This window comes from Psychroserpens damuponensis (genome assembly GCF_000826655.1).
GTDB classification, from domain to species: Bacteria; Bacteroidota; Bacteroidia; order Flavobacteriales; family Flavobacteriaceae; genus Psychroserpens; species Psychroserpens damuponensis.
In genome coordinates this window covers 1-57671 of the sequence record NZ_JXJO01000019.1, presented here as the reverse complement: position 1 = coordinate 57671, position 57671 = coordinate 1, and the positions used below count along the sequence as shown (strand labels likewise).

The 57671-nt window shown below is 32.7% G+C and carries 50 protein-coding genes (1 of these 50 running past the window's edge); 21 read left to right on the top strand and 29 right to left on the bottom strand.

Annotated elements, in window-relative coordinates; translation table 11 throughout:
• Positions 1 to 1692: the 5' portion of an ATP-dependent DNA helicase RecG gene (recG, locus tag TD29_RS11835; protein WP_040280916.1), read on the bottom strand. It extends 447 nt beyond the left edge of the window; 1692 of the gene's 2139 nt are visible here — the first part of the coding sequence; the start codon lies at positions 1690 to 1692; the stop codon falls past the left edge of the window.
• A 197-nt stretch (positions 1693 to 1889) separates the two neighbouring features.
• Here recG and TD29_RS11830 point away from each other — a divergent pair, with 197 nt between their 5' ends.
• Both TD29_RS11830 and TD29_RS11825 read left to right on the top strand, forming a co-directional pair.
• Positions 1890 to 3887 (top strand): M1 family metallopeptidase, encoded by a 1998-nt coding sequence (locus TD29_RS11830; protein ID WP_040280915.1) that lies wholly within the window; start codon positions 1890 to 1892, stop codon positions 3885 to 3887.
• Positions 3884 to 4780, top strand: a complete 897-nt coding sequence (locus TD29_RS11825; RefSeq protein ID WP_040280914.1) for a patatin-like phospholipase family protein — start codon at positions 3884 to 3886, stop codon at positions 4778 to 4780. Before TD29_RS11830 ends, TD29_RS11825 begins: the two co-directional genes overlap by 4 nt.
• Before the next feature lie 5 nt (positions 4781 to 4785).
• Here the strand turns inward: TD29_RS11825 and TD29_RS11820 are convergent, their stop codons facing one another.
• Together TD29_RS11820 and TD29_RS11815 are read right to left on the bottom strand one after the other, a co-directional pair.
• Positions 4786 to 5304: a DUF7935 family protein gene (locus tag TD29_RS11820; protein WP_040280913.1), complete on the bottom strand. Its 519-nt coding sequence runs from the start codon at positions 5302 to 5304 to the stop codon at positions 4786 to 4788.
• A 51-nt stretch (positions 5305 to 5355) separates the two neighbouring features.
• Entirely contained in the window at positions 5356 to 6909 is a 1554-nt protein-coding gene (locus TD29_RS11815) for an FMN-binding glutamate synthase family protein (RefSeq protein ID WP_040280911.1), read from the bottom strand.
• 72 nt (positions 6910 to 6981) lie between these two features.
• Here TD29_RS11815 and TD29_RS11810 point away from each other — a divergent pair, with 72 nt between their 5' ends.
• Positions 6982 to 8547: an AsmA family protein gene (locus TD29_RS11810; protein WP_040280910.1), complete on the top strand. Its 1566-nt coding sequence runs from the start codon at positions 6982 to 6984 to the stop codon at positions 8545 to 8547.
• Positions 8548 to 8551: 4 nt separating this feature from the next.
• On the opposite strand, the gene TD29_RS11805 is transcribed toward TD29_RS11810, so the two are convergent.
• Positions 8552 to 9829: an amidohydrolase gene (locus TD29_RS11805; protein WP_040280908.1), complete on the bottom strand. Its 1278-nt coding sequence runs from the start codon at positions 9827 to 9829 to the stop codon at positions 8552 to 8554.
• Between the two features lie 144 nt (positions 9830 to 9973).
• Between TD29_RS11805 and TD29_RS11800 the strand changes: the two genes are divergently transcribed.
• Positions 9974 to 12292 (top strand): ATP-dependent helicase, encoded by a 2319-nt coding sequence (locus TD29_RS11800; protein ID WP_040281054.1) that lies wholly within the window; start codon positions 9974 to 9976, stop codon positions 12290 to 12292.
• 80 nt (positions 12293 to 12372) lie between these two features.
• On the opposite strand, the gene TD29_RS11795 is transcribed toward TD29_RS11800, so the two are convergent.
• From TD29_RS11795 to TD29_RS11785, 3 genes are read right to left on the bottom strand one after another with little or no spacing between them, the layout of a single operon-like run.
• Complete coding sequence (locus tag TD29_RS11795) at positions 12373 to 13341, bottom strand: hypothetical protein (protein ID WP_040280907.1); 969 nt, start codon at positions 13339 to 13341, stop codon at positions 12373 to 12375.
• On the bottom strand, positions 13338 to 14300 hold the full coding sequence (locus TD29_RS11790) for a pepsin/retropepsin-like aspartic protease family protein (RefSeq protein ID WP_040280906.1): 963 nt from the start codon (positions 14298 to 14300) through the stop codon (positions 13338 to 13340). The genes TD29_RS11795 and TD29_RS11790 overlap by 4 nt, the downstream gene beginning before the upstream one ends.
• A gap of 39 nt (positions 14301 to 14339) precedes the next feature.
• On the bottom strand, positions 14340 to 15236 hold the full coding sequence (locus TD29_RS11785; RefSeq protein WP_316931859.1) for an alpha/beta hydrolase: 897 nt from the start codon (positions 15234 to 15236) through the stop codon (positions 14340 to 14342).
• A 72-nt stretch (positions 15237 to 15308) separates the two neighbouring features.
• Between TD29_RS11785 and TD29_RS11780 the strand changes: the two genes are divergently transcribed.
• Positions 15309 to 15929, top strand: coding sequence for an L-threonylcarbamoyladenylate synthase (locus tag TD29_RS11780; protein ID WP_040280902.1), 621 nt, complete (start codon positions 15309 to 15311; stop codon positions 15927 to 15929).
• A 93-nt stretch (positions 15930 to 16022) separates the two neighbouring features.
• Here the strand turns inward: TD29_RS11780 and TD29_RS11775 are convergent, their stop codons facing one another.
• From TD29_RS11775 to TD29_RS11760, 4 genes are all read right to left on the bottom strand, one after another.
• A complete protein-coding gene (locus TD29_RS11775) occupies positions 16023 to 16880 on the bottom strand; it encodes an OmpA/MotB family protein (protein WP_040280901.1) in 858 nt (285 codons plus the stop codon).
• A 122-nt stretch (positions 16881 to 17002) separates the two neighbouring features.
• Positions 17003 to 17983, bottom strand: coding sequence for a glycosyltransferase family 2 protein (locus TD29_RS11770; protein WP_040280900.1), 981 nt, complete (start codon positions 17981 to 17983; stop codon positions 17003 to 17005).
• A gap of 33 nt (positions 17984 to 18016) precedes the next feature.
• On the bottom strand, positions 18017 to 18775 hold the full coding sequence (locus TD29_RS11765) for a hypothetical protein (protein ID WP_040280899.1): 759 nt from the start codon (positions 18773 to 18775) through the stop codon (positions 18017 to 18019).
• A gap of 75 nt (positions 18776 to 18850) precedes the next feature.
• Positions 18851 to 19294, bottom strand: a complete 444-nt coding sequence (locus TD29_RS11760) for a type I restriction enzyme HsdR N-terminal domain-containing protein (protein ID WP_040280898.1) — start codon at positions 19292 to 19294, stop codon at positions 18851 to 18853.
• A 104-nt stretch (positions 19295 to 19398) separates the two neighbouring features.
• On the opposite strand from TD29_RS11760, the gene holA reads away from it, so the two are divergent.
• Together holA and TD29_RS11750 are read left to right on the top strand one after the other, a co-directional pair.
• Positions 19399 to 20403 (top strand): DNA polymerase III subunit delta, encoded by a 1005-nt coding sequence (gene holA, locus TD29_RS11755; RefSeq protein WP_040280897.1) that lies wholly within the window; start codon positions 19399 to 19401, stop codon positions 20401 to 20403.
• 127 nt (positions 20404 to 20530) lie between these two features.
• Positions 20531 to 21091: a type 1 glutamine amidotransferase domain-containing protein gene (locus TD29_RS11750; protein ID WP_040280896.1), complete on the top strand. Its 561-nt coding sequence runs from the start codon at positions 20531 to 20533 to the stop codon at positions 21089 to 21091.
• Positions 21092 to 21219: 128 nt separating this feature from the next.
• Here the strand turns inward: TD29_RS11750 and TD29_RS11745 are convergent, their stop codons facing one another.
• The 13 genes from TD29_RS11745 to TD29_RS11690 form a co-directional block, all read right to left on the bottom strand.
• Positions 21220 to 21903, bottom strand: coding sequence for a hypothetical protein (locus TD29_RS11745; protein WP_040280895.1), 684 nt, complete (start codon positions 21901 to 21903; stop codon positions 21220 to 21222).
• Positions 21904 to 22374: a hypothetical protein gene (locus TD29_RS11740; protein WP_040280894.1), complete on the bottom strand. Its 471-nt coding sequence runs from the start codon at positions 22372 to 22374 to the stop codon at positions 21904 to 21906.
• Between the two features lie 165 nt (positions 22375 to 22539).
• On the bottom strand, positions 22540 to 23988 hold the full coding sequence (locus TD29_RS11735; protein ID WP_040280892.1) for a hypothetical protein: 1449 nt from the start codon (positions 23986 to 23988) through the stop codon (positions 22540 to 22542).
• Between the two features lie 2 nt (positions 23989 to 23990).
• Positions 23991 to 25181, bottom strand: a complete 1191-nt coding sequence (locus TD29_RS11730) for a hypothetical protein (protein WP_152611505.1) — start codon at positions 25179 to 25181, stop codon at positions 23991 to 23993.
• Positions 25182 to 25294: 113 nt separating this feature from the next.
• On the bottom strand, positions 25295 to 25669 hold the full coding sequence (locus TD29_RS11725; protein ID WP_040280889.1) for a DoxX family protein: 375 nt from the start codon (positions 25667 to 25669) through the stop codon (positions 25295 to 25297).
• Between the two features lie 19 nt (positions 25670 to 25688).
• Complete coding sequence (locus TD29_RS11720) at positions 25689 to 27293, bottom strand: class I SAM-dependent methyltransferase (protein WP_040280888.1); 1605 nt, start codon at positions 27291 to 27293, stop codon at positions 25689 to 25691.
• A gap of 99 nt (positions 27294 to 27392) precedes the next feature.
• Entirely contained in the window at positions 27393 to 29804 is a 2412-nt protein-coding gene (locus TD29_RS11715) for an alpha-ketoacid dehydrogenase subunit alpha/beta (RefSeq protein WP_040280887.1), read from the bottom strand.
• 312 nt (positions 29805 to 30116) lie between these two features.
• The gene (locus tag TD29_RS11710; RefSeq protein WP_052467092.1) at positions 30117 to 32954 is read right to left on the bottom strand and encodes a gluzincin family metallopeptidase; all 2838 of its coding nucleotides are present in this window, start codon (positions 32952 to 32954) and stop codon (positions 30117 to 30119) included.
• Positions 32951 to 34246 (bottom strand): endonuclease/exonuclease/phosphatase family protein, encoded by a 1296-nt coding sequence (locus tag TD29_RS11705; protein WP_040280886.1) that lies wholly within the window; start codon positions 34244 to 34246, stop codon positions 32951 to 32953. The genes TD29_RS11710 and TD29_RS11705 overlap by 4 nt, the downstream gene beginning before the upstream one ends.
• Positions 34247 to 34298: 52 nt before the next feature.
• The gene (locus TD29_RS11700; RefSeq protein WP_040280885.1) at positions 34299 to 34985 is read right to left on the bottom strand and encodes an LOG family protein; all 687 of its coding nucleotides are present in this window, start codon (positions 34983 to 34985) and stop codon (positions 34299 to 34301) included.
• A 156-nt stretch (positions 34986 to 35141) separates the two neighbouring features.
• Entirely contained in the window at positions 35142 to 35309 is a 168-nt protein-coding gene (locus TD29_RS18375; RefSeq protein WP_152611504.1) for a lmo0937 family membrane protein, read from the bottom strand.
• Between the two features lie 161 nt (positions 35310 to 35470).
• Entirely contained in the window at positions 35471 to 38299 is a 2829-nt protein-coding gene (gene uvrA / locus TD29_RS11695) for an excinuclease ABC subunit UvrA (RefSeq protein ID WP_040280884.1), read from the bottom strand.
• 176 nt (positions 38300 to 38475) lie between these two features.
• Positions 38476 to 38823 (bottom strand): hypothetical protein, encoded by a 348-nt coding sequence (locus tag TD29_RS11690; protein WP_040280882.1) that lies wholly within the window; start codon positions 38821 to 38823, stop codon positions 38476 to 38478.
• Between the two features lie 216 nt (positions 38824 to 39039).
• Between TD29_RS11690 and TD29_RS11685 the strand changes: the two genes are divergently transcribed.
• Complete coding sequence (locus tag TD29_RS11685; RefSeq protein ID WP_040281050.1) at positions 39040 to 39567, top strand: hypothetical protein; 528 nt, start codon at positions 39040 to 39042, stop codon at positions 39565 to 39567.
• A 116-nt stretch (positions 39568 to 39683) separates the two neighbouring features.
• On the opposite strand, the gene TD29_RS11680 is transcribed toward TD29_RS11685, so the two are convergent.
• The 3 genes from TD29_RS11680 to TD29_RS11670 all read right to left on the bottom strand — a co-directional run bounded on the left by TD29_RS11680 (position 39684) and on the right by TD29_RS11670 (position 41560).
• Positions 39684 to 40055, bottom strand: a complete 372-nt coding sequence (locus TD29_RS11680; RefSeq protein ID WP_040280881.1) for a hypothetical protein — start codon at positions 40053 to 40055, stop codon at positions 39684 to 39686.
• Positions 40056 to 40116: 61 nt separating this feature from the next.
• Complete coding sequence (locus tag TD29_RS11675) at positions 40117 to 40860, bottom strand: hypothetical protein (protein WP_040280880.1); 744 nt, start codon at positions 40858 to 40860, stop codon at positions 40117 to 40119.
• A gap of 88 nt (positions 40861 to 40948) precedes the next feature.
• Positions 40949 to 41560, bottom strand: a complete 612-nt coding sequence (locus TD29_RS11670) for an acyl carrier protein phosphodiesterase (protein WP_040280878.1) — start codon at positions 41558 to 41560, stop codon at positions 40949 to 40951.
• A gap of 40 nt (positions 41561 to 41600) precedes the next feature.
• On the opposite strand from TD29_RS11670, the gene TD29_RS11665 reads away from it, so the two are divergent.
• The 3 genes from TD29_RS11665 (at position 41601) to TD29_RS11655 (ending at position 45711) form a co-directional block, all read left to right on the top strand.
• A complete protein-coding gene (locus TD29_RS11665; protein ID WP_040280877.1) occupies positions 41601 to 42668 on the top strand; it encodes an acyltransferase family protein in 1068 nt (355 codons plus the stop codon).
• A complete protein-coding gene (glmM, locus tag TD29_RS11660; protein WP_040280876.1) occupies positions 42668 to 44056 on the top strand; it encodes a phosphoglucosamine mutase in 1389 nt (462 codons plus the stop codon). Before TD29_RS11665 ends, glmM begins: the two co-directional genes overlap by 1 nt.
• 149 nt (positions 44057 to 44205) lie before the next feature.
• Positions 44206 to 45711 (top strand): aminotransferase class V-fold PLP-dependent enzyme, encoded by a 1506-nt coding sequence (locus TD29_RS11655; protein WP_040280875.1) that lies wholly within the window; start codon positions 44206 to 44208, stop codon positions 45709 to 45711.
• Here the strand turns inward: TD29_RS11655 and TD29_RS11650 are convergent.
• A complete protein-coding gene (locus TD29_RS11650; protein WP_040280874.1) occupies positions 45689 to 46603 on the bottom strand; it encodes a lysophospholipid acyltransferase family protein in 915 nt (304 codons plus the stop codon). The genes TD29_RS11655 and TD29_RS11650 overlap by 23 nt on opposite strands.
• A gap of 52 nt (positions 46604 to 46655) precedes the next feature.
• On the opposite strand from TD29_RS11650, the gene TD29_RS11645 reads away from it, so the two are divergent.
• Positions 46656 to 47291 carry a rhomboid family intramembrane serine protease gene (locus TD29_RS11645; protein ID WP_040280872.1) on the top strand — a complete coding sequence of 212 codons (636 nt, stop codon included), beginning with the start codon at positions 46656 to 46658 and terminating at the stop codon, positions 47289 to 47291.
• A gap of 55 nt (positions 47292 to 47346) precedes the next feature.
• Here TD29_RS11645 and TD29_RS11640 read toward each other — a convergent pair whose 3' ends face one another.
• On the bottom strand, positions 47347 to 48498 hold the full coding sequence (locus tag TD29_RS11640) for a TlpA disulfide reductase family protein (RefSeq protein WP_040280868.1): 1152 nt from the start codon (positions 48496 to 48498) through the stop codon (positions 47347 to 47349).
• A 193-nt stretch (positions 48499 to 48691) separates the two neighbouring features.
• Between TD29_RS11640 and mnmE the strand changes: the two genes are divergently transcribed.
• From mnmE to TD29_RS11595, 9 genes are all read left to right on the top strand, one after another.
• Positions 48692 to 50083 (top strand): tRNA uridine-5-carboxymethylaminomethyl(34) synthesis GTPase MnmE, encoded by a 1392-nt coding sequence (mnmE, locus tag TD29_RS11635; RefSeq protein WP_040280866.1) that lies wholly within the window; start codon positions 48692 to 48694, stop codon positions 50081 to 50083.
• A gap of 216 nt (positions 50084 to 50299) precedes the next feature.
• The gene (locus tag TD29_RS11630) at positions 50300 to 50704 is read left to right on the top strand and encodes a helix-turn-helix domain-containing protein (protein WP_040280865.1); all 405 of its coding nucleotides are present in this window, start codon (positions 50300 to 50302) and stop codon (positions 50702 to 50704) included.
• 4 nt (positions 50705 to 50708) lie between these two features.
• A complete protein-coding gene (locus TD29_RS11625; protein WP_040280864.1) occupies positions 50709 to 51815 on the top strand; it encodes a site-specific integrase in 1107 nt (368 codons plus the stop codon).
• 1 nt (position 51816) lies between these two features.
• Positions 51817 to 52887: a DUF6617 family protein gene (locus tag TD29_RS11620; protein WP_040280862.1), complete on the top strand. Its 1071-nt coding sequence runs from the start codon at positions 51817 to 51819 to the stop codon at positions 52885 to 52887.
• Positions 52888 to 53008: 121 nt separating this feature from the next.
• Positions 53009 to 53311 (top strand): helix-turn-helix domain-containing protein, encoded by a 303-nt coding sequence (locus TD29_RS11615; RefSeq protein ID WP_040280861.1) that lies wholly within the window; start codon positions 53009 to 53011, stop codon positions 53309 to 53311.
• A 2-nt stretch (positions 53312 to 53313) separates the two neighbouring features.
• A complete protein-coding gene (locus tag TD29_RS11610; protein WP_040280860.1) occupies positions 53314 to 53598 on the top strand; it encodes a helix-turn-helix domain-containing protein in 285 nt (94 codons plus the stop codon).
• Positions 53588 to 55873, top strand: coding sequence for a DUF3987 domain-containing protein (locus tag TD29_RS11605; protein ID WP_040280859.1), 2286 nt, complete (start codon positions 53588 to 53590; stop codon positions 55871 to 55873). Before TD29_RS11610 ends, TD29_RS11605 begins: the two co-directional genes overlap by 11 nt.
• Before the next feature lie 104 nt (positions 55874 to 55977).
• The gene (locus TD29_RS11600; RefSeq protein ID WP_040280858.1) at positions 55978 to 56280 is read left to right on the top strand and encodes a helix-turn-helix domain-containing protein; all 303 of its coding nucleotides are present in this window, start codon (positions 55978 to 55980) and stop codon (positions 56278 to 56280) included.
• Between the two features lie 3 nt (positions 56281 to 56283).
• Positions 56284 to 57671, top strand: a 1388-nt coding sequence (locus TD29_RS11595; RefSeq protein WP_040280857.1) for a type I restriction enzyme HsdR N-terminal domain-containing protein, incomplete at its 3' end; no start/stop codon positions are given.

Below are 57671 nucleotides of genomic sequence, written 5' to 3'. Positions count from 1 at the left end.
AATAACAGTTGTAGCCACCATGATTTGTGTTTCGCCTTTTACAAAACGTTGCATTTCAAATTCTTTGTCTGCAGGCTTCATTTTGCCATGTACTATAGAAATCTGATATTTTGGCTGCGGAAATTCTCTAACTACACTCTCATAGCCATCCATTAAATCTTTATAATCCATATGTTCACTTTCCTGAATTAATGGATATACCATGTAAATTTGCCTACCTTTTTCTATTTCATCACGCATAAATCGCAACACTTTTAACCGATTTGAATCATAACGATGCACGGTTTTTATGGCTTGTCTTCCTGGCGGTAATTCGTCAATAACAGAGATGTCTAAATCACCATAAACCGACATGGCTAAAGTGCGCGGAATTGGAGTCGCAGTCATTACTAAAATATGTGGCGGAATGATGTTAACCTCAGTCTCATTTGGTAGTGTAGAAGCAGGTCCTTTTTTCCATAATTTAGAGCGTTGAGCAACTCCAAATCTATGTTGCTCATCAATAATGGCGAGACCTAAATTTTTAAATTTCACCTTGTCCTCAAGTAAAGCGTGAGTGCCAATTAAAATTTGCAAATCGCCATTTTCTAAAGATTTGTGAATGTCTTTACGTTGTGAAGTGTTACTTGAACCTGTGAGTAATTTTATGCTGATATTCAATTTGTTAGCCAGCTCGCTTAAACCTTGATAGTGCTGTACTGACAAAATTTCAGTTGGTGCCATTAAACAAGCTTGAAAACCGTTGTCAAGTGCCATAAGCATTGACATGAAGGCAACTATTGTTTTCCCAGAACCTACATCACCTTGTAAAAGTCGATTCATTTGCGCATTGCTGCCTAAATCGTTTCTAATTTCTTTGAGAACTCGCTTTTGCGCACCTGTTAATTCAAATGGTAAATGGTCTTTGTAAAACGAATTAAATAATGTACCAACTTGTGTAAAAGGTACGCCTTTTATTTTTGATTTATGAATAAGGTTTTTTAAAATTAATTGTAATTGAATGTAGAATAATTCTTCAAATTTTAATCGGTATTGAGCACGCGCTAAGAGTTCATTGTTTTTAGGAAAATGAACATTAAAAAGGGCATCACTTTTTGATAGCAGTTTAAGCTCAGTTAGAATATTATTTGATAATGTTTCAGAAAACCTTCCGTTGGTTTCTAAAAACAAATTTTGCATAATGGTATTCATCACTTTATTCGTAATACCCTTGTTGGATAACTTTTCGGTAGATGGATAAACCGCTTGCATGGTTGTGCTTATTTTCTTTTCATGCACTTTTAAAAGTTCAAATTCTGGATGTGGCATGGAAAAGACACCATTAAACCAATTTACTTTTCCGAAGATCACATAAGGCACATTGGGTTTAAAGCTCTCTTTAATCCATTTTTGGCCTCTAAACCAAACCAGTTCCATGCGTCCTGTATCGTCTTGAAACGTTGCTACCAAACGCTTACCTCGTTTTTGTGCAATTTCTTTAAAACCTGTGATTTTTCCAACAATTTGCACTTCGGCACTGTTGCGTTGTAATTGGTTAATTTTGTAATACTTAGTTCGGTCTAAATAACGATTTGGAAATACGTTAATCAAATCCTGATAGGTGTGAATGCCCAACTCGCTTCGCAATAAATCTGCGCGATTAGGACCAACACCTTTGAGGTAATCTATAGGAGTTTGAAGTTTAGAGCTCATAGTTGCGAATTTACCAAATTCCCACGAAAAGAGAATCTCATTGGCAATTGAAATACATATTATATTATGAAATAATCATGGTTTTAATTGGTTAAGCGAAAATGTCATTCTAAGCGCAGCGAAGAATCTCATAGCTTCGAACTTTATTTATGGTGTGAAATTCCGTATTTTGGTCTCATCTTTGATAAAACCTACGTATGAAGCAATATTTGCAAATTATATTTTTCTTTTTTTTCTTCGGAACTATAACCGCTCAACAATCGGATTATGTAGATTTTATAAGTATTAAAGCTGATATTGGTTTTGACAACTCTTTAGGTTTGGTTAAAGGGAGTGTAGTATATAAATTTAAAATTTTAAAAGAAATAGACTCTGTCTTTATTGATGCGGGAAATAGAATTGATCATTATGAAATTCATAATAGCAATTTTAAAGCTCGTCATACTTACGATGCTAATCGCTTAATATTTAATTTCACCAATGACATGGTGAAAGACTCTATTTATGAATTTAAATTAATTTATTTTTCCTATCCCAAAAAGGCAATGTACTTCATTGACGATCAAATCTGGACACAAGGTCAAGGGAAATACACCAGCAACTGGCTACCAAGCATCGATGATGTTAACGATAAAATAGAATTTGATTTATCAATCACTTATGAAAATGGTTATGAGGTTTTAGCTAATGGAAAACTCATAAACAAAGAGGTTGGAGAAGACTATACTAAATGGCATTACGAGATGCAAAAGCCAATGTCCAGTTACTTAGTCGCTTTAGCCATAGGTAACTACAATAAAAAAACAGAAACCTCAAAATCTGGAATCCCTCTAGAATATTACTATTACCCAAACGATTCGCTTAAAGTTGAGCCAACATATCGTTATTCAAAACAAATGTTTGATTTCTTAGAAGAAGAGATTGGTGTCGCATATCCTTGGCAAAATTATAAGCAAGTACCTGTAAAAGACTTTCTGTATTCTGGGATGGAAAATACGAGTCTCACGATTTTCTCAGACAGTTTTATGGTAGATTCTATTGGGTTTAATGATAAAAACTACATTACAGTTAATGCGCATGAGTTGGCACATCAATGGTTTGGAGATTTGGTAACGGCAACTTCTGGAGAGCATCACTGGCTTCAAGAAGGTTTTGCTACTTATTACGCTTTGTTGGCAGAACGCAATATTTTTGGAGACGATCATTATTATTGGCAGTTGTTTGAAAACGCTCAAGAATTAATTGCTCAAGAAAAAGCAGGACAAAGCACCTCACTTTTAGATGCCAAATCGAGCAGTACAACCTTTTATAAAAAAGGCGCTTGGGCTTTGCATGTATTGCGAGAGCAGGTTGGAGACTCAGCATTTACAACTGCTGTGAAAACGTATTTAGGTAAGCATAGCTTCGGAAATGTAACAACTACAGATTTTATTTCTGAGGTAGAAACATCAAGCCAACAAGATTTATCTGGCTTTGTAGATGATTGGTTGACAGAAGTTAAACTTCCGGAAGATGCCGTGGTAAAAAGTCTTAAAAAATCTGCTTTTATGAGAGACTATCTAGCTGTTGATTGTAATGAGTATACCCAAAAATGCAAAGATTATTTGGTGTCTAATATTTCCGATAAGGCAAAAATAAAAGTCGTGAGTCAGGTGTCAAAACATATCGAACCTGAAGCTTTTAATAATAGTTTAGAAGTGCGACAGGCAATAGCTCAATATGTTACTGAAATTCCGAAAGAACTAAAACCTCACTACGAATCGCTATTAAATGATAAATCTTATGTTACCATTGAAGCGGCATTGTATAGTTTATGGGTTAACTTCCCAGAGGAACGTATCAAATACTTGCAGAAAACTAAAGATATAAAAGGGTTTAACGATTATAATGTGCGATGTTTGTGGTTGGTACTGCATTTAAATACGGTTGAATTTCAGCCAAATAAAAAACAAGATGTTTTGAATGAGTTAATTGGGTATACGTCTCCTAATCATCATTTTGAATTACGAATGCGAGCATTTGATTATTTAAAACTCATTGGTGGATTTGAATCTAAATCTATAAAAAGTCTTTTAAAGGCTACAAAGCATCATAACTGGCGATTTTCAAAATATGCAAAACAGGTGATCGATGAGTTAGAGAATGACAGTGCATACAAACGATTAATTGAGCAACTTAAAAACGAACAGAAATGAGAGCTTTAGTAATATCTGGAGGTGGAAGTAAAGGTGCATTTGCAGGAGGTGTGGCGCAGTATTTAATGGAAGGTCAAGGTCGAGAATACGACATGTTTTTAGGAACATCTACAGGGAGTTTGTTAGTAAATCACTTAGCTTTAGGAGATATAGGGAAGTTGTACAATATATTTACAAATGTGCAACAGCATGATATTTTTAGTGTGAGTCCTTTTGTACAGCGAAAAAAAGGAGATCGAGAGTATGTGTCTATTGATTTTGTAAATTCACTCTGGCAGTTTATGAGACGTAAACGTACGTTTGGAGAGAGTAAAGCATTGAAGCGACATATAAAACGCAATTTTACTAAAGCGGAGTTTGATAGTATTAGAAAAACAAAAGAGGACGTTGTAGTTACGGTTTCTAATTTGTCTATGAATCGCGTAGAATATAAATCTATTAAAGATCATACCTACGAGGAGTTTTGTAACTGGATTTGGATTTCCTGTAATTACATTCCGTTTATGTCTTTGGCTACCGTTAATGGCTATGAGTATGCCGATGGTGGTTTGGGATGCGTAATCCCAATACGAGAAGCTATTTTACGTGGAGCTACAGAGATTGATGCTATTGTTTTAGAAGCTGAACAAATGGAACGCACGAAAATATTGGGTAAAAATCCATTTTCATTGATGCTTAATTTATTTGGGCATTTATTGGATCAAGTAGAGAAAAATGATATAGTCATTGGTAAATTAGCTGCTAAAAATAGAGGAGTGAAACTCAATCTTTACTATACACCAACAAGCTTAACTGAAAATTCATTGATTTTTAGTAAACGTTTAATGACAAAATGGTGGGAGCAAGGCTATAGTTACGCTAAAGTTAAGCATGATAGTGAATCTGTATTATAATATACTTACCAAAGTCTAGACACTTCTTCTTTAATATAAGATAATGCAGCATCACTTGGCGCTCTTTTGTCTACCATATCTGTTAATATAACTTCTCGCAATTTATCGGCAGTATCTACTTTTTCAGATTGCGCAGCATTTCTAATCATTTGAATGGTGGCATTTTTAGCTGTAGAGGTAATGCTCCAACAATCATCTGTAACATAAATTTGCTGTGCTAAATTATGGTCAAATTCTTGTTCTATATTTGCTATAACAAGTGCTTCATAATCTTCTTTTTTTGAAGATGTTGGCGTGACTCTCAAGAGTAATTTAGCCGGTTTAATTCTTTCTAAGTATAATGATAACCGTTCATAAGCTTGAAGTCTTACAGGTAAGCTGTCTTTTTGTAAATCTTTCTGAATCATAAATTCACGTCTATTGTTTTCATTTTCAATGTGTTCTTTAAAAAATAAAAAGGCAATAGCTCCTGTGACTAAAGCAGGAATACAGTATAATAAAAGTCCTAAAATATCAAGATCCATAGTTGTGTTGTATGTTTAAAATGTAAACTTAATTATTTTTAAAATAAATGTTTAATAGTTTCCTCCTAAATGCATGCAGTTTTTTAAATCTTGCATAGAGGTGAAAGGTACTTTTGTTTTGTGATATTGGTATGTATTAGACAATTGTTTAGATAAATTATGATCGTCAACGTTAACATCTATATCATCCATTGTAAATTGGCAAGGGTGTTCGTAACCTGCTGCATGAGTAATTTCAATAAATTCTTTTCTAAACGTTTTAAAATATTGAGCAAGTCTCACAGATTTTAATGTAGGGTCAATACCTTTTTGTAGCCATTTATTTTGTGTCGCAACACCACTTGGACATTTGTTAGTATGGCAAATTTGTGCTTGTATACAACCAATACTCATCATGGCTTCTCGAGCTACATTAATAACATCTGCTCCCATGGCGAATGCCATAGCCGCTTTAGCTGGAAAGCCAAGTTTGCCACTACCTATAAATACAATGCGCTCACTTAAACCTTTGTTTTTAAATAATTTATATAAATCTCCAAAGCCATATACCCAAGGTAGTGAGACATGATCTGCAAAACTAGGAGGTGCAGCACCAGTACCACCTTCACCACCATCTACAGTAATAAAATCTGGACCTTTACCTGTTTTAATCATGAGATCAGCAAGTTCTTCCCATTGTTCTAATTTTCCAATAGCAGCTTTAATACCAACAGGTAAGCCAGTTGCTTCGGCTATTTTTTCAATAAAATCTATCATTTCTGGTACATTAGAAAATGCTTTATGATTGGGAGGAGATAAGACCGTTTTTCCAACTTCAACACCTCTTATATTAGCAATTTCTTGAGTGATTTTAGCTCCAGGTAATACACCACCTTTTCCAGGTTTTGCTCCTTGAGAAAGCTTCACTTCAATAGCGCGTATAAACGGATTATCTTCAACAAGTTTTATCATTTTCTCCATTGAAAATCCACCATCAGCCGCTCTAACTCCAAAGTATCCTGTGCCAAAGTGAAACACAACATCACCACCATTACTATGATAAGGTGATAATCCGCCTTCGCCTGTATTATGATAAGCATGAGCCATTTTTACTCCTTTATTTAAAGATTCTACAGCTGTAGCTGATAGCGAACCAAAACTCATCGCAGACACATTTATAACAGATGCTGGACGATACGGTTTTTTACGCTTATTAAATGCACCCATCACTTTAGCACAAGGCAAAAAGCTTTGATCTAGACTATTAGGATGGTTGTCACTAATTTGATAAGGCATCATTGCATTATTAATAAAAATGTGTTGATGTGCATAAATATCTCTATCAGTACCAAAACCTTCATAGTTATTTTCATTTTTTGATGATGCATAAACCCAACTACGTTCAATACGGTTAAACGGTAGTTCTTCTCTATTATTAGCTACAAAATATTGGCGAATTTCTGGCCCAATACTCTCAAACCAATATCTAATATGACCTACAATAGGAAAGTTGTGTTGTATGGTATGTTTGTTTTGAAAGACATCTCGAATTGCTACAATAGCTAATACGATGAGAATCCACATCCACCATGATATTGAAGTGATAACGTTAATAAATGTATCCATTGCGTTTAATTAGTGAGTTAAAGATGTTTAAATTTCATCGACATAAAAGTAATGAATCTTTATCTTTATAGAATGGCAATAAATAGAAAAAAAGTAGGAATAATATTTATAATTGTTTTCGTTTTAGCGCTCGTAGGGCTCTTTACTGCTAAGCATTTGGCAGCCAGTAAATTTGAAAGCTTAGTACAAAATTTGCCTGATCATATTAATTTGCAATATAACAATGCTGATATTGATCTTCTCTCCGGAAATTTGACACTAGAAAACCCGTTAGTGACCATTAAAGGTCAGGTAACTAACGAGATAAACGCACAAATTGCATTCAAAAGCCTTGAGGTTAACAATTTAAGTTATTGGGAGCTGTATCGTAATGATGCTATAAATTTAGAATCAGCAAAATTAATAGAGCCAAACATCACTTATTATCATAATAAAAACGTCCAAGAACAGAGTTACGATGCGATGCTTGAAGGAAATTTAAAAAAGACATTTAATATTGAGGAATTCTATGTTGAAAATGCCAAAATAAACGTTTTTGATATTGACAATGATTCTTTACTTTTTTCTTCGGAACATCTAAATATTAAATTATCGTCCATCACGTCTAAATCATCCGAATCTTCAAAATTACCTTTTGTTATAGGTGATTTTAATTTTTCTACTAAGAATTTAAAATATCAACTCAATGATTTTGATGATCTATTTGTGAAATCTATAGACATAAATGATAAAAACTCTAAACTTTCCGAAGTTAAAATTCAAACCAAATATTCAAAACAAGGACTATCAAAGCAACTTAAAACCGAACGTGATTATATTGATTTAAGTATAAATTCAATTGACATAAAAAATCAGAATGTGGTTTTAAAAAAAGGTATGAGATCGCGTTTTGAGGCTAATCAAATTGATTTTAATACACTAGATTTAGAAGTTTATAGAGATAAGTTAATTGCAGATGATGTAAAACACAAGCCATTGTATAGCAAAATGTTAAGAGAGCTTGGTTTTGATTTAGATTTAAATAAAGTCTCTATTAATAACGGACAAATAGTTTATGAAGAAAAAGTGAAAATAGATAAACCAGCGGGTAAATTGGAGTTTTCAAATTTTGACGCCACAATTAAAAATGTCTCAAATAATGATGCAGATACTTTAAAGACAACAATTAATATATCTACAATTTTTATGAAAGATACACCTCTTAATGTCAATTGGAATTTTGATGTTAGTGATATCAATGATAGATTTATGTTTAAAGCTGATATTGGCTTGTTACAAGCCGAACATTTAAATCAATTTATGCAACCTAATTTAAATCTTAAATTAGAAGGCGCACTCTTAAAAACCTATTTTACCATAGATGGAACTGTAAATACATCTCAAGTGGATTTGAAAACAGATTATGATCAATTTGATGTCATTATTTTGAAAGACGACGGAAAAGAGAAAAATAAATTCTTATCTGGATTGGTGAATCTCTTCATTTCAAAAGATAGCAAAAACGAGACCGATGATTTTCGTGAAAGTGATACCAAAACTGTTGATCGTGATAAAACCAAGTCCGTTTTTAATTACGTGTGGAAAAACGCACAATCTGGATTGCTGTCTGCAATGGCAGGAGATGGTAAAAAAGAATGAGATTTTACTGGTTTAAATAGTCTAAAGTGAGTTGCGTAAGGGATTTTACACCTAGTAGCATTCCGCTTTCATCTATCATAAAATCTGGTGTGTGATGAGGAAAAGCGCCTTTACTTTCCTCTCCTGGAGTCATGCCTCCTAAAAAGAAATATAAACCAGGAACAATTTCTTGAAAATATGAAAAGTCTTCACCACCTGTTGTTGCTTTCACGATTTGTACATTGGCTGTACCAGCTACATTTTGTAATGTTGGTAGCATTTGATCTACCAAATCTGGATCGTTATACGTAATTGATGTTTGATTTCTAAAGGTAATTGTAGCTTCGCCACCATAAGCTTTGGCAATGGTTTCTGTCATTTCTTTCATTCGTCGCTCTATCATTTCTCGCATTGCAGGATCTAATGTTCTTACAGTGCCAATGAGTTCGGCTGTTTCTGGGATGATATTAAAGCGTGTTCCTGCGGTAATTTTTCCAACAGTAATTACAGCCGCTTCATCTGTTAATTTGGCTTCTCTACTGATAATAGTTTGCAATCCGTCAATAATTTTAGCCGAAATTAAAATAGGATCTACACCAGACCAAGGTTGAGAGCCATGGGTTTGTTTTCCTTTTACATTAATAACAAAGCGTTCTACAGAAGCCATAATGCCACCTTTTTTATATTTTAAAATGCCAACAGGTGTTCCTGCATTTATGTGTAACCCAAAAATAACATCTACTTTTGGGTTTTCTAACACGCCTTCTTTAATCATGAGTTTTGCACCACCTTCTTCTCCAGGAGGCGGACCTTCTTCTGCAGGTTGAAAAATAAATTTTACTGTGCCTTTTATTTTGTCTTTATGTTTTGATAACACTTCTGCAACTCCCATTAAAATTGCAGTATGTGTATCATGACCACAAGCATGCATAACACCTGTTTTTGTACCTAGAAATTCGGTTTCTACTGTACTTTTAAATGGTAGGTCGTTGCGCTCTGTTACAGGTAATGCATCAATATCTGCTCTTAAGGCTACCACTTGCCCTGGATGATCACCTTTTAATATGCCAACAACTCCTGTGATAGCAACTCCAGTTTTAACTTCTAAACCTAATGACTTTAAATGCGCTTCAATTTTTTCGGCAGTTTTAAATTCTTGATTTGATAATTCTGGGTGCTCATGAAAATGTCTGCGCCATTCAATTACTTTAGATTCGATATCAATAATATCCTTTTCAAGATCAGGTTGTGCAAATGCTGTAAAATTTCCGAAGAAAAACGCTAAAATAAAGAGGTATCGCATATTATAAGCTTATGGATTATGCTTAAAGATATTCAAAAAAATGTTAAGTACGTTTGTTGTGCTAATTGTTTATAATTATTTATAAAAACGTTGCAAAAAAACAGGGCTTTTGGTTAATTTCACGTTCGATTAAAAATGAAAAATTTGGAGAAGTATTTAAGTCAATTAAACGAAGCGCAATATGAGCCAACCGTCCAAGTAGATGGACCAATGATTATTATTGCAGGTGCAGGATCTGGTAAAACGAGAGTGTTAACATATCGTATTGCCTATTTAATGAGTAAGGGAGTAGATTCGTTTAATATTTTGGCGTTGACCTTTACGAATAAAGCTGCTAAAGAAATGAAGGGCAGAATTGCCGATATTGTTGGTGATGAAGCCAAAAACCTTTGGATGGGAACTTTTCACTCGGTTTTTGCTAAAATATTACGATTTGAAGGTCATCATTTAGGGTTTCCGAGCAATTTTACAATCTACGATACGCAAGATTCTCAAAAATTGTTAGGCTCAATTATAAAAGAAATGGGCTTAGATAAGGATGTTTATAAAACGAAGCAGGTTTATAGTCGTATATCATCTTATAAAAATAATTTAATAACGGTTAAGGCGTATTTAAAAAATTCTGAATTAATAGAAGCAGATACTGCAGCAAGACGACCAAGAATGGGAGAAATCTACAAAAATTATGTAGATCGTTGCTTTAAAGCTGGTGCTATGGATTTTGATGATTTACTCTTGCGAACTAATGAGTTGTTAACGCGCTTTCCAAATGTATTGGCACAATACCAAAACAAGTTTAGGTATATTTTGGTAGATGAGTATCAGGATACCAACCATTCTCAGTATTTAATTGTGAGAGCTTTGTCTGATCGTTTTCAAAATATTTGTGTGGTAGGAGATGATGCGCAAAGTATTTATGCCTTTCGAGGTGCGAATATCAATAACATTTTAAATTTTCAGAAAGATTACGACGATGTTAAAGTATTTAGATTAGAACAAAATTACCGTTCTACAAAAAACATTGTTGGCGCAGCAAATTCTGTAATTGAGCATAACAAAACTAAATTAGATAAAGTAGTTTGGACTGCAAATGTAGAAGGCGAAAAGGTAAAAGTTAACCGATCTTTGACCGATGGTGATGAAGGTCGTTATGTAGCTAGTACTATTTTTGAAACCAAAATGAATCACCAATTACCAAATAGTGATTTTGCTGTTTTATATAGAACCAATGCGCAATCTAGAGCTATTGAAGATGCTCTTAGAAAACGCGATATTCCATATCGTATTTATGGCGGATTATCCTTTTACCAGCGTAAAGAGATTAAAGATGTTACGGCATATCTGCGCTTAATTTTAAATCCAGCCGATGAAGAAGCCTTGAAACGAGTTATTAATTATCCTGCTCGTGGTATAGGACAAACCACTATTGATCGTTTGGTTGTTGCTGCAAATGGTTTCGGGAAATCGATTTTTGAAGTCCTTCAACATATTGATAAAATTGATATCAATATTAATAAAGGGACCAAAGGGAAGCTGAAAAATTTTGTCACACTTATTGAAAGTTTTCAAGTGATGAACCAAACTGCCAACGCATTTGAGTTAACAGCACATGTGACTAAAACTACCGGATTAATTAGAGAAGTTAATAAAGATGGTACACCAGAAGGTCAAGTACGATTAGAAAACGTAGAAGAACTTTTAAATGGTATTAAAGATTTTGTTGAAGGTCAAATAGAAATTGCAGATGCAGGAGATTCTCTTGCAGAATTTTTAGAAGATGTAGCTCTAGCAACAGATTTAGATGGAGATAAAGGAGACCCTAATCATGTGGCTATGATGACGATTCACCTAGCAAAAGGGTTAGAATTTCCGTATGTGTTTATTGTTGGTATGGAAGAAGATTTGTTCCCAAGTGCCATGAGTATGAATACACGTAGTGAATTAGAGGAGGAGCGACGTTTATTTTACGTGGCGTTAACTAGAGCTGAGAAACAGGCATATTTAACGTACACTTTGTCGCGCTATCGTTGGGGAAAATTAATTGATGCCGAACCTAGTCGTTTTATACAGGAGATTGATGATAAATTCGTAGAAATTATTACACCTGTGAATGATCCACGACAAAACCCAATGTTAAATGCAGATATTTTTGGTGATGTAGAGCCAGATCAAATTCGATTTAAAAAACCTATTATAAGACGTAAGTCTGATGCTAAAAAACCTCCAAAATTTGTAGCACCTAAAAATTTGAAACGCGTCACCAAATCAAATGCAACAGAAAAAGCTAATCTTTTTGATGGTAATTTGGTCGTTGGTAATTTTGTTGAGCATGGTCGCTTCGGAAAAGGAGAAGTTTTAAAAATTGAAGGTAAAGGTCCAGACACTAAGGCTGAAATTAATTTTGAAATTGGAGGAGTTAAGAAATTGTTGTTACGATTTGCGAAGTTGGATGTGCTTGGGTAGTATGTTTTTTTCGGAAATTTTAGTTTGAAGATGAATTGTAGAAGTAAATAAATCTCTAATATTTTAGAAAGTGAACTAAGCTACTTCACCATAAAAACGGAGTTAATGTTTCCTTTCCCATCGTATTCTTTAATAGGATTATCAGGATCTAGAATCCAATTTCCGTCGATAATAAATTTATAATAATGTTTTCCAGCAGGTAAAGGTAAATGTAGTTTCCAATAATTATTGTCTGTTTTTTGTAATTCTATATCGTGCTCGTTCCAGTCATTAAAAGAGCCAGCAAGAATAATACGATTGGCATTGCTGTAGCCTTTAAGTCTAAACGTTACATATTTGCCAACATTAATTAAAGAGTTGAAATGTCCAAATTCATTAACTACTCTTGATGGGTTAGAAGGGTCAACAATCCAATGGCCATCGACTATAAATTTGTATTCGTATTCTCCTGGTTTGATGTCTAATTTTAACTCCCAACCTTCATCGACTTTATACATTTTTAAGTCGTGCTCATTCCATCTATTAAAAGATCCAGAAACAATGATGTTTTTAGCATGCTCGTAACCTCTTAACCTAAAGGTTACATTTCCTTTTGGGTTAGGATTAGCTGCATGTGTATCCATTTTTAAATTATAAACATTGAGGTTACTTCGTTTGATATTTGATAATTTGATATTTGGGTCTAATTCAGATGGTTCTGCCCAATATTGATTGTTGACAATAAATTTAAATTCCCATGTAAATTCATCTTTGAAATCATTGATATGTTTTCTAAGTTCGTAGGTATGGTCATTTATTTTTTGCATTTTCCAGTCGTATTTTGACCAATTATTGAATTCTCCTGCCACAACAACATTATTGATATTTAAATCTTCAAATTTGATGAAATCATTGGAGTTGTCTTTAGTAAATTCTTCATAATCAAACTTACTAAAAGTGAAAATTACATAATTGCCATCATAGCGATATCCTTTATTATTTTGGGCAATAGTGGTCCATGTTGCCAAAACAACGATTAAAAAAATGATATATTTAATTAAGGTTTTCACTGTTTAATTAATGGGTATTCTACAAAGTAAAGCTTTTCTTTTTTATAATTAATGATCGTACGTTGCTGTCTAAAAAACTCATATCCTAAAATGCCGTCTAATGATGTGCCGAACGCCTCATTCATTTGATTGAGGTTTGTAAGTAATGTAGTCATTGGTGCAAAATAAATTTGATCACTTAATTTAACACGATACAATTTTCCTGCCATAACTTCAATTTTTCTTCCACTAGCTCCAATGAGCATTAATCGTTTAGAAGGATAGAAATATTTCAGGATTTTTTTACTAGTTCTTTTATTGAGTTGATTGTATTCTGCAGCTGTGTCAAGACCAAATTTTAAATTGTGGTTATCAATTGAAGCTTCTACTACAATGGTGTGTTTTCTTAGTTTGAAATTTACAGTGTCTATAATTTTCTCTAAATAAGGTCTTGTGTCTAGTTTTTGTCCTTTAGAATTTACTCGAGATAAAGTAATTTGATTTAAATACATATCAATAAACACTTCGTAATCTTTTAAAATATCATATCCAATTATGCCTAAAAGGTGAATCTTTTTACTCGTTTCAATATGAGATAAATCTATAACATCAGATTTTTTATCTTCTATTGTGATGTCCTGAATGATAAATTCGCGTAATTGCTTTTCTAAGGGATTGTCAATAACATCAATAACTCCTGAAGTTTCTTTAGAACTGCTGGATAAGGACTTTCTAGCTTTAAAATGAACTTTGTTAAGAATGAGGGATTCAGATCCTGTGTCTATTATAAAATCACCTTTTTGCTTTAAAAGCTCTGCTTCTATAACGATGAGATTATCAATAAGTTTAAATGGAATTCTCGTGGTGTGTTCGTTTAAAATTTCAGCTTTAGGAAAACTAATAGTTTTTGGGTTTCCTTTTGAAAACCCATGCGAATATGTAACAATTACAAAAAAGAGTATCGTAAAGAGATTTCGCATATTTATAAGACGACATAATTTAGCAAATGTTACAATCGTTTATTCTAGATGAGTTTGCGTAAAAGCTTTAACTTTTGTCCAAGTATCTAGCAATTCTAAACCAACCCAACCATGACCAGCATTTGGGTATAGTGTAAATTGATGTGTCACACCAAGTTCTGATAATTTTAAATCCATATCAACACCTTGACTTGTTGGGATTAAAGGATCTTGACCACCATAAAACAAAATTGTAGGAGGTGATGTTGATGTTGCTTGGTGATACGGACTAATTTCTTCTAAATACGGTAGGGTTGTATCGACACCAAAGGTATCAATTACTTCTTGTAACAAAGGGTCTTCATTTTCTAAATAAGCTGGATCTGTGAAATTTGTAGGTCCTACAACACTTGCAACCATTTGCACATCATTGGCTGTATCAAAAGCATAGCTCCATAGCATAGATAAATGAGCACCAGCACTTGTGCCTAAAAAAGCAATATCATTTGAAATTACATAATCGTTTTGATTGGCTTTGAGCATATTTACAACAGTTGTAATATCATCTATTTGCATAGGATAAGGTTGATTATCTGGATCTGCTAATCTATAATTTATATTTACAATGGCAATATTTGGTAAATCTTCAAGCATGATATCTTTAAATACATCCATATCTGTTTTATCACCAGATGTCCATCCTCCGCCATGAACCAAAATCATAACTTTGGTGTTTAATGTTCGGTTTGCAGGTAAATAGATATCAAAAACTTGATCTGTATCATTTCCGTAGGACACATTTAATTCTTGACGAAATTCTAAAGGTTCTCCATGTTGAGGGTCGTTAGCTATAGTGTCATCATCTGAACATGAAGAAATTCCGAAGGAAACAAAAAGTAACAGTAGTGTGAGTTTTAGAGTTTTCATGGGTTTGTAATTAAAGCTTAGCTCGTTAATAAAAATAGAATGAGACTTATGACATAATAAAATAATTAATTACTTTGTAACGTAATTTTAAGGTACATTATTATGGCACAACTGATAAGAATTTATGAAGAAAATCCTAACCCTAAGGAGATTAAGAAAGTGGTTGATGTTTTAAAGCGTGGCGGTTTGGTGATTTATCCAACAGATACGGTGTATGGTTTGGGTTGTGATATAACTAAAATCAAGGCATTAGAGAAAATTGCAAGAATAAAAGGTGTAAAGTTAGAAAAGTCTAATTTTTCATTTATTTGTGAAGATTTGAGTAATCTTAGTGATTATGTGAAACAGATTGATACGACAACGTTTAAAATTTTAAAGCGTGCACTTCCTGGTCCTTATACTTTTATTTTACCAGGTTCTAAAAGTTTACCTCACCCTTTTAAAAAACGAAAAACGGTTGGTATTCGTGTGCCAGATAATCCCATAACTTTAGAGATTGTAAAACAATTGGGTAATCCTTTAGTATCTACATCTATACGTGATGAAGATGTTGTTGTTGAATATACTACTGACCCTGAACTTATTCTCGAAAAATGGGATAATTTAGTAGATATCGTGATTGATGGTGGTTATGGAGGAAACGAAGGGTCTACCATTATTGATTTGTCTGAAGATGAACCTATAGTTATTAGAGAAGGAAAAGGGAGTTTGGAGATATTTTAAACCAATTTTATTGAGAATTTATATAGTCACCATTTGACACAAAAAAAAGCCCAATCTTTCGATTGAGCTTTTTTTATATTTATATTTTCAGAATTAGTTTCCTTCAGATAAATTTTTCATTTCCTCTTCAACCATTTCATAGAATTGGTCAATTTTAGGAAGCACAACAATACGAGTACGTCTGTTTTTTGCTTTATTATCTGCAGTGTCATTTTCTACTAATGGCACGTAAGAGCTACGACCAGCAGCAATTAATTGTTGAGGGTTAACTTCAAGTTCTTCTAAAACTCTCACAACAGATGTTGCACGTTTTACACTTAAATCCCAGTTATCAATTAAAACGCCTTTTTTGTAAGGAACATTGTCTGTATGAGATTCTACCATAGCTTCAAAGTTAGGCTTACTATTAATGACTTTAGCCACTTTTGCAAGTACATCTTTAGCTCTAGACGTTACATTATAGCTTCCAGATTGGAATAATAACTTATCTGCAATAGAAATAAATACCACACCTTTTTCAACATTTACCTCAATATCTGGGTCACTTATACCAACAGCCTTTTTTAAACTAGATACAATGGCAAGAGTTACACTATCCTTTTTTGTTAAAGCATCTTGTAATCTTGTAATTTTTAAATCTCTTTCTTTTAAGCTTTCTAAAGATTTTTCTAAGTTCTCAGCACCTTTTTGTGTTAATGTCGTTAAATTACCTTTAGTATCAATTAAATCTTGGTTGGTCTTTCGTAAGTCAGATAATTGATCTTTCATTGTTTCTACACGTGCCATAGCAGCCGCTTTATCAGACAAACAGCTATTTAATTTTACAGTTGCAGAGTTTAATAAGTCTTGTGTTTCTTTATGTTTTGTTTCTAGTGCCATAAATTCTTTCTTAGACACACATGAAGTCAAAATCAACATTCCAGCAACACTTAATAGCATTAATTTTTTCATAATAGTTTTTAAAAATTAGTTATAAATTTTTACATGTTCATTTCTTAGAACACACCAAAATTAGAGAAAAGTACAGTTCCTATTAATGTATTTAACTAAAATTTTAACACATTTACTAACAATTAGTATGTACGACGTTTTTTAATGAAGTAGGACCAGACGATTGAGGTGATTTTGTAGTTCTTTTTTTTCTTCGGAAGGGTTTTACGTTGTTTTAAAAGCCTTGTTAAGTTAGCATAAAAGCTAAAATGGGCCTTTAAAATAGCAATAAAATGAGCAGTTTTTAAACTGAATAAAAATTTCAAACCTGCAAGGCCATCAAGTGTCAATCTAATAAATATAATGCCAAAAAGAGGGCGTTCACAATTTTTGGTAAGTGTAAATAAACTGTTTCTAAAATTAAGATATGTTTTTTTGGGGTTGATAGCATTTAAAGTTGCGCCTCCAACATGATATACGGTTGAAGCACCAACATATGTTGTGTTAAAACCAGCATTATATGCTCGCCAACATAAATCTATTTCTTCAAAATGCGCAAAATAGCTTTCATCAAAACCGTTGAGTGTATTAAAAACTGATTTTTTAATAAACAAACAAGCACCTGAAGCCCAAAATATCGATGTTGTGTCATTGTATTGGCCTTCATCTTTTTCAATAGTATCAAAAATACGACCTCTACAATAGGCGTAACCGTATGTGTCTATAAAACCACCAGCTGCTCCAGCATATTCAAAATACGCTTTGTTTTTATAGTCTAAAATTTTTGGTTGAATAATGTTAGTATTAGCGTTCGTTTCAAATTCATTAATAATAGGAGTGAGCCAGTTTGGTGTGACTTCTACATCACTATTTAATAAACAAAAAACGTCTGCATTTACTTGTTTTAGTGCTTCATTATATCCTTTAGCATAACCACCATTTATTTCATTTTTTATGATCTTTACCTGCGGAAATGTGCTCACTACAAAATCGATAGAATCATCAGTAGATGCATTATCTGCGACATAAATCTCTGCGCCTTCAGAATATTGCGTGACAGATGGTAAGAATTTTTCTAGTAATTCTTTTCCGTTCCAGTTGAGTATAACGATTGCTGTTTTCAGGATTTTAGGGTTTTAATAAGGTATTGTGATTATTTATTTTTTTACGATTGATTTTATGTTATCAAATTCTTTATTAATATGTAATTCTAAAATTGATTTAGTCTCATTTCGATCTTGTGATTTATATTGAAACTCTTCGTCTCCAAATATAAAAGATAGGTTTAAACCTTTGTCTACTTCTATGATAAATTCTTCATCTTCAATTAACATCGCAATCCAAAAAGCACCATGTTCTTCGTCCATTTTTTTGATATCATCAAGTGCTTTTGTAATATCACTAGAATTTACATGTTCTTTATTATAACCACCTGCATATTGAATATATGAATCTGCAAACATAACACCTTTTGAGAGCGTATCATATTGTTGAAGTCGTTGATTAAATTTCTCGTATTGTGGGATTCTTCTTTTTGATAAATACTTTGATAGCTGTTTTTTATCATTTTTTAAGAAAAAGTAATATATAGCATATGTTATACTAAATGCTTTACTTAATCCTAATGTTTTGGAATCTTGTTGGTTTGGGCGCGTATTGTTTTCTTCAAATTTTAGTTCTTGATGATACGTATAACAAATAAATTTTATCAGGTCTTCATTATGCTTTTCATATAACAAAACGATGTCGTTTGGGGCTATACCACTTTGTTTTATTTCTTCTTTATGAAATTGTTTTAGTTTTTCTAGATTAGTGGAAATAACATTGATATTTAAAAGTCCAGCTACGTTTGCATCTAATTTTGAGATAAGAGGGTGATTAAATAAATCTATGTTTTTTTGTTTTTTAAACCACATGTTTTGACCTAATGCATTATTACTAATTACGATTTAAATAAATAGTGTTATAAAATCACATTTCCGAAGAAAACTTCAAGAATACTCTGGTACATCTTCTAGAAACATATAACGTTCTTTCTCAAAATCCATCATACAATAATAATGATTAATTCCGTTAGTGACCATTAAATAGGTAGCGTTTAAAGCTAAATTATAACGTGCAATTTGGTCAAATGTAGTTTGGTCAATCTTAATTTTATGCGATTTACATTCTACAATTAAATGTATACTACCATCAGTATTGAAAACTACTATATCATAGCGTTTTGATAACCCGTTAACTTTGAGTTCTTTTTCAACATTTATTAAAGATTTTGGATATTTTTTATAGTCTATTAAATAGTGTACACAATGTTGACGTACCCATTCTTCGGGTTGTAAAACGATGAATTTTTTACGAATAGCATCAAAAATAGAAACTTTATTTTCGTTACTTTTGAAACGGAATTTAAACTTAGGAAAATTTAATTCTTGCATAGATGCAAACTAGGATTTTTTCAAAGTTAACTTACAAAAAACAAATACCAAATCTCAAGTCTTATTTTTAAGATTAGAGATTAAAAAATCACAATTTTTAGAAGTTGGACGACGTAAAGCTTATTGTAGCAGATATCAAAAAAGGAAATATTAAACCCATTTATTTTTTAATGGGTGAGGAGCCTTATTATATTGATGCGATTTCAGATTATATTGAAAATAATGTCCTTGTCGAAGAAGAAAAGGGATTCAACCAAATGGTTTTATATGGTCGTGATGTTACTATTGATGACATTGTTGGTAATGCGAAACGTTTTCCTATGATGGCAGAACGCCAAGTTGTTATTGTAAAAGAAGCGCAAGATTTATCTCGTTCTATAGAAAAATTAGCAGCTTATGCAGCCAATCCTCAACCTTCTACAGTGTTGGTGATTAACTATAAGTACAAAAAGGTTGATAAAAGGAAAGCTTTATACAAAGCCATAAAAAAAACTGGTGTTGCTTTTGAAAGCAAAAAAATGTACGAAAATCAGGTTGGAGAATGGATTCGTCGTGTTTTAGCCGGACAAAACTATACCATTTCACCAAAAGCATCCCAAATGCTTGTTGAGTTTTTAGGGACCGACTTAAGTAAAATTAACAACGAACTAGAAAAACTTAAAATAGTACTACCTGAAGGTACTCAAATTTCCGCAGAACATGTTGAACAACATATTGGAATTAGTAAAGATTACAATAATTTTGAGTTACGAAAAGCGATTGGAGCAGGAGATACTCTAAAAGCATTCAAAATTGTAAAGTATTTTGCCGATAATCCTAAGGACAACCCAATGGTGATGACGGTTTCACTATTGTTTAGTTTCTTTTCACAACTGTTGCATTATCATGGTTTAAATGACAAAAACCCGAGAAATGTAGCATCTGCATTAAAAATTAACCCATATTTTGTGAATGAATATGTGACTGCAGCACGCAATTTTCCGATGCGAAAAGTGAGTCAGGTGATTTCTACATTACGTGAATTTGATGTACGTAGTAAAGGTGTACAATCTAATGCTGTACCTCAAGGAGATTTGCTTAAAGAATTACTGGTTAAGATTTTTAGTTAAGCCTTAACATCCATTAACACAAACTATTAAATCATCGTTAAACCCTTTAAAATATTGGGTTTAAGGCTATTTGTGTGTTATATTGAAGTAATCGAAATTATTAACAATAAAAACCAAAATAGTAAAAATGGAAAACTTAGAAAGAAAGAAAGTTGCAATTTTAGCAACAAATGGATTTGAAGAAAGTGAATTAAGAGAACCAATGAATGCTTTAAAAGAAGCTGGAGCCGATGTGCATATTGTATCTGAAGATTCTGGTAAAATAAAAGCTTGGGCTGATGGGAATTGGAGTAACGAATATGATGTTGACAAAACCTTAGATCAAGTATCACAATCAGATTATAATGCATTAGTCTTACCAGGAGGCGTTATTAATCCTGACAAATTAAGACGTAATGAAAAAGCTGTAAACTTTACAAAATCGTTTTTTGAAAATCATAAACCTGTTGCAGCCATATGCCATGCACCATGGTTATTAGTAGAGGCAGATGTTTTAAAAGATAGAAAAGTGACATCATTTAATTCTATCAAAAAAGATATTATTAATGCAGGAGCAAATTGGGTAGATGAAGAAGTTGTTGTAGATGAAGGATTAGTAACAAGTAGAAATCCTAATGATTTACCAGCATTCTGCTCTAAATTAGTAGAAGAGGTTTATGAAGGTAAGCATGATATGCAAACTGCATAATCTTGTATCAAATAACATGATTGAGTTTTAAACATATCTTTTATGTTGAAAAGCACAGTAACACATTTTTGTTGCTGTGCTTTTTTTTTACTCCATTTGAAATAGAATGTGTGACTACGTAAAATATATTAGTTATGAGTGGTTTTTAAAAGTTTATGTACACCAATGGCAATACCTTCTTCTATTAAATAATCTAAGTATTTTGTTTTATAATCACTTTCTAATTGGTAATCTTTAGAGACAGGGTAGACACCATTAAGTTTATAATATGAATATTTATAGAATTCTACTTCCAGTGGTTTATTTGCATAATATTCCGTGAAATAATCACGAGCTTCTGTTTTAAGGTCAGCTTTAGTTGGTGGTTTCATGTGTAGTTGTTTCCAAACAGGATCCTTAGTATCAAAATCATAGATTCTTTCGGCTTTTACAATCAATCCGTTGTCATCTAAATGATAAATAGATTGATAATGTGCACCAAATTTATCTACGTAAATGGTGTTTCCGTGTTTATCATAAGAGGTTTCTATTATAGTGTTTTCAACGTATGTATAAGTGACTTTTGCTATTGGAAAATTACCAAAACTAGAGTAAGTTCCATCCCGTAAAAATTCGAGTTGAATCACTCTATTTTTTGAATCTTTGGTTTCTTTTATGAGCTTTTTTCCTATGTTGCTAAACCATAGATCAACTACAATTGGCCTTTGGTCATTAGGTCCTGTATAAATACTATGATAACATATATTAGGAGTAGTGTCTTGAAAACCACTAAGAAGTAATAATATAACTATTAAATATTTAAAGTTAAACATCTAATAATCTTGTAATATGTTTTGGTAATCATATTGCAAATCTTCATGAAGCTTTAAAACCTTTTTTGTTATGGCTTCTATGTTACGATCATAAAGATTTGTCAACGTTGTGTTGCGACGCATAGACGGTTTCATTTCTTTTAATTTTTTACAAAAGTAGAGGAGGAGTTCAACTTCAGTCTCTTTGTTGAGCGAGTATCTAATGTACTTTTTAGTGTTTCTTAAAATTTTACGAACACTTTTTTTAATGTAGAAATAGCTATTAGTATTTATAATTTCAAATTGCTCATCAATTTCAGCTTTTACAGTTTCGATATAGCCTTGTTCGCTATCTGCTTCAAACAGTAAATAGGTGAGAAGCTCTTTGTTTTCCTTTTTAAAACGAGAAAGGCGTAGGCAAAGCTCTGCTAATTCTTCATTAGATTTATGCTTGAGTTCTTTTCTTATGGTGACTACAGATACTGCTTTCATGATTGGTGTTATGAGACTATATTATAATTCTAAAATTAATCAATTGAGTTACATTTCCGAAGAAAAATGACTTAAAACCAAAAAAGCTAGTTAGCGTACTATCTAACTAGCTTTTTTATAGGTCTTCGGAAATTTTAAATATCCAAGCTCTAGTCTATTTTAATCTTACCAAGTCATTTTATTAAACCAATAACGATCTCTGTATTGTGTGATATAATATACCATAGCGTAATTTTTTACGTCTCTAACCGTATGAGGAATGACGTTTGGTATTGTTGCTGTACCATGATCAAAAGGGATAACCCTTGGGTAATTAAATGTTTCTCTTGCATCAACAAAAAACGAATTCATTGTAATGTGGTTGTCATTGTTTGAGAACACTCGCAAGCCGTTTTCTAACACCAAAGTTGTTAATGATCCTCGTTCTTTAGCTTCGTTTTTGTATTGTTTAGAATTAAATAAAGGGATAAATCCTTTTAAAGTTCCTTTGGTATCAAAATTTACGATTACGCTAGAACCATAGGTATAAAGATAATCTAGATCTGTGGTTGTTGTATTTCCATTTTTTCTAAATTCACTATCGTACAGGTATTTTTCTCCAATCATGTAGATATCATCACCTTTAATGGTGACATCTACAACTTCAAGGCTTTTTAAATCTGAAGCATCTAATTTGTCGCTCCATTCATGAATGCCTATTAACGTTTTTGTACCTAAATCATATAAAAAGGCACCATTGTTTTCATTACCTTCTTTGCTATTGATTTTGATGATTGTTTTTTTGCCATTCCAGTAGAATCCTGTAAGCATAGGTAAACCATTAACATTAATGAGTTGCATATTCATTGGTAAAAAACCGTCTTGAGAAAAATCAAAGGTTTCAACACCTTTACCATTAAAAGCTAATAATTTATTGTGTCTACTCTTTTTGTAGGCATCAATAGTTTTGTTCATTAAAACAATGCCAGAGTTTTGTAAAAAAATCTGTTCGTTATAAGCTCTATCGCTTTCATATGATAATGTTTCGCTTTGTTCCCAAAGTAAATTGAGTTGCATATCATAGACCCAAACCTTTACTTTTTCTTGCGTTTTCTTTACGAATGGCATATTAGCAACAATGGCAAATTTAGTTTGATCTGGAGAAATAGCAATATTATAAAACCCAGATTTTGAATATTTCTCAATAGGAAATGAAGCAATTACCTTATTGTCATTCACACTAAAATTAGTATTGTTAAACACTTGAGCGTTAAGATTATGCTTAGCCGATTTTTTATCCATTACAGTAGATAAGACAATCAATTTATCGTCAATTTCTATGGTCTCTTGCAAATCTGAAGCACGCAAACCTAATTTTGGTAAATTAAAGGTCATTGTTTCTCCAGCCTTCATTTCTTGGTCGTACTTTGTAAACACCATTGCTTTGATGTTATCCATCATGACATTGTCTAAATGATGTAACGTTGTAAAACCGTAGGCAGTTGGAAAGTGTATTTTATAAATATCCTTTTTACTTTCTTTTGTAAAATGTGCACTATGCTCAGTGTTAAATACTTGAGCAAAACTAAAACCAATGGTTAAACTGGCAATTAAGGTAATTACAATTTTTTTCATAATTATAGTTTATAAATTTGCTCTTCAAGTTTTGTAAATGCGTTTTTCTCGTCGTAGTTTAAATCTAAGTTAATGCGTTGCTCTTGAAATGCAGCCAAAGTTACTTCTGCTTGTGCCTTGTCTTTTAAGTTAATGTCTACTTGCATTAAATTATAAAATAACATGATAGCAATATCTTTGTTCATTAATGCTTTTTTGTCATTGTAATCTACTTTAGCTAATTCAGAAGTCCAGATGTCTCTAACAGCCATAAGTTCTGCAGTAGCACGTTCTCTAGTTTCAGAAGAGGCATCTTTCTTCATTTTTCTAAATGCAGAAATCGCTTTAATTTTGGCATTCTCTAAAATGTCATATTCTCTTTTTTTGTTCTTCGGAAATTCTATAGTCACAGAAGATGCAACAGGAATAAAACCAAATTCTTCATTGATATAAGTGCCAATATTTGTCATGATTTTTTTAACGTTGTTTTTCTCATAACGATCTAAATTAATCGTGTTACTATTAGAAGACGTTAAAAATTGAAACTCATCATCAAAGGTTTTCTCATCAATGATAGTAGCACCTTGCATCACTTTAAGGTTTGTAGGTTGTGCGTAAAATGTTTGTCCGCCATTATCCTGAAAAGCCATTTTTGTAATATTGATTACAATTAAAAGATCACTTCCTTTCTCAAAACCTAATAACGCTACATTATCTGCCAATACTTGATTGTCAAAAATAAGATGATCATCTAAATTTGGTTGAATATATACAGGTTCTCTAGGCGCAACGTAAGTTGGTTTTGAAGGGACTTTAAGTGCTGGTTTTTTACCTTGTTCAGTTAAGGCTAAACGTTCTAGAAGTGACAACTCTTTAAAATTGGCCATTTCTTTATCATAACGTGCTTCAGCTTTTTTTACTTCTTCTTCATGACCAGCTAAACGCTCTTCAAATTCTGCTTCGCTATCTATAACGACTTGAGCATAATTTGCTTTTTCAACTTCAAAATCTGCAAGAGATTGTGTGTTAAGTTCTTCAACCGTTAGCGTATAAGGTGTTTCTACAATTACGTTGTAGGTCTTAATAGATTGATCTAAAGGGTTGTTTGGAGTTCTTAGGTTGAAAAAACCGATTTTTTCAGACATTGTTCGTTGTGCAAAACTTGACACACAAATCGCTAAGCAAGCGAAAATTAATAGGGATTTTTTTTTCATTTCATATAATTTAGATAGATATAGATGCCGTTTACATGTGAGCAAACAGCGTGCTAAAATACAATATTTAAGTCACAATTTTTGGTGAGTTACATTTCCGAAGAAAAGACTAATTATTTTATTCTGTCAATTGATAGTTTTCCTGGTCCTGCTAAAAAGATAACAACAAAGGCTAAGCAAAATAACAAAGCGTGTTCTTTGGTTGCTAAATCATCTTTAGCATGTATTACAAAAGCAGCGACAAGCATAGTTACGGCAGCAGGAATTGCAGCCCATTTGGTTTTAAAACCTACAATAATTAGTATAGGAGCAAGTACTTCACCAATGAGGCATAAAATTAATGAAGGTAATCCGCCAATGCCTAATGGATCAGGAAATTCGGCAGCATTTGATAATTTACTAATTTTTGGAATACCATGCGTTAACATAAAACCGCCAAAACCTAATCTAAGGATGAGTAATGCTAAATCTGTAAAGTTTTTTTTCATATATATATAATTGAGTTATTTAGTTACCTTTTAATAAGTTAACGCTTACGGTTGCTAGGTCGTTATTAGGGAATTTAGAAAAATAGTGTGCATCTGGATGCAAACCTGCGTGGCTAGCAACAGCATTAAACACATCAACTTCTAGAATATATTGATCGCTGTAGCCATGAGTAGCATCATAAGCAGTGGCTGCAGTTTTACCAATATTTTGAGCCACAAGTTTTGGATTTACAGTATGTAATTCTATCATTAATAAGCCAAAGCGTTCTACGTATGGTTTCCATTTTGTGAGGTGTTCTAATAGTGAGTCTTCAACCAAATTATTTGATAAGCGCTTTCCTGAACTTGCATATGCTCCAGAGGATTTACTGGTTCTTTTGGTTTCCGTTTTTGGAGTTTCCCAAATACGATTGTGATCTAAAAATGTACGTACATTAAGTAAGTCGCCAAGCTCAATGTTATAATCTTCTTTTAGATCTTTAGCTAGAATATCTGGTCTACCAATGTCTCCCCAAATGACTTTTGCCCAAATATCTGCTTTAATTAAATTAGCTCTGGTTACTTTTAAGGCAGCCTGATTAAAATCTGCACCAACCAATAGTAAGGGATATTCATCAAGCATTTTACCTCGAAGTGTTTGATGTTCTATAACATCAAATATATGTTGAATAAATGCACCATTACCACAACCCATATCTAGAATTCCCTTAGGCTGTTCGTCAATTGGTTTATTAAAAAGTTTGATAATGACTTGATCAATAACTTTAAAATAAGTAGAATGTGCACCACCACTTCCCCAAACATTCATTTCTCGATGTACATGTTTCTCTGTTTCATCTGGCGACGCAGTTTTAAGGATGTTTGCATTTCCGAAGATTAAATCATCTAAATGCACAAAGGTTGGTAAATATGAAACGGTCACTCCATATGCACTGGCACGTTTGGCGAAAAACAAGCCTTCATCTGTAAATTGGTACGTGTTTTTTTTCTTTTTAAACCATCCCAAATGTGCAAAGAAATCTAATATTTTTTTAAAACTCTCTGGGTTTTTATGATATTCTTCGGCAGTAAAAGAGGCTTCCATAAAATATTTATGAAACAAGCCATTGACGCCTAAAAGCACGATAATTGGTGCTACTATTGTGCCTTCAATATGTTTTAATAATTGGTATTCTACCACGTTGGCTTCGGAAATATCTAAGCCGAAATTTTGTTCATACACATTAAAAATTTTCTCTAATGCACTAAAGGCATCAGGACCAATGTTTTCGTTTGGGAATGAAACAGAATAGTTAAGAAGATGAACAGCTTGTTCATATAAAGGAACCAGTTCAAAAGCACGTTTACTATTTGAGTTTATGGTATAAATGATATGATCTGTTTTATTTTCTAAATGTTGGGTGAGCCAACCTTGAGAACATAATACGCGTAAAGCTACATTAAGATAGCCTTCGTTAGCGTTAAATGTATTAGTTAATGTTTTTAAATTAGCAGTGTTATGCTCTAAAAGATAATCTAATACACCTTTTTTATGTAAAGCATAAGCAGAAGTAGAAGTGGCAATACCATCTAAATGTCTAAAAATAGTACCTCTTAGTTGTTCTTTATCTTGTTTTGAAAGCATAGGTTGGTTAGTTTCCTATAAAGATAAAAAAATCTGTCAGTGTGTGACAGATTTTTAAATATTGTAAAATAGTTTTACTGAAAATGTAAAAACTATGAATTATCTCAGCTTAGGAAAATCACTAGGATTCGTTTCGTGCATGACATCGTAAACGGCTTCAAAAATGTCTTCAGCAGAAGGTTTTGAAAAATAATCACCATCGGTTCCGTATGCTGGACGATGCGGTTTTGCTGTTAATGTTTTTGGTGCACTATCTAAATGCACAAAACCATTTTGAGTATTTACGATTTCATTTAAAATATAAGCAGATGCTCCACCAGGAACGTCTTCATCAATAATCATTAATCGATTTGTTTTTGCAACACTCTTTACAATATCATGATTAAGATCAAAAGGTAATAGAGATTGTACGTCAATAACTTCTGCATCAATGCCAACCTCAAGTAATTCTTTAGCGGTTTGTGCTACAATTCTTAATGTAGAACCATATGATACTAATGTAATATCGGTTCCTTCTTTTATGGTTTCTACAACTCCAATAGGTGTTTTAAATTCACCAATATTATTAGGCATTTTTTCTTTTAAACGATACCCGTTTAAGCACTCTATAATTAGTGCAGGCTCATCACACTCTAAAAGCGTGTTATAAAATCCTGCAGCTTTGGTCATATTTCTTGGTACTAGAACATGAATACCTCTCACTAAATTTATAATACCACCTAACTGAGATCCAGAATGCCAAATACCTTCTAATCTGTGACCTCTTGTTCTAATTATTAAAGGTGCTTTTTGCTTTCCTTTAGTTCTATATTGTAACGTTGCTAAATCATCACTCATGATTTGTAACGCATAAAGGATATAATCTAAATATTGAATTTCTGCAATAGGACGTAGGCCACGCATTGCCATCCCAATACCTTGTCCTAAAATTGTAGCTTCTCTAATGCCAACATCTGCAACACGAAGTTCGCCATATTTTTCTTGAAGTCCTTCTAGTCCTTGATTAACATCACCAATATTTCCAGAATCTTCTCCAAAAATTAAGGTTTCAGGATAATTATTAAAAATAGCATCAAAATTATCTCTAATTACTAATCTCGCATCAACAGACTCAGCATCGTCATCATACGTTGGTTTTACTTCTTTAGCATTTATAGCCGACCATTTAGATGCGCTGTGTAAATGAGAACTGTATGTTGGTTGAATTTCTTCAAAATAGCTGTTAATCCAATGCTGTAGTGTTGTTTTTTCAGGAGACTCTTCACCAACAAGGTATCGTAATGCTTTTCTGCAAGCAGACATGACATCTTTTCTTCCAGGTTCTTGTATTTCAACTAAATCATTGATAGTTTTCGTAATAAAGGCACGATTAGAACTTTTTTGAGAAGCCGCTTTAATCAAAGTAACAGCCTTAGTTCTTTCATCTAAAATTGGTTTTAAAAATGCATTCCAAGCTGCTTTTTTACCTTGTCTTACATCTTTTTTTACATTTTTATGCACAACGTCTAATTCATCTTCTGTAGCGATGTTGTTAGCTATCATCCATAATTTCATTTGGGCAATACAATCATGTTCTTTTTCCCAATCTAAACGCTCTTTACTTTTGTAACGTTCATGACTGCCAGAAGTAGAGTGGCCTTGTGGTTGTGTTAATTCTATAACATGAATTAAAACCGGTACGTGTTCTTCACGAGCAATACGTTCTGCCTTTTGATAAGTTTCAATTAAAGCCGTATAATCCCAACCTTTAACTTTTAAAATTTCATAACCATTATTATGCTCATCTCTTTGAAAACCTTTTAGTATTTCTGAAATGTTTTCCTTTGTAGTTTGGTGCTTTGCATGAACAGATATTCCATATTCATCATCCCAAACACTTATTACCATTGGTACTTGTAAAACACCTGCAGCATTAATAGTTTCAAAAAATAAACCTTCACTTGTACTTGCGTTACCAATGGTTCCCCAAGCAATTTCATTACCTTCAACCGAAAATTTTGTAGTATCAATACCTTCAACATTTCGGTAAATTTTGGATGCTTGTGCTAAACCTAATAATCTTGGCATTTGCCCAGCAGTAGGAGAGATATCTGCACTAGAATTTTTTTGCTTAGTAAGGTTTTTCCAATCACCATCATCCTCTAAACTATGAGTGCCAAAATGGCCACCCATTTGTCGTCCTGCACTCATTGGATCTGCTTCAATAGACGTATGCGCATACAACCCAGCAAAAAATTGTTGGATAGTTAATTTGCCAATAGACATCATTAACGTTTGATCACGATAGTAACCCGATCTAAAATCTCCATTTTTGAACACTTTAGCCCAAGCCAGTTGAGGCACTTCTTTACCATCACCAAAAATTCCAAACTTAGCCTTACCAGTAAGAACCTCTCGACGACCCAACAGACTACATTCTCTACTAATTAAAGCGGTTTTGTAATCGCTCAAAATTTCATCTTTGAAATCTTGAAAAGTTATCTCTGAAGTCCCTTTAGTTTGTGTCGGCATAAGTGTGAATTATTAGCTGCAAATTTAGCAAAAATTTGCTTATGTTACAACCATGAAGATTGTTATAATATTAAGAATATGATAAAAAAAAACGGTATTTTAAGAATATTTAGTAATTATTTGCAAATATTAACAGTTCTGTTAAGGATTTTTTAATGAGATTGGCCGTTGTTATACTGCAAATTACAAATTCTTGATTATACTTATGCAGATACTCTTTAATATGAAGTGGCTCTTCGGAAATAGAAAAGTGTTAAAGTTTTTTGAGAAACATATAATTATTATAAACTATTATGGGTTTAAATAAAGCGTTTAATACCATTTTCGTCTAAATAATCCTAATAATGCTTGAGGGTCTAATGTAAATTTAATTCTGATTTTTTGGTCGTAATGAGGTTGACCAACTTCCCAGCCTAGATTAGAATAAATAGGAAAGTAGAGCTCAAAATAATCGGTTACTAAATCTAATTTTATACCAGAGTCGTATACAAAAGCAGGCTTATGTCCTTTGTTTTTTACAACACCTAAATCTCCATAAGCTTCAATGTATTTCCAAATCGTTGTACTTACGTTTGCGGTTGTCATCCATTGATTGGCAAATGGTGTTTCTAATTTGGATTTAAAGCCACCTTCGGCAATTATAATTTGCTGACTAAAAACTCCTGAAGCTTCAGAGCGACCTAAATAATTATAATCAAATAAATAATCTGTTGGTCTATCAAGAGCGAAACTAAAATAGTCTGAATTTAAATCGGTTTTATTATACAAGAAAGTTCCTGCAAATAAGCGTAAGTTAAACTGCCTATTGCTTTCTGATAATTTTCTATACTCATAATTTACAGCAACTTTTCCGAATTTATTGGCAAATTGTACATCATAATACCACTTATTAAAATTAACTAATCCCGGATTTGAACTCACATAACGTAAATTTAATACGCTATAATCTGGATCTAATAAATCTTCAATTACAGCATTTTCTCCTACTTCTCTTGATATGTCTAGAAAACGAAGGTTTAAATATTTTGATTTGTCAGATCTAAAGTCATTGTTGTCTCTAAAATAGAAGGAAACGCTAGGCGTATAAACTTTTACAAAGGAATCTTCGGCAAATGAGTTGTATTTTGCATTGATGCCATAGGTTATTCTATAGAGGTCAAAATTTTCGATATGATGTGTATAGTATAATGAGCCACCTCCAGTTAAGGTTTTTGATTTTGTAGCATATTGAGGTGAAAATTTATAATTTAAACGTTTTCTCAATACCGTTTTATTATAAAATTTTGCACCAATAGTTAAGCCGTCATAAATATTGTTAAACTCTACTAAAGGCATTAAAAATAGTTGATTATAGTTAGGGTCTTCTATGTCTTTAAACAGTCTAAATTGAAACGGTTTATTGTTAAATGGGAAGCCTTTTAATGATTTATAATTGTCTCTTAAATTAAATTCTGGGATGGTATTATCATAATTAAGGGCAAGTTTTTCTGTGCTATTTCTAGGTAATACTATCGTACTATCTTCTTTTATATTGTTAATCCAAGATATTGACGCAATGGTATCGTTTTTAAATGTAAACAACGATATTGGCATGGCGTTGTCACGTTTGTTTCTAATAGTAAACTTAATAGAGTCTTCGGTTTTTTCTAAATCTTTGAGTTTAAAATCTATCTTTTTACTAGAGTCTATATAATCTGTAAAAAACCAGTTTATATCTTTCTTGGTTTTAGATTTGATGAGGCTCTCAAAACTTGTAGAGTTTGTAACTTTTAATTGGTTGTTTTTTAAATACTCATAAATTGTGGTTTCTACCACATTAGAATTTACATAATTATCTAAATATCGTAAACCAATTCCTGCTTTATATTTTCCTGCGATATTAGCATTATATTTTAGTAATGAATCTTTTGAAGTGGTTAAGGCTTGATCGCGATTATTTCGCACCATTTGCATAAAAAAGAGATTGAATTGATCGTTGTATTTAAGATCGGAAGCGTGAAAAGATCGAATACCCCAAAAATTTGCTAAAGTCCCTAAGAGTCTTGTGTTTGGGTAATAGGTTTCAACATATTTCATTAAGAAATATATTTGTATGCCATCTCTTAGCCAATAGTCTTTTCTAGGATTTATAAGTAATGTGTTTTCTAAATACTTATTAAGTGCTGTTTTTAATAATTTTAATTCATATTGAAAATTATCAGGAAACGGACGAATAAAATCTGGCAATTGATTTAAACCATACAAGGGATCTTTTTTATAATCATCTTTAGTGATAAGCAGGCGCTCATGAGGATATTCTCCTAATGTTTCTGTTATAAAGCGTGTAATTTTATCTGTGATGATTGCTTTTTCTTCGGAAGTAATGCCGTCACTAGACAGATTTGAGAAAATGGTAAAATCGTCGGTTTGAACAAATTTAAAATCTGAAAATTTCTTGAGTATCAAATGTGTGTTAACACGCTCTTTTCCGAATAAAAAATACGTTTGTTTATCGCGTGTTTGCCTAATATCTAATGTGTTAAGCTCTGAAATTAATTGATAGTTTAACGGGAATTCTATTTGAAATTTTAGATCTGCTTTTGGAATAAATAAATCATCTAGATTTTTATTGCTGTAATAGTTCCAGTCGCCATTATAAACAACAGGAGTAATGTACCAATATTTTAAATTTAAATCTTTATTTGGGCTAATGCCATAACCAGTAAAACTATCATCTGGCAATACCAAATCATAGGTTAAAGATATGTCATAAGATTGATTTGGTAGTAACGGTGTTTGAAGCTGAACAGAAATGACATCTGGAGAGGCTTTTAAATTCTCATAATCGAGTGAGTTGCCATTTTGATCATTAATATTAGTAATAATTGTGTAACCTCGCTGTTCACTTTTTGCAAAATGAAACTTGTCGTTAAACTCTTCTGTAAATCGTTTTGCTAATGGTGTTTTTTTTGTGGAATAGGAATTGTTCCAATCATTAAGATATATAATTGACAAAGTATCATTACTTTCATTTTGATACACAATACGTTCTTTAACTTGTATGGTTTTAGTTGTAATATCAATAGAAGCAGTAAGGTCAATGCTGTTTTGGCTAAAAACAACACAACTCCAAAAAAAGATGGCGATACATAGAAAAGAATTTTGTCTCAATGGGTAACTACAAATTTTAATGGTTTAAACTGAAATTTTGAACTTGTAATATAATAGATGCCACTGCTAAATTGTGAAGCATCTATTGATATTAACGAATTATTAACGTCAACAGTTTTTACAACTTGCCCTAGACTATTAATTATATATAGTTCTAGTTGGTTTTGTAAGCTTAAATCTATTTTTAAATTTAAGGTATGCTCAATAAGGTTAGATCCTAGAATAGCAATCATTTCTTGAGTACTTAATTCTGGGATACTTAATGATTGATTGGTTTGTAGTTGTAATGTAACGGGAAGATGATCACTAAAATTGTGTAATGCATCACGAGTGGCAAATGAAAACTCTGTTCCAGAGCAATCTAACGAATTGATAGATTGATTATAGCAATCTATATTTTCATTATTTCCGTAAACATCGTAGCTCCCTGAAATAAACGACAGGTTAGGGTTAGAGGTCATATTTTCTGAGGTCATAATAAAATCAAAACGGTCATCAAAACCTCCTGTTGTTCCGCCAAGTCCTGTTTGAGTGCGTGTAGATTGTGTCATAACATCAACATAATTAGGGTTATTATGCCAACTGCCAATACGATTTGCAGGATCTACTAATACAATGTTATTAGTTGGATCAATAAGTTTTTGAAATGCAGGCTCAGAGTTTGTGTACACATTAAAATCTCCTGCGAGTATAATATTACTGTCTGCAGGTAAGGTGTCTAGATAACTGTATAAATCTTCAACCATTGCCAATCTAGATTGTTGATTTGTTGTGCCACTAGAGGCTTTTAAGTGACAAACAAAAACATCAAGAACAATTGGTGTTGTAGATTGTTCAATAGAGTTTATTTTTAATTGATAATGGTTAAAATCTCTAAAAATCGTTGTGATGACATCTTGACTTTCTAAAATGAATTTAGAACTATCATAATACATTAATTGCTGTAAATCATTTTGATTACCTATATTATCATCTGAGGTGTTGAGCGTAAATGTTGCGCTTTCGTAATTTGGATTTATAGCTTGAAGAGAACTCAAAATTGCCATTGCTCCAGAACTATTATTGAGCTCACATACCATGAAAAGATCGGGTCTGTAATCCTCTAATATAAATTCTAAATCATTAATTCTATTAGGCACAGCATCTTCTAAAGGGAAGTTAAGTACATTATAAAACATGAGTTTAAAATCTGTTTGTCCACATACAGACGAGATTGATAGGAAACCTGTAAATACAAATAAAAGTAATTTCTTAATCATAGCGTTAATCGTGAAATCTATTTGAGAATTCATCTTGACTTCTATCAACACAACAAAAGTCAAGATGATTTTACTATTTACAAGTTTAGAAATTAGGACTTAAGCCATAATCTTTATAGAAGTTATCTAGTATTGTAATCACTTCATCGGTAGAATCAACCAAATGAATTAAATCTAGATCTTTAGGGCTAATATTACCGGCTTCTAAAAGTGTAGATTTAACCCAGTCCATTAATCCACCCCAAAAATCGATTCCAACGAGAATGATTGGAAATTTTTCAATTTTGTTGGTTTGAATCAACGTCATTGCTTCAAAAAGTTCATCTAAAGTTCCAAAACCTCCAGGCATTACAACAAAGCCTTGAGAGTATTTTACAAACATGACCTTACGAACAAAGAAATAATCAAAATCTAAACTTTTATCGTTGTCAATGTACGGGTTATCATGTTGTTCAAAAGGTAATTCTATATTTAATCCTACCGAAGTTCCTCCAGCAATATGCGCTCCTTTATTTCCTGCTTCCATAATTCCTGGGCCACCACCTGTGATAACGCCATATCCATGGTCTACAATTTTAGAAGCCATTTCTTCTGCTAACTTATAGTATTTATGATCTGGCTTTGTTCTTGCAGATCCAAAAATAGAAACGCATGGCCCAATTTTACTTAGTTTTTCATAGCCATTTACAAATTCTCCCATGATTTTAAAAATCGCCCAAGAGTCATTTGTTTTGATCTCATTCCATCGTTTAGTATTTTGTTCTTTTCTCATATATGTTTAATATTTTTAATCTTGACATAGCCACAAATTTAAGTGAAAAGAGGTTAAAATCAGTAAGAATTAGTGTTTTAGTTACGTGATTTATAAACAAAAAAAGAGCTATCTAAATTAATAGACAGCTCATGATATACATTTCTAATTGTTAACCTATAGTGGCTTACGTCCTGAAATAATATTATATAGAATTACAATAACTGCAATTACTAATAATATATGAATTAAACTATTTGATCCAATTCCAGGGATGATTCCCAAAAGTCCAAGTAACCAAGCGATTATACAGATTACTGCTACTAGCCATAAAATACTTTTCATAATTGTTTAGTGTTTTTGTTATACTCTAATATACACCAAAGTACGTCTCAATAAAAATTATGAAAGCGATAGAATTAACATATTACTCGATAGAGGACGAATTCGGTTTTTTTACCCTTTCTATAGAACAATAACTTCGGAAATGTGCCTAATTATAAACTTTATAGCTCCTTTTTTAGAAATTTAGCAGTATAACTCTTTTTATCTTTTATGATTTGTTCTGGAGTGCCTTTAGCAACGACTTCGCCACCTCCTTGACCACCTTCGTAGCCAATATCAATAATATAATCACATAGTTTTACAACATCTAGATTATGTTCAATAATTAAAACGGTATTGCCTTTGTCTACTAATTCATTGAGAACAAGCATTAAGACTCTTATATCTTCAAAATGCAAGCCTGTTGTAGGTTCGTCTAAAATATAAAAGGTATTACCAGTATCTCGTTTGCTTAATTCTGTGGCTAACTTAATACGTTGTGCTTCTCCACCAGATAGCGTCGTGCTTTGCTGCCCCAGAGTTATGTAACCTAAACCTACATCAACAATTGTTTTTAATTTTCTATGAATTTTAGGGATGTGCTCAAAGAAATCTACAGCCTCACTCATCGTCATGTCTAGAACATCGCTAATAGATTTTCCTTTGTATCTAATTTCTAAGGTTTCTCTATTAAAACGTTTGCCTTGACAGGTTTCACATTCTACATAAACATCTGGTAAAAAATTCATTTCTATAACTCGTAAACCACCTCCTTGGCATGTTTCACAACGGCCACCTTTTACATTAAAACTAAAACGTCCTGGCTTATAACCTCTAATCATGGCTTCAGGGATTTTAGCAAATAAACTACGAATCTCATCAAAGGTTTTTGTGTAAGTAGCTGGATTACTTCGTGGTGTTCGTCCAATTGGCGACTGGTTAATGTCAATAACCTTGTCACAATGCTCCAAACCTTTTATGCTTTTGTAAGGCATTGGTTTTTTTACACCATTAAAATAGTAGGCATTCATGATAGGGTATAACGTTTCATTAATTAAGGTTGATTTTCCGCTACCAGAAACACCAGTGATTCCTATCATTTTTCCTAACGGAAGCTCAATGGATACATTTTTTAAATTATTACCAGTACAATTTTTTAATACTATTTTTTTACCATTGCCTGTTCTTCTTTTCTTCGGAACAGGTATTTCTCGCTTCCCATTAATATAATCTGCGGTTAAAGTGTCGTGTGTTAACATTTCCGAAGGAGTACCAATACTTATAATTTCTCCACCAAATTTTCCTGCTTTTGGTCCTATATCAATCACATAATCTGCGCGCTCAATCATATCCTTATCATGCTCAACGACAATAACAGAGTTGCCAATATCGCGCAGTGAAACTAAGGAGTTAATTAATTTTTCATTATCGCGTTGGTGCAAACCTATACTTGGCTCGTCTAATATATAAAGTACACCAACCAATTGAGATCCAATTTGCGTGGCTAATCTAATACGTTGGGCTTCGCCACCTGATAGTGACTTTGAGCTACGATTTAAAGACAAATAATTTAAGCCTACGTCTAATAAAAAGTTTAATCTTGCTTTTATTTCTTTAACAACTTCTTCGGCAATTTTTAATTGAGTTGCACTTAATTTGTTGTTTAATGTTGAAAACCAATCGGCCAAATCTACAATATCCATATTGGCTAACTCGGCAATATTAAAACCATTAACTTTAAAGTAAAGCGATTCTTTTCTCAATCGAGAGCCTTCACAAGTAGGACATTCTACTTTGTCCATATAGTCTTTTGCCCAACGTTTTAATGAAGTTGTTTCGGCATTTTTATATTGACTTTCAATAAAATTAGCAACACCTTCAAAATCGATTTTATAATCTCTTGTGACGCCTAAAGTTTTACTTTCTACTGAAAACTTGTCGTTTCCGCCATATAATATCATTTGTTTAGCTTCCGAAGGAATACTTTTGTAAGCATCATTTAAATTAAAATCAAAACGCTGTGCTATGGTTTCAAACTGTTTAAAAATCCAACTGTTTTTTTGTGGACCATGTGGAGCTAAAGCACCAGCTTTTATAGAAATGGAATCGTCTGGTACAATCTTTTGTTCATTTACCTGATACAAAGTGCCAATACCATTACAGGTTTGGCAAGCGCCTTTAGGAGAGTTGAAAGAGAAGTTATTGGGTTCTGGGTTTGGGTAGGAAATCCCAGAGGATGGACACATTAAATTACGACTAAAATAACGCACTTCATTAGTGTCATGATCAAGCACCATAAGTACATCGTCACCATGATACATGGCAGTATTTATTGTTTCGGCTAAACGTTTATCATTATCATCGGTATCATCAATTTTTAATCTGTCAATAACGATTTCAATGTCATGCATTTTGTAACGATCTAGCTTCATACCTTTAACTAGATCTCTAATATCACCATCTGCTCTTACTTTTACAAAACCTTGTTTTGCAATTTGTTCAAACAATTCTCTATAATGACCTTTACGCGAACGTATAACAGGAGAGAGGATATTTATTTTTTTGCCTTTATAACTCTTTTTTATTAAGTCTTTAATTTGTTCGTCACTATAACTTACCATTTTCTCACCAGTATTATAACTGTAAGCATCACTAGCTCGAGCGTAGAGTAATCTTAAAAAGTCATAAATTTCGGTAATGGTGCCAACAGTAGACCTAGGCGATTTACTAGTTGTTTTTTGCTCTATAGCAATAACAGGAGAAAGCCCATCAATTTTATCTACATCTGGTCGTTCTAATCCGCCAAGAAACTGTCTCGCATAAGCCGAAAATGTTTCGATATAACGACGTTGACCTTCGGCATAAATGGTATCAAAGGCAAGTGATGATTTCCCACTACCAGACAAACCTGTAATCACAACAAGTTGTTCTCGCGGAATTGTAACATCAATATTTTTTAGGTTGTGAACTCTAGCACCTTGTACCTCAATTGCATCATCAAATTTGGTCATAAATCTATAGGTATATATGTTTTAATAGCAAAAGTGCAAAGGTACAGATTTTAGTTATTATTTTAAGGTGAAGATAATGACATCAATTGGCACATAATAAAGACTAGTTATTGGTTGTCAAAAAAAAAATGTGACGTATTAACGACACATTTTCAATATAATAATGTTTATGTTTTCTACGGAATTGATAGTTCACCAGATGCTATCGATTTACTATAATTAGCTTTAACTTTAGATAAGTATCCAAAAAATTTGGTGTCATCTTTTCGTTTTAAAATCACATAAGTAGATCCGTCTTTATTGGTTTCAATTTTAGATACAACCACAGTAGTTCCATACACACTTTTGTACCCTGTTACAGTACCTCGTTTTATTAAAATATTGGGTTTAGGAAAATCTATGTGATGATATGTTTGCGCTTTCGGTTCGTTTATTTGTAAAATATCACCAATTTTAGGTGTTTCTTGAGCAAATGAAATACTAAAGAATCCTGATAATAAGAATATGAATAATAGTTTTTTCATAATATAAGTGGTTTTTATTGCGAATAATTCAAAAATAGTTAAAAATAACGATAGCTAATATTCATTTTGTAAATAATTAACAGCTTTTAAATCTTTACTGTTTTCGCGTCTTGTGCTTGTTGTTAGTATTTTTTAGTTATCCATAATTTATTAAGATATCAAGACTGAATTTGTAATTAAATGTCTATTTTAGTTTTCAAAATAAACAATAAAATTATGCAATTATTAGGAATAGGATCAAGAATAAATCATAACGAATTTGGAAAAGGTGTCGTTACAAATGTCACATCAAAACAGTATTGGGTGACGTTTATGGACAGCGGATTAGAAACCATAGACCTTAATAGTGATTTTGAAGTTATTGAAGCCTGTGAAGATGACGTCGATACCATCAGTTTTGCTGAAGTAGAAAGCAGTCTGGTTCATATTCTAAAAAAATGGAGCGATACGTCTGAAATCGTAAACATTTCAGATAAATGGAAAGGAGGAAAGCTCATTCTAGAACCAGGAGATACTAGCTTGCAAGGTAAAGAAATGGGAATTGATAGTTTCTTTCATAAAATCACAATGGTAAGAGATCGTTTACGTGTCATGGAACAAAAAATTAATTCGAGTAAAAATCTTGACGAACAAGAAAAAATCGATTTACAACAATATATCACACGTAGTTACGGCAGTTTAACAAGTTTTAATGTCTTGTTTAAAATGAAGACGCAGCAGTTTGTTGGGCAGAAGTCTAAATAATTTTCAGTGTTCAGTGTTCAGTATGTAGTGGAAGTTTAATGCTAATTCAGTAAGATTTTGGTATTTAAATAACGATAAAACGCTTTCAGGTTTTTGTGTTACAACTTCTACTTGAGTTACGACTTCAAAAAATAGGCTTTTCTAATCAAAACACCATAAACCACCAAAGGAACTAACAAGCAAATCACCACAGAAGCAGCAGTATAATCCATACCAACAAGATTAAAACCTCTTAGAAAATCTGCCGAAATATCAAAAAGCTGGTTAGAAAATTCTGAGAAATCTTTTATACCTATAAGTAAAAGAATAATTACTCCCGAAAACCCAACTTTAAAATAGTGCTTTCCTTTTATTTTGTCAATTAGAAAAGTCCAACTCAAAGGTATAAGAATAAACCAGACAATAATATTAATTTCCTTGTAGCTAAAACCAGTAAGTTTTGAGAGAAGCATTAGGAATTCGTATGTAAGTTCAAAAATCTTTTTCATCTAATTATGAATACAATAGTCTAGATTCAAATATGAAACTCACAATTTTGATGCACCAATCTCACTGAAAACCGTCAACTGAAGACTGCTTACTCGTTTCTAAACCTTCAATCTCTAACCCAAAAGCCAAAAACTTATGAAAAGTTGGTAATTCGGCTCCAGTATCTGTCGTTTCCCAATCGCTCCATGACGCTTCCAAACCATCAATAGGTAAAATATCAACCCACATTTGGTAGCTTTTAGGTTTGCCGTTGTCATCCAAATGCCATAAATAAGAATCTCCAGGCGTTGAGCCACCATTGGTATATGTGATTAAAAGCGCGTCTTTATTGGCTTCTGTTTTTACCAGTCTGCGTTCTACACCATCATCAAAAACTTTGTAAGGAGCCACGAGCCAAAAAGTATCATTGTTGAAATAATCAACTGCGCTTTGAATGTATTCTTGAGCATCATCTCCTATATATTTTTCTTCGGAAATGTAAACACTAGACTTGTCGTTATGTGCCAAATCTAATTCTACTTTAATATTTTTCCAATAAACCTCACAAGTGTTGTTAGCTTTACTCCATTTATAATGGTGACGTTTTTTGAAAGTAAACTCTATGTAATCTGTAGCTTGGTAAGCTTCATGATTAAGAGCGTTCAACATATTTGTAGCCAGTTGGTCTGCAGCAGGACCTTGTTCTCCTGTTGGTAAATCTTCATTGTATTTAAAATACATAAATGCAAAGAAAAGTAGCGTAGGCAACGTGAAGAAGATGATAACTCCTCCTATAATTTTAAGAATTTTTTTCGGTTTAGGCACGAGAGATATTTTTTACAAAGTTACTATTATTCTAGGGAGATTCACAGTGTTTTTATGAACACAACTCACATTAATAATAATCTTGAAACTAAATTTTAGGAGTGTTTAGTTGTGTTTCTATACGTTGTAAGGTCTCATTACTAAACACAATCAGTTCTTTAAAAAATGAGGTGAACTCTTCTTCAAACTCTGTATAGAATTCTTGAAGTTCTACAGTTGCTGTGTTCATTCCAGATTTAAGTTTGGTTCTACGATTCATGCCATCTAAAACCTTTTGAATTCCCTCAATTTTAGCATAGCTTAATAACCAATTGTCGGCAATCATGTGTGGCATCATTTTTTGAATTCTTACAGGTAAAGTTTCATAATTGTCTTCTAATAAATCATAAAAACTTTCAATATAATCAGGTAGAGGGATTTCAGAATAATGGTTCCAGTTTTTTGCCAAAAAGTGATCGTATAAAATATCAACAATAACTCCACTGTAATGGCCATAATTTTTATGCAAACGTTTTGTGCTCAATCGTACCGTTGGATGCGCATCTGTAAAGGTGTCAATTTGTCGATGTAATAAAATGCCTTTTTGAATAGCAATTGGATATTTTTTATAGTGTTTTCCACGTATACCATCAGCAATAAAATTACCAATTGTAATTTGCTTATCATTATTTGAAAGAAAAATATGGGCTAAAAAATTCATTCAATAAATATATGTATTTTTGAGTTCTAAACGCTTACACTTGGATAGATTACCAAATTTAGATCCCTTACGTTTTTTATTGGCTTCGTTGGTATTGTTTTTTCATATTCCGCAACTAAGCAGAAATCAAGGACTTCCATATTTTCTAGATGCACCCATTTTTAATAGAGGTACAGAAGCCGTGTATATGTTTTTTGTATTAAGCGGATTTTTAATCATCAGGCTTATATATAGATATAAACAACGTGATGATTTTTCTATTCGGAAATTTTACATACGTAGAATTCTTCGCATTTTCCCGTTATACTATCTCATAATCATATTTGGGTTTACATTTTATTGGCTCATTTTACCAGCTTTAAACATTCCATTTGAAAACAACTACAACCTAGGAGAAGGTGTGTTACTCACCACTTTTTTTCTTCCCAATATTTTTGGCAGACTCTACGAACCTGGCGGAATTTTAGAAGTACTGTGGTCCATTGGCATCGAAGAACAGTTTTACATACTTATTGCTCCTTTGTTGTTTTTTATTAGAAAACATAGAATTTTACTCGCCTTATCTGTTTTAACTTTAGCATATTTTATAGTATTTCATTTAGACATTTTCGAAGCATTACAACGTTTTCAGTTTGTTTATTTTTTCCTCTTCTCTGGTGGTATTGTAGCAATTTTAGAGGAAAAGCACAAGTTGGAATTTTTAAAAATTTCCGCAGGTATTCCGATACTTATAATCATAGCAACCAGTTTATACTTTTTTACCGATTTATTTAGGTTTAACGAGCTCTGGATGCGTAATGTAACAACGACATTATTATTTGGGTTGTTTGTACATACCTTGGCTCATAATAACTTCGGAAAAGTGCTCAACCACAATTTTCTCAACCATTTAGGACATATTAGTTACGGGATTTACATGTTTCACGTCATTGCCTTAAATTTTGTCGTGTTTTTTATGCTTAAAATCCAAGAACTCAAAATTTTTAACGCTACAATAACCATTTTTTTAATTTATATATTGACTTTTGCACTAACCATACTTTTAGCACATATTAGCTATAAGTATTTTGAAACTTATTTTTTAAAACTGAAAACAAAATTTAGATAATGACACTTATAAAATCAATCTCAGGAATACGTGGAACCATTGGCGGAACTGTTGGTGATAATTTAACTCCAATAGATGCCGTTAAATTTGCATCGGCTTATGGTACATGGATAAAACAACAACGCGATAAAGAAAATTATAGAGTTGTCGTTGGTAGAGATGCGAGAATTTCTGGAGAAATGATTCAAAACTTAGTGATGAATACTTTGGTAGGTCTAGGAATTCATGTTATTGATCTTGGTTTGTCAACTACACCAACTGTAGAAATTGCTGTACCTATGGAACATGCAGATGGTGGTATTATTTTAACAGCAAGCCACAATCCAAAACAATGGAATGCACTCAAATTATTAGACGCTAATGGCGAATTTTTAAATGGAGTAGAAGGTGCTAAAATCTTAGCATTAGCCGAATCTAATGACATGGCATTTGCTGAAGTTGATGATTTAGGTGAAATCACAATCAATGATGCTTATATTGATTTACATATTGATGAGGTTCTAGATATGGAGTTGGTAAATGTAAAAGCCATTGAAAAAGCAAACCTGAAAGTAGTTGTTGATGGTGTGAATTCTACAGGTGGAATTGCAATTCCGTTATTATTAGAACGATTAGGCGTACAAGCTGTGAAATTATATTGTGACCCAACAGGACATTTTCCTCATAATCCAGAACCGCTAAAAGAACATTTAACAGATTTATCTCAAGCTGTAGTAAAAGCCAATGCCGATTTTGGTATTGTGGTAGATCCAGATGTAGATCGTTTAGCGTTTATGGACGAAACAGGAGAGATGTTTGGAGAAGAATACACCTTAGTAGCTTGTGCAGATTACGTGTTAAGTAAAACACCAGGAAATACGGTAAGCAATATGAGTTCTACACGTGCTTTACGTGATATTACAGAAAAACATGGCGGAACCTACGAAGCAAGTGCAGTAGGCGAAGTTAATGTGGTTAACCTCATGAAGAAAAACAATGCGATAATTGGTGGTGAAGGAAATGGCGGAATTATATATCCTGAATCTCACTACGGAAGAGATGCACTCGTGGGTGTCGCTTTATTTTTAAGTTTATTAGCAGAAAAGCAAATGAAAGTAAGTGCGCTTAGAGCAAGCTATCCTAACTATTTTATGAGCAAAAAGAAAATACAATTAACGCCAGAGCTGGATGTTGATGCCTTGCTTGTGGCTATGGAAAATAAATATGCCGAAGAAAAATTAACAACCATTGATGGTGTAAAAATTGACTTTGCGAATTCTTGGGTACATTTGAGAAAAAGTAATACTGAGCCAATTATTAGAATTTATACTGAAGCACCAAGTCAAACTGAAGCAGACGATTTAGCAGATCGTATCATTTCAGAAATAAAAACTATTGCCAATATTTAGTATCTTTAAGCGTCGTAAATAGTATAAAATTATCGTTACCTTGAACTTGTTTCACGCTCACTCATAAATAAGTATATGATGAGATTATGAATTATATAGAACGACGAAAAAGTAAATTGAGAAGTTTTGTTAAATAGAAAATAAAAAATATGATTTCTACGGAAATATCTACCTCTAAGCCTTCTGAACTCGAATTGTATTTTGATCAATTCAGACAACATATCATTGGTATTGATCAAGATTTTGATTCACCTTTAGGAAATCAAAAAATCATTTATACCGATTGGACAGCTTCTGGACGATTATATAGACCAATAGAGGAGAAACTTTGTAATGAATTTGGACCTTTTGTTGCCAATACGCATACCGAAACAACGGTATCTGGAACAGCAATGACCAAAGCATATCATGAAGCTAAGCATATTATAAAAAAGCATGTTAATTGCGATGACGATGATGTACTTATCGTTTCAGGAAATGGAATGACAGGTGTTATCAATAAATTTCAACGCATTTTGGGATTAAAAGTGCCTGAAAATTTAAGACAATACACAACCATTCCTGATGAGATTCGTCCTGTTGTATTTATAACGCATATGGAACATCACTCAAATCAAACCTCTTGGTTAGAGACCATTGCTAAGGTGGAAGTGATTCCTCCAGATGATGAAGGTTTATTTTGCTTAGAAAATTTAGAGAAATTACTAGAACAATATAAAGATTGTACATTAAAAATAGCATCGGTTGTTGGTGGATCTAATGTTACAGGAATTCAAACTCCTCATCATGATATTGCCGAAATGATGCATAAACATGGAGGTGTTTGTTTTGTAGATTTTGCATGTTCGGCACCATATGTAGACATGAATATGCATCCAGAAAATGAATTACAAAATTTAGATGCTATCTTCTTTTCTCCTCATAAGTTTTTAGGAGGTCCAGGAACTTCAGGAGTATTGATTTTTAATAAAAAATTGTATAAAAATATGATTCCCGATTGTCCAGGAGGTGGTACCGTAAGTTGGACGAACCCTTGGGGAGAACATAAGTACATAGATAATATTGAAGATCGAGAAGATGGAGGAACTCCAGGGTTTTTACAAACCATAAAAACAGCACTTTGTATAAAGCTCAAAGAGCAAATGGGAGTTGAGAATATTTTAAAACGCGAACATGAGCTCGTAGATATTGTATTTAAGTCATTATCACAAGTTGATAATATTAATATTCTAGCAGGACAACATAAAGATCGTTTAGGAGTCATTTCATTTTATATAGACGATTTACATTTTAATCTTGGGGTTAAATTATTAAATGATCGCTTCGGAATTCAAACACGTGGTGGTTGCAGTTGTGCAGGAACTTATGGGCATTTTTTATTACATGTAGATCAGCAAACTAGTCATGAGTTAACTAACGAAATTTCTATAGGAGATTTGGTACGTAAGCCAGGTTGGATTCGTATGTCTATACACCCAACAACAACAAATGAGGAAATCGCTTTTGTTTGCGACAGTATTAAAGACTTAGCTAAAAACCATAAAGATTGGGCTAAAACTTATCAATATGATGGGAAAACAAATGAGTTTATTCATGAATCACTTAGTGGTGTAAGTGAAAACGATACTCAGCTTAAGTCGTGGTTTTCGCTTTAATTGCATTATAGTTGTCGGGAGAATCGTCTTTGTATTTCCAACGTTTATGTGTCCATAAGTAATATTCTGGAGCCTCTTTAATTTGTTGCTCTACTAAGCGAAAAAATTGATCGGTAATCTCGTAATTGTCAAATTCTTTAGGATGTTCGGTAATGGTTTCAAACGTGGTTTCATAATATCCTCTTTTTAAACGTTTAACTCTAAAAAATACAACAGCCATATCTAGACGTTTAGCTAGCATTTCGGCTCCAGTATGCATAGGTACACGATAGCCCATAAACTCAGACCAATGTAATGCTTTCCAGGCTTTTGCTGATTGATCTGAAACAAAGCCACATATAAACGTTTTGTTCTCAACCTTTGCTCTTAACAATTTTGGGATGGTCTCTTTTGTGGTAATTAACTCACTATTATATTTGGCACGAATACCTTTTATAAGTTTATCAAAATATTTATTTTCTATACGTTTATAAACAGCAAACCCTTTATTTTTAATATAACTTTGTAGTACGAATATCCACTCCCAACTTCCGTAATGCCCACACATAAGTGCAATACTTCTTCCGTTGTTTTCAAGGTCTTGCAGGATTTCTAAATTTGTAAACTTAAATCGTTTTTTCATTTCAGTTTCAGAAATCGTTAAAGATTTTATAGCTTCAACCATCATATCACATAAGTGATGATAAAACTTTTTTGTAATAACTTTAATTTCTTTTTCACTCTTTTCAGGAAAAACAAGCTTTAAATTTGAGATGACCACTTTTTTTCGATATCCAAAAACACTATAAATTAAATGGTAGAGCAGGTCTGAAAAACCATAAAGCAACCAAAATGGAAGCTTAGAAATAAGCCATAAAAAAGGATAGACTAAAATGTATATTATAAATTGCATTATTGATTAGATTTGCAACAGCAAATATATGTATAATAAAAGTTTCTAGTCTATGGGTAGTTTGAGTTTATTTACCATTATCATCATTGCAGCAAATGCGTTGATTTCCTATAAAGGTTTTAATGATTATGGTTTTTTTGAACGCTATAAGTTTAATGTTGGAAGTATAAAGAGAGGCGAACAGTTTAGAATGTTTAGCTCTGGGTTTTTGCATGCAGATATGCAACATCTAATTTTTAATATGATTACACTCTTTTTCTTTGCAGATTGGGTAATTTATGATCTAGGCCAGCTTAATTTTTTAATTGTTTATATAGGTAGTTTAACTCTAGGTAGTTTGATGTCTTATTATTTTCATCAAAATGAATATCAATATAGTGCAGTAGGCGCAAGTGGAGCCGTTATGGGAGTTTTATATTCGGCAATACTCATGAACCCGATGATGAAAATTAATTTCTTCATTCCTGGGTTTGTTTTTGGAATTGGATATTTGTTATATTCTATTTATGGGATGAAAAAGAGAATTGGTAATATAGGTCATGATGCCCACTTTGGTGGAGCAGTTGGTGGCTACATCATCACGTTAATCTTGAAACCTTCCTTATTTGAAACCGATCTTTTAATGGTAGGTTTATTAGCAATTCCTATTGTAGTTTTATTTATAATGCACAAGTTAGGCAAGATTTAAAATGAAAAAAGCCTTTACTATAATTGTAAAGGCTCATTTCCGAAGTACTTATTTTTTAATTTAATAATTCTGAAATCTTCGCTTCAAGTGCAGCTCCTCTTAAATTTTTAGCTACAATTTTTCCTGTTTCATCTAGAATAAATGTTGCCGGAATTGATTTAATATTATAGGTTCTTGCCACCGGATCATTAAAATAATTAAGGTTTGATACGTGATGCCACGTTAGTTTGTCTTGCGCTATTGCTTTCACCCAAGCATCCTTTGGGTCTTTTTGTCTACCACTACCATCTAAAGAAACTCCAATGATTTCTAAGCCTTTACTATGGTATTTTTCGTACACTTTAACCACATTAGGATTTTCTCTTCTACAAGGGCCACACCAAGCTGCCCAAAAATCAATAATAGTAACCTTACCTAGAGTTTCTTTTAGCGATAATGTACTACCGTTTGGTGTAGGTGCTGTAAAATTAGGTGCGATACTACCAATTTGTGTTGCACCTTCTGCTGCTCTAATTTTTTGAGTTTGAGTAATTCTTAACGTTGTTTCTTTACCAAGATTAGTGTTTTTTAATTCACTGTTCACATTATTTAAAGCTTTAGCTAGCTTATCTACATCGGCATTTTTAGCATTCAATTCGTTATTAATAAAAATTAAAGAGGCTACATTATCTTTATTTTTTTCAATATGCATAAATGGAATACTAGATTCATCTTTATTGAGCTGAACCATTTGAGTATTAATGTTTTCACGAGTAGACATATCACTAGATGATCTCAATTGACCAGTCAATTTAGTACGTCTATTAGCTAATTCTTTACTATCTTTAAAATAAGCCTTTAAAGCAGCATTAGCCAGAGGTCCTTTAACTACAGTATTATCAATATTATCTTTATCTACAGTTATGGCATAATAGTCGTTATCAATTATAAAAGGAGAGCTGCCATTAACACTGTTTACTGTTAAATACCAAATTTCTTGCTTATCAACTTTACCTTCAAAAACAAATTTTTCGTTCATGACAATGGCTGTATCTCTATTAATTTTTCTATTGCGTTCATCTAAAGATTGTAAATGAATTCTAATCCCGTTATAAAGCCCAGGCGCTTCGCCTTCAATAAGATACCCTTCTAGAGGAGCCTTCTTATCTTCAGTTTTACAACCCATAATTAATAAGCAAATTGCTAAAAATGTAACTAATTTTTTCATGTGTCTATATCTATTTGTTTTTAAACCGTTACGTGTTGTTTGATCATGCTATTTTATTTGGAGATAACATTCTCAACACGTTTGTCATATAATTATAAATTTACATTACAAATATAATAAGTTAGTTGAGAGAAAATCAAGCCTAATTTCATAATTAATTCTAAAATAGCAATACTTTTGTAAAAAATATATAATGATTCAACAAGATACAATTATAGCATTGGCAACAGCATCTGGTAGTGGAGCAATTGCTGTAATTAGACTTTCTGGTGATGATGCTATTACAATTGTTGACGCACATTTTGCCTCTGTAGTAGCAAATAAATCATTACAAAAGCAACCGACACATACCATTCATTTAGGACATATTGTAGATGATACTCGTGTTATTGATGAGGTTTTAGTATCTGTGTTTAAGAATCCTAATTCGTACACAGGAGAGCATGTTGTAGAGATTTCTTGTCACGGAAGTTTATATATTCAACAAGAAATTATTCAATTGTTTCTTCGAAAAGGGTGCCGAATGGCAAACGCAGGAGAATTTACATTAAGAGCATTTTTAAACGGAAAATTAGATTTATCACAAGCAGAAGCTGTAGCAGATTTAATTGCGAGTGATAACGAAGCCTCTCATCAAGTAGCAATGCAGCAAATGCGAGGTGGTTTTTCTTCGGAAATATCTAAACTCAGAGAAGAGCTTTTAAATTTTGCCTCTCTAATAGAATTAGAACTCGATTTTGCTGAAGAAGACGTAGAATTTGCCGATCGTTCACAATTTAAAGCACTCGTTGAAAGAATTACCTTTGTACTCAAACGATTAATAGATTCTTTTGCAGTAGGCAATGTTATAAAAAACGGAATTCCTGTAGCCATTGTTGGAGAACCCAATGTTGGTAAGTCTACATTACTCAACGCACTTTTAAATGAAGAACGCGCTATAGTTTCTGAAATAGCAGGAACAACAAGAGATACTATTGAAGATGAAATATCTATAGGTGGTATTGGGTTTAGATTTATTGATACTGCAGGAATACGAGATACCGAAGATGTAGTAGAAACTATTGGAATTAAAAAAACATTCGAAAAAATAGATCAAGCTCAAGTGGTTATCTTCTTATTTGATAGTACTGAGTTCGAGTCTAAAGGTACGGCATTTAAAATTGAGCTAGAAAAAATAAAGAATAAATATCCCCAAAAACCTTTACTTGTAGTGTCTAATAAAATAGACCAAATTGACGATATTCAAATTTCAGAAATGCAAAACCTTATTCCTGAAATTAAATTACTCTCTGCTAAAACTGGTTTTGGAGTAGAACAATTAACACAATCATTATTAGAGCTTATTAATACAGGTGCTTTACGTAATAATGAAACTATTGTGACTAATTCTCGTCATTATGATGCTTTATTAAAAGCGTTTGAGGAAATCCAAAAAGTAAAGTACGGTTTAGAATCAGATTTATCTGGAGATTTATTGGCTATTGATATTCGTCAAGCTTTATACCATTTTGGTGAGATTACAGGCGAAATCACTAATGATGATTTGTTGGGTAATATATTCGCGAATTTTTGTATTGGAAAGTAATTATCTTTCTTTTGTTTTCTAACTGCTTGTTTTTATTGACTTTACAAGTTTTTACTGTCTCTTTTTTGTTGCCCAATTGCTCTTTATTTCTTATATTTGTTGTTCAATTGTTGCCCTAATAGCTTATCTGTTGCCCAAATCATAAAGCAACAAATCAAAGCGAAATGATGCACCATATAGCACCACCAAGCAACATTGAGCTACAAGTAGCACCAAATGAGCAGTACAATTAAAATACCGAAATTCTGTCAATTCTGTGGAATGGCTTTTGTTGCACAAAAGACCACCACTAAGTATTGCGGTCATACTTGTGCAAGTAAAGCCTACAAACAACGTAAGCGAGAAGAAAAAGTACAATCCACCCTATCCGAGCAAATAAATAATAGCAAGCCTACATCTTCCGAAAACTTGCAAACTCTGCAAACCTTACCTACACAAGCAGGAAATCATATCAATCTAAGAGATAAAGAATTTCTAAGCATTACTGAAGCTGCCAATTTATTAGGTGCAAGCAGATGGACTATTCAGCGGATGATAAAACGCAACCAGTTGAGCATTGCAAAATTAGGTAGGCGTACTATTATAAAACGGACAGAAATCGATAATCTCTTTAAAATTTAGCCTTATGAAAGTAACATTAAGAAAACGCAAGAAAGGAAACAAAATCAGTTTGTATTTAGATTACTATGCAGATGGTAAGCGAGAATACGAATATCTTAAATTGTACCTCACACCTGAACCAGAAAAAGGTACACTTTCAAAGGCAGAGAAAGACCAAAACAAATCGATACTTCAATTAGCTGAAAGTATAAGAGCTAAACGACACTTAGAAATTCAGAATGATATTTATGATTTTCAAGATAAGGAAAAACTAAAAGGCAGTTTCATATTATATTTTGATGCACTCACAGAAAAGAGAAAAGCCAGTTTAGGTAATTATGGCAATTGGGATAGTGTTGGTAAACATCTAAGAAAATACAGTCCAAGAGATATTTCATTTAGTAGAGTCAACCGTGAATGGGTACAAGGTTTTAAAGATTATTTAGATAAAACAGCACGAACAAAAAGCAACAAGGAATTATCTCAAAATTCAAAACACTCCTACTTCAATAAATTAAAGGCAGCATTAAAACAAGCAGTTAGAGATGGGATTTTAAAATACAATCCTTCGGAGCAAGTCCAGGGATTTAAACAAGGAGAACCACAAAGAGAGTTTCTAACTTTAGAAGAAGTTCAAGCATTAGTAAAAGCAGATTGCGAAAGTGAGCAATTAAAAACTGCGTTTTTATTCGCTTGTCTTACTGGTTTAAGATGGTCAGATATAAATAAGTTGCTTTGGTCAGAGGTACAACATTCTGATGAAATGGGCTACTACATTCGTTTCAGACAACAAAAAACCAAAGGAGCTGAAACCCTACCAATTTCCGAGCAAGCTCGCAATATGTTAGGAGAAGAACAGGAACAAACGGAGCGTGTTTTCAAAGGCTTAAAATATAGTGCTTGGCACAATATGAAATTATTACAATGGGTAATGCGTGCAGGAATAACCAAAAACATCACATTCCATTGTGCAAGACACACCTATGCAACCCTACAGCTTACTATGGGTACAGATATTTATACCGTATCAAAACTATTAGGTCATAGAGAATTAAAAACCACTCAGATATATGCCAAAGTAATAGACAACAAAAAGAAAGAAGCAGCTAATAAAATTCAACTCGATTTATAATATGGAACTAACTATTTTTAAAAGCATCATCTATGGAGATTTAAAACCTTGGGCAAGTGATGCAGTCAATGAAAAGTTTTACAGACAAAATAGGTCTGCAAATTTCATAAAGCCTACACAGACTATAAACGAGTATTACAAAGCGTTAAAGGAAATCCATAAGAACAAGCCTAATCTATTTAAAGAAGATGGTTTGGAAATATATCTTTTACAAGCTGATACGGATATTAGCCACGATATTCTGCATCCATTAGTTGAAATTCAATTAGCTGAACCAACAACAGCAACACAAAGGTTTTATCATTATTTGCTTTTAAATGAAGCTACAAGACTATCAGACAGAGTTTTTAAATGTATAAATAAGGACATTGGAGAAATTCAGAAAAAAGAAATAGTTCAAAATGTAGTGAAATCTTGCAAAGACCTATTATTAAGAATAGGAACAGATCAAGACAGTTTTAAGCAAACCGACTTGACAGCTTATGTTATTCCGCAACTCATTACTAACGTAATTCGTTTTCTAAAGGAAACCGAAAAGTTATATCCTCAATTCCTTTCAGAATTACCGTCAAACAAAAATGAGCTATACGGAGAACTACTTCAACAGCCCATTCCAGATATAGAGATTGATAAGCCAACACCTGAATTTCAAACAGTAAATAATATATTCTTAGGTATTGATGATTATAAGTTTGAAAAAGATACTCGTTTCTCTTTTGGTTTTAATGGAGATGCTACAAAGCTAAAATCCATACTTACTCTATTGAATCGAAATATAGAACTCTTAAATGAAGATAAAACTACAGTTGATGATTTGTATGCAGTATTAACAAGTAGAGATTTACAGAGAGGTGCTCCACAAGTTTATATCGGTTGTCAATCAAATTTATTTAACCACGTTTGGCGAAAGCTAAAACCAATGTTCAGTAATCTTGGTCCAACATCTTTATCATCTTCAAACTTATTTTATACAACCAATGATAAGCCATTTAGTAAAAGTAATCTCGAAAAAAAGGTTAGTGAATACTCAACAAATATTGACACTATTAACAATATATTCAACCAATTATAAATAAAAACAGTAAGTATAGTAAGTTTACACAGTAAGTGCCTACACACTAACTGATTACCAGAGTGTTACGAAATAGTTTAGCGGTCAGAAATGATTGTTAAACCTTTTAAATCGTAACACAATGAGTAACGAAAATTTAATTTTAGAAAAGCTCAACAGACTTGAGCAAAAGATAGAGGAACAAAACCTCTTAAAAAAAGAAGTATTAAACTTCAATGATGCTTGTAGCTATTTAGATATAAGTGCTTCGCATCTGTACAAACTTACCAGTCAGAAATCCGTTCCGCATTTCTGCCCACAGGGTAAAAAACTCTATTTCAATCGTATCGAGTTAGATGAATGGTTACAGCGTAACCGTCAATCTTCTACGGACGAAATCGAAAAAGCAGCAGCCAATTATCTAATTCAAAACAAACGCAGTTAGATATGGGCTTTTATCATCCTTTAGACGAAAAGTTAGAACAGATAGACGATAGACTATCAGAACTAACGCTTATGCTTAAAGACAAGCAAAGAAGCAATCCTGACCAAGTGTTTTTCGACACCCAAGAGTTTCTACAGATAATGAATGTAAGTAAGCGTACCGCCCAATATTGGCGAGATAGCGGACTCATAGGCTATTGCCAAATTGGGTACAAAATCTATTACCGCTTATCAGACATACTCCAATTGTTAGACCAAAATTTTAAAGCACCTATCAATGGAAAATAATCACATAAATACTTCTAAAATGGCATCATCTACTATATATAAAAATTTCAATCAACCCATAGAAAATAAAGCCTTACTACTAATAGTAAAAGACGTTATTGAGGGCAAATACAAAGAACCTATTGAAGCTATTCGTATGGCTATTGGAATGGGGAAACCAGAACGGGCAGACCAATTCAAAAAAGAATTAGTTGCTTTTACACCTTCCGCAACTTTTGAAGGTGGTCGTAAAATGGAATACTTTAAACAGTACAGCGGATTTGTACACTTAGATTTTGATAAGTTAGAACCAGACGAGCTGCAAGAAGCAAAACAGAAAATACAATCCATTCCGTACACTTTTGCTTGTTTCACAAGCCCAAGTGGTAATGGCCTAAAAGTATTTATTGAAATAAACACAGATGCAGAACATCATAAAACCGCTTATGCACAAGTGCAAGCGTATTATGAAAAAGAAGTTGGTATTGAAGCAGACCCAAAATGCAAAGACATTACAAGGTTGTGTTTTGTGTCTTATGATCCTGACGGATATAAGAACATACAAAACGAAAAGTTCAAGGTAAAAACCGAAACGGTTTTACAACCTCTCACAGCATCAACACCCAAAACAGTAGTAACTCAAAATCCTATTCCTAATGAAAACGCCAATAATTCAGAAACCTTTACCGAGGTTATCACTTTTACCGAAAACAAAGAAAGTTACGCAGACGGCAACCGAAACAATTTCATATATCAATTGGCTTGTAATTGCAACAGGAGAGGAATCGTGTATGATGATGCTTTGCATCTTATTCTAAATACTTATGACCTAAACCAAGAGGAAATAAAAGCATCTGTAAAATCAGCCTATGATAACAACGCTATGCAATTTGCGAGCTATCCAAGTCATAAGCAAATAGCACAACCAAATGAGATAGTAAGTGATGAAGATTACCTAAAAAACACACCAACTTTTGACGAGCAATTATTTGATAATCTACCAGAGGTTTTAAGAAAAGGTACAATGGCATTTACAGACCCAAGAGAACGTGATGTGTTCTTTACAGGTGCATTATCTATTCTTAGTGGTTGTTTGCCAAATGTATCAGGTGTATATGCTCAACAAACGGTATTTCCTAATCTGTTTTCTTTTATCATTGCTCCAGCAGCAAGTGGAAAAGGTGCTTTAAAATTTGCTAAAGTATTGGCAGACCCATATCAAGAAAGTATTTTAGAACAAAGTAATCAAGATAAGTCCATCTATGATGCCGAATTAGCTCAATACAAGGCAGAACAGCGAAACAGAAAGAAAGACGATACAGAAACCGCAGAAGAGCCTGTAAAGCCACCTTTTAAAGTAGTATTTATTCCTGCAAACACCAGTTCAGCAGCTATTCTAAGTCATATCAAACAAAATGAAGGAAAAGGAATTATTTGCGAAACAGAAGCAGATAGTATGGGTGCAGTATTTAAACAAGATTGGGGCGGATATTCTGATATGTTACGTAAAGCATTCCACCACGAAACCATTAGTATTTCTCGTAAAACAGATAACGAGTATATCATCATTAAAGACACTAAATTATCAGTTGCATTGTCTGGTACTCCTGGTCAAGTTTCTAATATCATTTCATCAGCAGAAGATGGTTTGTTTAGTCGTTTCATATTCTATACGTTTAAAGTAGAGCAAGTTTGGAAAGATGTATCGCCTTTCGGCAATACCCTAAATTTAAACGACCATTTTGAAGTGTTATCGCAGAATGTATTAGAAATGATAAACTTCTTAGAAACCAATCACACACAAATACATTTAACGCAAGAGCAATGGCAAACAGTTAATTATACAGGGCAGCAATGGCTTACTGAAGTAACCACATTTACAGCAGAAGAAGCAGGAAGTGTAGTAAAACGATTAGGACTTGTTTTGTATCGTATTACTATGATATTCACAGCACTTCGTAAGTTTGATAATGGCGATTGTTCAGAAAATGTAACCTGTACAGATGAAGATTTTGAAATGGCTTTAATGATAGCGAATGTATATCTGCAACACGGTTTGTTAATGTATAACAATCTACCAAAGAAAGAAGAAGCTGGCGTTTTTAAAGGTGCTAGCAACAAAAAGCAATTCTTTGAAGCCTTACCGCAAAACTTTAAACGTGAAGAAGCCATAATAATAGGAAAGAAATACCAACTCAAAGACCGCTCAATTGATGCCTTATTAAAATCATTGGTAGGTTCACACCTCTCGCAGCCGAGTTATGGCCACTATCAGAAGATTGCATCTTCTTTATAGTTTGCAACCTTTGCACTTTTTGTAAATCATATTGTTGTTTTTGTTCTTGTTTGTTTTGAATTTGTCTATATTTGACAAATGTATTTAATACAAACAAATAAGCAATGAATAAATTCGGAGACTTAATACGGTCTAAAAGAGAAGAACAAGAAATGCTACTCAGGCACTTATCCGCAGAGTTAGACATTGACACCGCAATGCTTAGTAAAATAGAAAGAGGAGAAAAAACCGCTAAACGTGAACATATAAAACCTTTAGCAAAACTTTTCAAACTTGACTATAACGAACTGTTTTCACTTTGGTTAGCAGACCAAGTATTTCAGTTGGTAGAAAATGAAGATCAAGCATTGCAAGCTCTACAGATTGCAGAAGAAGAATTACAAAATATTACAAAGAAATCTAAATAACTTATGTCATTAGAAGTAAAATATAAAGATAACGATTCCAAAATATTAGTTCCATTAAATGGTGATGATGCTTGGTTGGAAGCTACACCAGAAGAAATTGTACGTCAAAATTTCATAGTTCATTTAGTTAATGAATTAGGTTACAGTTTAGAGCAGATGGCACAAGAATTAAAGGTAACCAATTCACAAAGAGGAACTGGAAGAGCAAGTGCAGATATAGTGATTTGGAAAACTATAGAGGATAAAGATGAAGATAAACACGCAGCAATTGTTATAGAATGTAAATCTGATAATGTTACCATACAACCTGCTGATTATTATCAAGGGTTAAACTATGCTACTTGGGTTAGTGCAGATTTTTTTGTTACGCATAACACTAAAGAAACCAGATGTTTTCAAGTGTTCAAAGAAAAAATACCAAAAAATTTAGGAAAGGAATTATCTCGTATTCCAAAAGCTTCTGAATTATTAGACGATAAAAAGAAAGAGAAACTTTTTCAAGATGAGAAGGTTTTTGAAAAAGACGAGTTTGCTAAACTATTACACCAATGCCATAATGTAATTAGAAACAATGATAAACTTTCACCTGAAGCTGCATTTGATGAAATTAGTAAAATCCTATTTACTAAAATTGTGTTTGAACGTGATAACAGAAACTCACTTGATAAACAAAACATCTTTTCTAAAAAAGAGTTCCAACGCTTAGAGCAAGAGTATAACAAAAACGTTAGACCTTATTTACAAGGAGACGATAAAAATACAGATTACGTTCAAATCATTTTCCGTAGAACAAAAGAAAAATACGCTAAAGATGCTCTATTTAGCGATAATGATAACATTCGTATTCGTAAAGAAAGTTTCTTGTCTATTGTAGAGAAATTACAAGTTTATAACCTATCTAAAACCTCTGATGATGTTAAGGGTATTGCTTTTGAAAAATTCTTAGGTACAACTTTTAGAGGTGAATTAGGGCAGTTTTTTACGCCTCGTACTATTGTGGAGTTTATGACCAACGTATTAGACCCACAAGAAGGAGAACGTATTTGCGACCCTTGTAGTGGTTCTGGTGGTTTCTTAATTAATGCTTTTGAATATGTAAGAGAACATATAAAAGAAGATATTGAGTTACAAAAAGAAAAAATCAAAGAACAATATTTTGATGATTCGTATTTGAAAGCCAGCGAAAAAGAGAAAGAAAAAACAGATGCTTTAGTAGCTAAACTATTTAAGCAACTCAATGAGGAATTAAACCTCGATAACAATAAAAGTCGTTTACATCATTTATCGCATAAATGTATATTCGGTACAGATGCCAATCCAAGAATGGCAAGGGTTTCTAAAATGAATATGATAATGCACGGAGACGGTCACGGTGGTGTACACCACAATGA

What these genes read in the sequence shown, in the direction of transcription:
- TD29_RS11830 (WP_040280915.1), top strand. Translation starts at nt 1,890, where the DNA reads ATGAAGCAATATTTGCAAATTATATTTTTCTTTTTTTTCTTCGGAACT.
- TD29_RS11825 (WP_040280914.1), top strand. Translation starts at nt 3,884, where the DNA reads ATGAGAGCTTTAGTAATATCTGGAGGTGGAAGTAAAGGTGCATTTGCA.
- TD29_RS11820 (WP_040280913.1), bottom strand. Translation starts at nt 5,304, where the DNA reads ATGGATCTTGATATTTTAGGACTTTTATTATACTGTATTCCTGCTTTA.
- TD29_RS11815 (WP_040280911.1), bottom strand. Translation starts at nt 6,909, where the DNA reads ATGGATACATTTATTAACGTTATCACTTCAATATCATGGTGGATGTGG.
- TD29_RS11810 (WP_040280910.1), top strand. Translation starts at nt 6,982, where the DNA reads ATGGCAATAAATAGAAAAAAAGTAGGAATAATATTTATAATTGTTTTC.
- TD29_RS11805 (WP_040280908.1), bottom strand. Translation starts at nt 9,829, where the DNA reads ATGCGATACCTCTTTATTTTAGCGTTTTTCTTCGGAAATTTTACAGCA.
- TD29_RS11790 (WP_040280906.1), bottom strand. Translation starts at nt 14,300, where the DNA reads ATGCGAAATCTCTTTACGATACTCTTTTTTGTAATTGTTACATATTCG.
- TD29_RS11780 (WP_040280902.1), top strand. Translation starts at nt 15,309, where the DNA reads ATGGCACAACTGATAAGAATTTATGAAGAAAATCCTAACCCTAAGGAG.
- TD29_RS11775 (WP_040280901.1), bottom strand. Translation starts at nt 16,880, where the DNA reads ATGAAAAAATTAATGCTATTAAGTGTTGCTGGAATGTTGATTTTGACT.
- TD29_RS11765 (WP_040280899.1), bottom strand. Translation starts at nt 18,775, where the DNA reads ATGTGGTTTAAAAAACAAAAAAACATAGATTTATTTAATCACCCTCTT.
- TD29_RS11760 (WP_040280898.1), bottom strand. Translation starts at nt 19,294, where the DNA reads ATGCAAGAATTAAATTTTCCTAAGTTTAAATTCCGTTTCAAAAGTAAC.
- TD29_RS11750 (WP_040280896.1), top strand. Translation starts at nt 20,531, where the DNA reads ATGGAAAACTTAGAAAGAAAGAAAGTTGCAATTTTAGCAACAAATGGA.
- TD29_RS11745 (WP_040280895.1), bottom strand. Translation starts at nt 21,903, where the DNA reads ATGTTTAACTTTAAATATTTAATAGTTATATTATTACTTCTTAGTGGT.
- TD29_RS11740 (WP_040280894.1), bottom strand. Translation starts at nt 22,374, where the DNA reads ATGAAAGCAGTATCTGTAGTCACCATAAGAAAAGAACTCAAGCATAAA.
- TD29_RS11735 (WP_040280892.1), bottom strand. Translation starts at nt 23,988, where the DNA reads ATGAAAAAAATTGTAATTACCTTAATTGCCAGTTTAACCATTGGTTTT.
- TD29_RS11730 (WP_152611505.1), bottom strand. Translation starts at nt 25,181, where the DNA reads ATGAAAAAAAAATCCCTATTAATTTTCGCTTGCTTAGCGATTTGTGTG.
- TD29_RS11725 (WP_040280889.1), bottom strand. Translation starts at nt 25,669, where the DNA reads ATGAAAAAAAACTTTACAGATTTAGCATTACTCATCCTTAGATTAGGT.
- TD29_RS11720 (WP_040280888.1), bottom strand. Translation starts at nt 27,293, where the DNA reads ATGCTTTCAAAACAAGATAAAGAACAACTAAGAGGTACTATTTTTAGA.
- TD29_RS11715 (WP_040280887.1), bottom strand. Translation starts at nt 29,804, where the DNA reads ATGCCGACACAAACTAAAGGGACTTCAGAGATAACTTTTCAAGATTTC.
- TD29_RS11705 (WP_040280886.1), bottom strand. Translation starts at nt 34,246, where the DNA reads ATGAATTCTCAAATAGATTTCACGATTAACGCTATGATTAAGAAATTA.
- TD29_RS11700 (WP_040280885.1), bottom strand. Translation starts at nt 34,985, where the DNA reads ATGAGAAAAGAACAAAATACTAAACGATGGAATGAGATCAAAACAAAT.
- TD29_RS18375 (WP_152611504.1), bottom strand. Translation starts at nt 35,309, where the DNA reads ATGAAAAGTATTTTATGGCTAGTAGCAGTAATCTGTATAATCGCTTGG.
- uvrA (WP_040280884.1), bottom strand. Translation starts at nt 38,299, where the DNA reads ATGACCAAATTTGATGATGCAATTGAGGTACAAGGTGCTAGAGTTCAC.
- TD29_RS11690 (WP_040280882.1), bottom strand. Translation starts at nt 38,823, where the DNA reads ATGAAAAAACTATTATTCATATTCTTATTATCAGGATTCTTTAGTATT.
- TD29_RS11685 (WP_040281050.1), top strand. Translation starts at nt 39,040, where the DNA reads ATGCAATTATTAGGAATAGGATCAAGAATAAATCATAACGAATTTGGA.
- TD29_RS11680 (WP_040280881.1), bottom strand. Translation starts at nt 40,055, where the DNA reads ATGAAAAAGATTTTTGAACTTACATACGAATTCCTAATGCTTCTCTCA.
- TD29_RS11670 (WP_040280878.1), bottom strand. Translation starts at nt 41,560, where the DNA reads ATGAATTTTTTAGCCCATATTTTTCTTTCAAATAATGATAAGCAAATT.
- glmM (WP_040280876.1), top strand. Translation starts at nt 42,668, where the DNA reads ATGACACTTATAAAATCAATCTCAGGAATACGTGGAACCATTGGCGGA.
- TD29_RS11655 (WP_040280875.1), top strand. Translation starts at nt 44,206, where the DNA reads ATGATTTCTACGGAAATATCTACCTCTAAGCCTTCTGAACTCGAATTG.
- TD29_RS11650 (WP_040280874.1), bottom strand. Translation starts at nt 46,603, where the DNA reads ATGCAATTTATAATATACATTTTAGTCTATCCTTTTTTATGGCTTATT.
- TD29_RS11645 (WP_040280872.1), top strand. Translation starts at nt 46,656, where the DNA reads ATGGGTAGTTTGAGTTTATTTACCATTATCATCATTGCAGCAAATGCG.
- TD29_RS11640 (WP_040280868.1), bottom strand. Translation starts at nt 48,498, where the DNA reads ATGAAAAAATTAGTTACATTTTTAGCAATTTGCTTATTAATTATGGGT.
- mnmE (WP_040280866.1), top strand. Translation starts at nt 48,692, where the DNA reads ATGATTCAACAAGATACAATTATAGCATTGGCAACAGCATCTGGTAGT.
- TD29_RS11630 (WP_040280865.1), top strand. Translation starts at nt 50,300, where the DNA reads ATGAGCAGTACAATTAAAATACCGAAATTCTGTCAATTCTGTGGAATG.
- TD29_RS11625 (WP_040280864.1), top strand. Translation starts at nt 50,709, where the DNA reads ATGAAAGTAACATTAAGAAAACGCAAGAAAGGAAACAAAATCAGTTTG.
- TD29_RS11620 (WP_040280862.1), top strand. Translation starts at nt 51,817, where the DNA reads ATGGAACTAACTATTTTTAAAAGCATCATCTATGGAGATTTAAAACCT.
- TD29_RS11615 (WP_040280861.1), top strand. Translation starts at nt 53,009, where the DNA reads ATGAGTAACGAAAATTTAATTTTAGAAAAGCTCAACAGACTTGAGCAA.
- TD29_RS11610 (WP_040280860.1), top strand. Translation starts at nt 53,314, where the DNA reads ATGGGCTTTTATCATCCTTTAGACGAAAAGTTAGAACAGATAGACGAT.
- TD29_RS11605 (WP_040280859.1), top strand. Translation starts at nt 53,588, where the DNA reads ATGGAAAATAATCACATAAATACTTCTAAAATGGCATCATCTACTATA.
- TD29_RS11600 (WP_040280858.1), top strand. Translation starts at nt 55,978, where the DNA reads ATGAATAAATTCGGAGACTTAATACGGTCTAAAAGAGAAGAACAAGAA.